At 39.7% G+C, this 53640-nt stretch carries 74 protein-coding genes and 1 pseudogene (1 of these 75 only partly in view); 47 read left to right on the forward strand and 28 right to left on the reverse strand.

Translation table 11 applies throughout. The annotated features are described in order from the left end of the window. From QXI54_07185 to rnz, 15 genes are all read left to right on the forward strand, one after another. Nucleotides 1-1832: molybdopterin-dependent oxidoreductase (locus QXI54_07185; GenBank protein MEM0302933.1), on the forward strand; the 1832-nt coding region annotated here is incomplete at its 5' end. After that, nucleotides 1813-2448: an ethylbenzene dehydrogenase-related protein gene (locus tag QXI54_07190; protein ID MEM0302934.1), complete on the forward strand. Its 636-nt coding sequence runs from the start codon at nt 1813-1815 to the stop codon at nt 2446-2448. The genes QXI54_07185 and QXI54_07190, both read left to right, overlap by 20 nt. Next, entirely contained in the window at nt 2445-3608 is a 1164-nt protein-coding gene (locus QXI54_07195) for a hypothetical protein (GenBank protein ID MEM0302935.1), read from the forward strand. The genes QXI54_07190 and QXI54_07195 overlap by 4 nt, the downstream gene beginning before the upstream one ends. Next, nucleotides 3605-5584, forward strand: coding sequence for a hypothetical protein (locus QXI54_07200; protein ID MEM0302936.1), 1980 nt, complete (start codon nt 3605-3607; stop codon nt 5582-5584). The genes QXI54_07195 and QXI54_07200 overlap by 4 nt, the downstream gene beginning before the upstream one ends. A gap of 6 nt (nt 5585-5590) precedes the next feature. Beyond that, nucleotides 5591-6004: a hypothetical protein gene (locus QXI54_07205; protein ID MEM0302937.1), complete on the forward strand. Its 414-nt coding sequence runs from the start codon at nt 5591-5593 to the stop codon at nt 6002-6004. Beyond that, entirely contained in the window at nt 5994-6419 is a 426-nt protein-coding gene (locus tag QXI54_07210; GenBank protein MEM0302938.1) for a hypothetical protein, read from the forward strand. The genes QXI54_07205 and QXI54_07210 overlap by 11 nt, the downstream gene beginning before the upstream one ends. Further along, complete coding sequence (locus QXI54_07215; GenBank protein MEM0302939.1) at nt 6420-6695, forward strand: hypothetical protein; 276 nt, start codon at nt 6420-6422, stop codon at nt 6693-6695. A gap of 274 nt (nt 6696-6969) precedes the next feature. Further along, nucleotides 6970-8394, forward strand: a complete 1425-nt coding sequence (locus tag QXI54_07220) for a TIGR03663 family protein (protein MEM0302940.1) — start codon at nt 6970-6972, stop codon at nt 8392-8394. Beyond that, nucleotides 8391-8981, forward strand: a complete 591-nt coding sequence (locus QXI54_07225) for a uridylate kinase (protein MEM0302941.1) — start codon at nt 8391-8393, stop codon at nt 8979-8981. The genes QXI54_07220 and QXI54_07225 overlap by 4 nt, the downstream gene beginning before the upstream one ends. Then, nucleotides 8982-9140: a zinc finger domain-containing protein gene (locus tag QXI54_07230; protein MEM0302942.1), complete on the forward strand. Its 159-nt coding sequence runs from the start codon at nt 8982-8984 to the stop codon at nt 9138-9140. Between the two features lie 9 nt (nt 9141-9149). Next, on the forward strand, nt 9150-9416 hold the full coding sequence (locus QXI54_07235) for an elongation factor 1-beta (protein MEM0302943.1): 267 nt from the start codon (nt 9150-9152) through the stop codon (nt 9414-9416). After that, nucleotides 9413-10039, forward strand: a complete 627-nt coding sequence (locus QXI54_07240) for an MBL fold metallo-hydrolase (GenBank protein MEM0302944.1) — start codon at nt 9413-9415, stop codon at nt 10037-10039. The genes QXI54_07235 and QXI54_07240 overlap by 4 nt, the downstream gene beginning before the upstream one ends. Nucleotides 10040-10102: 63 nt before the next feature. Next, entirely contained in the window at nt 10103-11374 is a 1272-nt protein-coding gene (tuf, locus tag QXI54_07245; GenBank protein ID MEM0302945.1) for a translation elongation factor EF-1 subunit alpha, read from the forward strand. Nucleotides 11375-11395: 21 nt separating this feature from the next. Beyond that, nucleotides 11396-11716, forward strand: a complete 321-nt coding sequence (rpsJ, locus tag QXI54_07250) for a 30S ribosomal protein S10 (protein MEM0302946.1) — start codon at nt 11396-11398, stop codon at nt 11714-11716. Then, nucleotides 11716-12615: a ribonuclease Z gene (rnz, locus tag QXI54_07255; GenBank protein MEM0302947.1), complete on the forward strand. Its 900-nt coding sequence runs from the start codon at nt 11716-11718 to the stop codon at nt 12613-12615. The genes rpsJ and rnz overlap by 1 nt, the downstream gene beginning before the upstream one ends. 143 nt (nt 12616-12758) lie before the next feature. Here the strand turns inward: rnz and QXI54_07260 are convergent, their stop codons facing one another. Then, nucleotides 12759-13865: a radical SAM protein gene (locus QXI54_07260; GenBank protein MEM0302948.1), complete on the reverse strand. Its 1107-nt coding sequence runs from the start codon at nt 13863-13865 to the stop codon at nt 12759-12761. Between the two features lie 155 nt (nt 13866-14020). Between QXI54_07260 and rpl7ae the strand changes: the two genes are divergently transcribed. From rpl7ae to QXI54_07360, 20 genes are all read left to right on the forward strand, one after another. Beyond that, the gene (rpl7ae, locus tag QXI54_07265) at nt 14021-14380 is read left to right on the forward strand and encodes a 50S ribosomal protein L7Ae (protein ID MEM0302949.1); all 360 of its coding nucleotides are present in this window, start codon (nt 14021-14023) and stop codon (nt 14378-14380) included. Between the two features lie 6 nt (nt 14381-14386). Continuing rightward, nucleotides 14387-14596 (forward strand): 30S ribosomal protein S28e, encoded by a 210-nt coding sequence (locus QXI54_07270; protein ID MEM0302950.1) that lies wholly within the window; start codon nt 14387-14389, stop codon nt 14594-14596. Between the two features lies 1 nt (nt 14597). Then, entirely contained in the window at nt 14598-14777 is a 180-nt protein-coding gene (locus tag QXI54_07275) for a 50S ribosomal protein L24e (protein MEM0302951.1), read from the forward strand. A gap of 4 nt (nt 14778-14781) precedes the next feature. Further along, nucleotides 14782-15234, forward strand: coding sequence for a nucleoside-diphosphate kinase (gene ndk, locus QXI54_07280; GenBank protein MEM0302952.1), 453 nt, complete (start codon nt 14782-14784; stop codon nt 15232-15234). Then, nucleotides 15231-16997, forward strand: coding sequence for a translation initiation factor IF-2 (gene infB / locus QXI54_07285; protein ID MEM0302953.1), 1767 nt, complete (start codon nt 15231-15233; stop codon nt 16995-16997). Before ndk ends, infB begins: the two co-directional genes overlap by 4 nt. A gap of 150 nt (nt 16998-17147) precedes the next feature. Continuing rightward, a complete protein-coding gene (locus QXI54_07290) occupies nt 17148-17552 on the forward strand; it encodes an archease (protein MEM0302954.1) in 405 nt (134 codons plus the stop codon). Continuing rightward, nucleotides 17549-18592, forward strand: a complete 1044-nt coding sequence (locus QXI54_07295) for a DUF763 domain-containing protein (GenBank protein ID MEM0302955.1) — start codon at nt 17549-17551, stop codon at nt 18590-18592. The genes QXI54_07290 and QXI54_07295 overlap by 4 nt, the downstream gene beginning before the upstream one ends. Before the next feature lie 38 nt (nt 18593-18630). Further along, nucleotides 18631-20931, forward strand: a complete 2301-nt coding sequence (locus QXI54_07300; GenBank protein MEM0302956.1) for a tRNA(Met) cytidine acetyltransferase TmcA — start codon at nt 18631-18633, stop codon at nt 20929-20931. A gap of 8 nt (nt 20932-20939) precedes the next feature. Continuing rightward, a complete protein-coding gene (locus tag QXI54_07305) occupies nt 20940-21173 on the forward strand; it encodes a NifU family protein (GenBank protein MEM0302957.1) in 234 nt (77 codons plus the stop codon). Then, nucleotides 21170-21586 (forward strand): hypothetical protein, encoded by a 417-nt coding sequence (locus tag QXI54_07310; protein MEM0302958.1) that lies wholly within the window; start codon nt 21170-21172, stop codon nt 21584-21586. Before QXI54_07305 ends, QXI54_07310 begins: the two co-directional genes overlap by 4 nt. Further along, nucleotides 21583-22167, forward strand: coding sequence for a VIT1/CCC1 transporter family protein (locus tag QXI54_07315; protein MEM0302959.1), 585 nt, complete (start codon nt 21583-21585; stop codon nt 22165-22167). The genes QXI54_07310 and QXI54_07315 overlap by 4 nt, the downstream gene beginning before the upstream one ends. Nucleotides 22168-22195: 28 nt before the next feature. Continuing rightward, complete coding sequence (locus QXI54_07320; GenBank protein MEM0302960.1) at nt 22196-22678, forward strand: 3-isopropylmalate dehydratase small subunit; 483 nt, start codon at nt 22196-22198, stop codon at nt 22676-22678. Further along, a complete protein-coding gene (locus QXI54_07325) occupies nt 22675-23661 on the forward strand; it encodes an isocitrate/isopropylmalate family dehydrogenase (GenBank protein MEM0302961.1) in 987 nt (328 codons plus the stop codon). The genes QXI54_07320 and QXI54_07325 overlap by 4 nt, the downstream gene beginning before the upstream one ends. Nucleotides 23662-23709: 48 nt before the next feature. After that, nucleotides 23710-24324: a YIP1 family protein gene (locus QXI54_07330; GenBank protein ID MEM0302962.1), complete on the forward strand. Its 615-nt coding sequence runs from the start codon at nt 23710-23712 to the stop codon at nt 24322-24324. A 54-nt stretch (nt 24325-24378) separates the two neighbouring features. Then, nucleotides 24379-24735, forward strand: a complete 357-nt coding sequence (locus QXI54_07335) for a YlbF family regulator (protein ID MEM0302963.1) — start codon at nt 24379-24381, stop codon at nt 24733-24735. A 14-nt stretch (nt 24736-24749) separates the two neighbouring features. Next, nucleotides 24750-25316, forward strand: a complete 567-nt coding sequence (locus tag QXI54_07340; protein MEM0302964.1) for a cytochrome c biogenesis protein CcdA — start codon at nt 24750-24752, stop codon at nt 25314-25316. A 33-nt stretch (nt 25317-25349) separates the two neighbouring features. Then, complete coding sequence (thpR, locus tag QXI54_07345) at nt 25350-25895, forward strand: RNA 2',3'-cyclic phosphodiesterase (GenBank protein MEM0302965.1); 546 nt, start codon at nt 25350-25352, stop codon at nt 25893-25895. Beyond that, nucleotides 25888-27189 carry a CCA tRNA nucleotidyltransferase gene (cca, locus tag QXI54_07350; GenBank protein ID MEM0302966.1) on the forward strand — a complete coding sequence of 434 codons (1302 nt, stop codon included), beginning with the start codon at nt 25888-25890 and terminating at the stop codon, nt 27187-27189. The genes thpR and cca overlap by 8 nt, the downstream gene beginning before the upstream one ends. Further along, nucleotides 27186-27890: an MBL fold metallo-hydrolase gene (locus QXI54_07355; GenBank protein ID MEM0302967.1), complete on the forward strand. Its 705-nt coding sequence runs from the start codon at nt 27186-27188 to the stop codon at nt 27888-27890. Before cca ends, QXI54_07355 begins: the two co-directional genes overlap by 4 nt. Next, nucleotides 27887-28483 (forward strand): MBL fold metallo-hydrolase, encoded by a 597-nt coding sequence (locus tag QXI54_07360; protein MEM0302968.1) that lies wholly within the window; start codon nt 27887-27889, stop codon nt 28481-28483. Before QXI54_07355 ends, QXI54_07360 begins: the two co-directional genes overlap by 4 nt. On the opposite strand, the gene QXI54_07365 is transcribed toward QXI54_07360, so the two are convergent. Beyond that, a complete protein-coding gene (locus QXI54_07365; protein ID MEM0302969.1) occupies nt 28447-29025 on the reverse strand; it encodes an SAM-dependent methyltransferase in 579 nt (192 codons plus the stop codon). The two genes, QXI54_07360 and QXI54_07365, sit on opposite strands and share 37 nt — an antisense overlap. Continuing rightward, nucleotides 29022-29402, reverse strand: coding sequence for a secondary thiamine-phosphate synthase enzyme YjbQ (locus QXI54_07370; GenBank protein MEM0302970.1), 381 nt, complete (start codon nt 29400-29402; stop codon nt 29022-29024). The genes QXI54_07365 and QXI54_07370 overlap by 4 nt, the downstream gene beginning before the upstream one ends. 349 nt (nt 29403-29751) lie before the next feature. Between QXI54_07370 and QXI54_07375 the strand changes: the two genes are divergently transcribed. After that, the gene (locus QXI54_07375; protein MEM0302971.1) at nt 29752-30069 is read left to right on the forward strand and encodes a class I SAM-dependent methyltransferase; all 318 of its coding nucleotides are present in this window, start codon (nt 29752-29754) and stop codon (nt 30067-30069) included. A 927-nt stretch (nt 30070-30996) separates the two neighbouring features. Here QXI54_07375 and QXI54_07380 read toward each other — a convergent pair. The 9 genes from QXI54_07380 to QXI54_07420 form a co-directional block, all read right to left on the reverse strand. After that, on the reverse strand, nt 30997-31587 hold the full coding sequence (locus QXI54_07380; GenBank protein ID MEM0302972.1) for a hypothetical protein: 591 nt from the start codon (nt 31585-31587) through the stop codon (nt 30997-30999). Between the two features lie 5 nt (nt 31588-31592). After that, a complete protein-coding gene (locus QXI54_07385) occupies nt 31593-31790 on the reverse strand; it encodes a hypothetical protein (protein ID MEM0302973.1) in 198 nt (65 codons plus the stop codon). Between the two features lie 7 nt (nt 31791-31797). After that, nucleotides 31798-32589 (reverse strand): hypothetical protein, encoded by a 792-nt coding sequence (locus QXI54_07390; protein MEM0302974.1) that lies wholly within the window; start codon nt 32587-32589, stop codon nt 31798-31800. Nucleotides 32590-32810: 221 nt separating this feature from the next. Beyond that, a complete protein-coding gene (locus QXI54_07395; GenBank protein MEM0302975.1) occupies nt 32811-33098 on the reverse strand; it encodes a hypothetical protein in 288 nt (95 codons plus the stop codon). Further along, nucleotides 33080-33388, reverse strand: a complete 309-nt coding sequence (locus QXI54_07400; GenBank protein MEM0302976.1) for a hypothetical protein — start codon at nt 33386-33388, stop codon at nt 33080-33082. The genes QXI54_07395 and QXI54_07400 overlap by 19 nt, the downstream gene beginning before the upstream one ends. A gap of 159 nt (nt 33389-33547) precedes the next feature. Beyond that, on the reverse strand, nt 33548-35047 hold the full coding sequence (locus QXI54_07405; protein MEM0302977.1) for a DHA2 family efflux MFS transporter permease subunit: 1500 nt from the start codon (nt 35045-35047) through the stop codon (nt 33548-33550). Continuing rightward, nucleotides 35044-37077 (reverse strand): hypothetical protein, encoded by a 2034-nt coding sequence (locus tag QXI54_07410; protein MEM0302978.1) that lies wholly within the window; start codon nt 37075-37077, stop codon nt 35044-35046. The genes QXI54_07405 and QXI54_07410 overlap by 4 nt, the downstream gene beginning before the upstream one ends. 99 nt (nt 37078-37176) lie before the next feature. Then, nucleotides 37177-38205, reverse strand: a complete 1029-nt coding sequence (locus tag QXI54_07415) for a radical SAM protein (GenBank protein MEM0302979.1) — start codon at nt 38203-38205, stop codon at nt 37177-37179. A 265-nt stretch (nt 38206-38470) separates the two neighbouring features. Beyond that, complete coding sequence (locus QXI54_07420) at nt 38471-39277, reverse strand: FkbM family methyltransferase (protein ID MEM0302980.1); 807 nt, start codon at nt 39275-39277, stop codon at nt 38471-38473. Between the two features lie 118 nt (nt 39278-39395). Between QXI54_07420 and QXI54_07425 the strand changes: the two genes are divergently transcribed. Genes QXI54_07425 through QXI54_07435 form a run of 3 tightly spaced genes read left to right on the forward strand, consistent with a single transcriptional unit; the run spans nt 39396 to nt 41136 of the window. After that, the gene (locus tag QXI54_07425) at nt 39396-40451 is read left to right on the forward strand and encodes a glycosyltransferase family 4 protein (GenBank protein ID MEM0302981.1); all 1056 of its coding nucleotides are present in this window, start codon (nt 39396-39398) and stop codon (nt 40449-40451) included. Between the two features lie 20 nt (nt 40452-40471). Beyond that, on the forward strand, nt 40472-40852 hold the full coding sequence (locus QXI54_07430; protein ID MEM0302982.1) for a HEPN domain-containing protein: 381 nt from the start codon (nt 40472-40474) through the stop codon (nt 40850-40852). Next, nucleotides 40825-41136 (forward strand): nucleotidyltransferase domain-containing protein, encoded by a 312-nt coding sequence (locus tag QXI54_07435; protein MEM0302983.1) that lies wholly within the window; start codon nt 40825-40827, stop codon nt 41134-41136. Before QXI54_07430 ends, QXI54_07435 begins: the two co-directional genes overlap by 28 nt. Before the next feature lies 1 nt (nt 41137). Here the strand turns inward: QXI54_07435 and QXI54_07440 are convergent, their stop codons facing one another. The 8 genes from QXI54_07440 to QXI54_07475 form a co-directional block, all read right to left on the reverse strand. Next, nucleotides 41138-42367 carry a GDP-mannose 4,6-dehydratase gene (locus QXI54_07440; protein MEM0302984.1) on the reverse strand — a complete coding sequence of 410 codons (1230 nt, stop codon included), beginning with the start codon at nt 42365-42367 and terminating at the stop codon, nt 41138-41140. A 47-nt stretch (nt 42368-42414) separates the two neighbouring features. After that, nucleotides 42415-42756, reverse strand: coding sequence for a nucleotidyltransferase domain-containing protein (locus QXI54_07445; protein MEM0302985.1), 342 nt, complete (start codon nt 42754-42756; stop codon nt 42415-42417). Nucleotides 42757-42906: 150 nt separating this feature from the next. Beyond that, the gene (locus QXI54_07450; protein MEM0302986.1) at nt 42907-43335 is read right to left on the reverse strand and encodes a nucleotidyltransferase domain-containing protein; all 429 of its coding nucleotides are present in this window, start codon (nt 43333-43335) and stop codon (nt 42907-42909) included. After that, nucleotides 43313-43477 (reverse strand): HEPN domain-containing protein, encoded by a 165-nt coding sequence (locus QXI54_07455; GenBank protein MEM0302987.1) that lies wholly within the window; start codon nt 43475-43477, stop codon nt 43313-43315. Before QXI54_07455 ends, QXI54_07450 begins: the two co-directional genes overlap by 23 nt. Next, complete coding sequence (locus QXI54_07460) at nt 43471-43704, reverse strand: HEPN domain-containing protein (protein MEM0302988.1); 234 nt, start codon at nt 43702-43704, stop codon at nt 43471-43473. Before QXI54_07460 ends, QXI54_07455 begins: the two co-directional genes overlap by 7 nt. Before the next feature lie 48 nt (nt 43705-43752). Then, nucleotides 43753-43884, reverse strand: coding sequence for a hypothetical protein (locus QXI54_07465; protein MEM0302989.1), 132 nt, complete (start codon nt 43882-43884; stop codon nt 43753-43755). 42 nt (nt 43885-43926) lie between these two features. Then, nucleotides 43927-44172 carry a HEPN domain-containing protein gene (locus QXI54_07470; protein ID MEM0302990.1) on the reverse strand — a complete coding sequence of 82 codons (246 nt, stop codon included), beginning with the start codon at nt 44170-44172 and terminating at the stop codon, nt 43927-43929. Then, the gene (locus tag QXI54_07475) at nt 44165-44650 is read right to left on the reverse strand and encodes a nucleotidyltransferase domain-containing protein (GenBank protein MEM0302991.1); all 486 of its coding nucleotides are present in this window, start codon (nt 44648-44650) and stop codon (nt 44165-44167) included. Before QXI54_07475 ends, QXI54_07470 begins: the two co-directional genes overlap by 8 nt. A gap of 425 nt (nt 44651-45075) precedes the next feature. Between QXI54_07475 and QXI54_07480 the strand changes: the two genes are divergently transcribed. The 5 genes and pseudogenes from QXI54_07480 to QXI54_07500 all read left to right on the forward strand — a co-directional run bounded on the left by QXI54_07480 (nt 45076) and on the right by QXI54_07500 (nt 49143). Continuing rightward, nucleotides 45076-45321 (forward strand): hypothetical protein, encoded by a 246-nt coding sequence (locus QXI54_07480; GenBank protein ID MEM0302992.1) that lies wholly within the window; start codon nt 45076-45078, stop codon nt 45319-45321. 33 nt (nt 45322-45354) lie between these two features. Then, a pseudogene (locus QXI54_07485) lies at nt 45355-45696 on the forward strand (HEPN domain-containing protein). 68 nt (nt 45697-45764) lie between these two features. After that, entirely contained in the window at nt 45765-46553 is a 789-nt protein-coding gene (locus QXI54_07490; GenBank protein MEM0302993.1) for a hypothetical protein, read from the forward strand. Nucleotides 46554-46918: 365 nt separating this feature from the next. Further along, a complete protein-coding gene (locus QXI54_07495; protein MEM0302994.1) occupies nt 46919-47743 on the forward strand; it encodes an FkbM family methyltransferase in 825 nt (274 codons plus the stop codon). Between the two features lie 275 nt (nt 47744-48018). Continuing rightward, nucleotides 48019-49143, forward strand: coding sequence for a glycosyltransferase family 4 protein (locus QXI54_07500; GenBank protein ID MEM0302995.1), 1125 nt, complete (start codon nt 48019-48021; stop codon nt 49141-49143). An 83-nt stretch (nt 49144-49226) separates the two neighbouring features. Here QXI54_07500 and QXI54_07505 read toward each other — a convergent pair whose 3' ends face one another. Continuing rightward, nucleotides 49227-50135, reverse strand: coding sequence for a hypothetical protein (locus QXI54_07505; protein MEM0302996.1), 909 nt, complete (start codon nt 50133-50135; stop codon nt 49227-49229). 165 nt (nt 50136-50300) lie between these two features. On the opposite strand from QXI54_07505, the gene QXI54_07510 reads away from it, so the two are divergent. Continuing rightward, a complete protein-coding gene (locus QXI54_07510) occupies nt 50301-50558 on the forward strand; it encodes a hypothetical protein (protein ID MEM0302997.1) in 258 nt (85 codons plus the stop codon). Between the two features lie 50 nt (nt 50559-50608). Further along, the gene (locus tag QXI54_07515) at nt 50609-50794 is read left to right on the forward strand and encodes a hypothetical protein (protein ID MEM0302998.1); all 186 of its coding nucleotides are present in this window, start codon (nt 50609-50611) and stop codon (nt 50792-50794) included. A gap of 248 nt (nt 50795-51042) precedes the next feature. Here the strand turns inward: QXI54_07515 and QXI54_07520 are convergent, their stop codons facing one another. From QXI54_07520 to QXI54_07550, 7 genes are all read right to left on the reverse strand, one after another. After that, nucleotides 51043-51372, reverse strand: coding sequence for a nucleotidyltransferase domain-containing protein (locus tag QXI54_07520; protein MEM0302999.1), 330 nt, complete (start codon nt 51370-51372; stop codon nt 51043-51045). Beyond that, nucleotides 51354-51740 carry a HEPN domain-containing protein gene (locus QXI54_07525; GenBank protein MEM0303000.1) on the reverse strand — a complete coding sequence of 129 codons (387 nt, stop codon included), beginning with the start codon at nt 51738-51740 and terminating at the stop codon, nt 51354-51356. The genes QXI54_07520 and QXI54_07525 overlap by 19 nt, the downstream gene beginning before the upstream one ends. A 42-nt stretch (nt 51741-51782) precedes the next feature. Then, a complete protein-coding gene (locus QXI54_07530; protein MEM0303001.1) occupies nt 51783-52097 on the reverse strand; it encodes a nucleotidyltransferase domain-containing protein in 315 nt (104 codons plus the stop codon). Next, a complete protein-coding gene (locus tag QXI54_07535) occupies nt 52085-52207 on the reverse strand; it encodes a hypothetical protein (protein MEM0303002.1) in 123 nt (40 codons plus the stop codon). The genes QXI54_07530 and QXI54_07535 overlap by 13 nt, the downstream gene beginning before the upstream one ends. Beyond that, on the reverse strand, nt 52194-52352 hold the full coding sequence (locus tag QXI54_07540) for a HEPN domain-containing protein (protein ID MEM0303003.1): 159 nt from the start codon (nt 52350-52352) through the stop codon (nt 52194-52196). The genes QXI54_07535 and QXI54_07540 overlap by 14 nt, the downstream gene beginning before the upstream one ends. Before the next feature lie 78 nt (nt 52353-52430). After that, a complete protein-coding gene (locus QXI54_07545) occupies nt 52431-52754 on the reverse strand; it encodes a nucleotidyltransferase domain-containing protein (GenBank protein ID MEM0303004.1) in 324 nt (107 codons plus the stop codon). Further along, nucleotides 52751-53128, reverse strand: a complete 378-nt coding sequence (locus tag QXI54_07550; protein MEM0303005.1) for a HEPN domain-containing protein — start codon at nt 53126-53128, stop codon at nt 52751-52753. The genes QXI54_07545 and QXI54_07550 overlap by 4 nt, the downstream gene beginning before the upstream one ends. A gap of 141 nt (nt 53129-53269) precedes the next feature. On the opposite strand from QXI54_07550, the gene QXI54_07555 reads away from it, so the two are divergent. Then, nucleotides 53270-53640, forward strand: the 5' portion of a protein-coding gene (locus QXI54_07555) for a HEPN domain-containing protein (protein MEM0303006.1). Its footprint extends 43 nt past the window's final position; 371 of the gene's 414 nt are visible here — the first part of the coding sequence; the start codon lies at nt 53270-53272; the stop codon falls past the right edge of the window.

A 53640-nucleotide genomic window follows, 5' to 3' on the forward strand; every position in this document is an offset into this window, starting at 1 on the left:
AAGTCGAAGTAAAACCTGTTTTTGAGCTGCTTAAAGAGAAGCTCAAAGACTATACTCCAGAAAAGGCTCAGGAAATCTGTGGAGTCCATGCTGACGTAATAAGAATGCTTGCAAGGAAGGTTGCAAGACTTAAGACCCATGTAATGCTTGGATTCAGCACCTGCAAAACCTTTCATGGAGATTTGGTAGAGAGAGCGGTTGCCCTTTTGTTAGCTTTAACTGGAAATTGGGGAAAGGAGGGAACTGGCGTCACGGGCTGGTGCACAATTTCAGCGACCGCAAATCCCTATGCTGGTGAAGAGACTGGTTTTGAGCCTTTGGCTGAGATAATTCTCGGAAAAAAGGCGACCGATGAAGAGATTGCTATAACAACGCAAATGCTAATGGCAAGACTTGGAATGACAACAGTTCCACCAGTTTTCCACTGGTATTATCACTGCGGCTACAAGGAAGTCTGGGACAAATACGATCTCAGCAAAGCTGGAATTCCAAGAAGAATTTCGGATTATCTGGAAGAGGCTATCTCGAAAGGCTGGTGGGAAGGCTTAGTAAAGCCAGAAAAAAATGTTAAGCCAAAAGTTCTTTTGGTTATGGCGAACAACACACTTAGAAGGACAAGAGGTGGAACAAGAACGATGCTAACTCATCTTTGGCCAAAGCTCGACTTAATCGTTACGATTGACTCACGTTGGTCCACTACTGCCCTATATTCCGACATCGTGCTTCCTGCAGCGTTTTTCTACGAGAAAATGCACTTCCATCTGCTCACCACTTCTTTTGTTAGGTTCTGGTCTTTCTGCGATAAAGCAATCGAGCCGATTGGTGATACGAGGAATGAGTGGGAAATAACCCTTAAGCTTGCAGAAAAGATCGTTGAAAGGGCAAAAGCGAGGGGAATTGAAGAATACGAGGTACCGCATGGAATAACAAAGGAGAAATTCAAAAAGCTCACGGGGATCGAGATTGAAGACGTTCCAGAGGAGCTAAAGCCAATAATAGGAACAAAGAGAAAATTCTCTGAAATAGTTAATTTGCTTACCGCTGGCGGAAAGTTCAATGCAGAAAATCTTGAAAGCGTTCACGAAGCCATTATCGAGAACTGCAAACACGCAGGTATTTTCTTGCCCCACGAAACGCTTGAATCGATAAGAAGTCGTGGATTCGTTAAATACGAGTCTTTGGGTAAATCTGCCGAAGCTCTGAACATGGCTACGAGAGTTGAACCGAAAAAAACTGTTATTGCCTTTGTTCAACATGTTGAGGATAAAAAACCGTATCCAACGCTCCATGGCAGGGCACAGTTCTTCATAGACCATGAATGGTTTTTGGAAGCGGGAGAAGAACTTCCGACCTTCAAACCACCACCCGAGCATGGAGGAAGCAGTAAGAAGTATAGATTTAGGATGGACAGCGGGCATTTGCGATGGAGCATTCACGCTTCGACTGTCACTAATGAGCTTATGGCTCAAACACATCGGGGAGAACCTTTTGCCTTTGTAAACGAAAGAGATGCTTGGGAAAAGGGGATAAGGGATGGTGATTACATAAGGGTTTTTAACGACTTCGGAGAATTCGTGGTTCAGGCTAAGCTGAGTGCACTCCCAGCAAGGGGGCAAATAATAATCTACCATGCATGGGATCCGCATCAATACGAAGGTTGGAAAAGCTACGATCACATAATCCCCGGCATTGTAAAACCGCTTCATTTTGCAATTTACGGGCATTTGAACTACTGGACTGCAAACTGGCAACCTTTACAAGTAGATCGGCATGTTTACGTCGATTTTGAGTTATACAGGAGGCGAGAAGATTATGATCGCCGAAAAGATTGATAATATTGTATTGGGGGAAGATTTGTGGAAGAAAATTAAGCTTATGCCCATAAAAATGCAACCTGTTCCAGCTAAGGCTATTGTGACATCTAAATACATCAGAGAAACAATAAGTGAAGCAAAATACGGAAAAATTGGAGAAATTCTTGCTGGTGTATGCAGAGATGACGAAAAAATTGCAGTTGCAATGCAATGGAAGGACAAAAGCAAAGATGATGCAATTCTGAGCTACGATAGCTTTGTAGATGCCTGTGCAGTTATGTTTCCAATAAAGGGATACGCTTCTGTCATGACTATGGGCTCAGAAGACGCTCCAGTGAATGTATGGCTCTGGAGAGCGGATGGAAAGGTTTACGATGTATTAAGCAAAGGTCTTGGAACGACTAAGAGAAGAGATCCAAAGACAAGCGGTTTAATAGCACAAGGACAATACTCCGATGGAAAGTGGAAGGTTGTTTTTGTTAGACCGCTTAGCGTTAAGATTCCAGATTTTGTTGATTTAAAACCTCCAAAGGTAACGGGAATTGCATTTGCAGTTTGGAATGGTAGTAATAGGGAGAGAGGACCGCTGAAGGCGTATTCTGGAGACTTTATAGGGCTGGAGGTGCCCCTATGATCTATCCCGGACAATACGAATACTGGCAAATAGTCTGGATTCAGATAATCCTGCTTGTTTATGTGCAATTTGTCACTGCTTTATCACTTTACACCCACAAAGAGTCGTATTCGAAGTTTTTCAAGATTTTTGAAAGATTTCTCCCTTGGAAAGGGAGAGACTTTTTGATAAAACTGCATGCTTTCAGCGGGATTTCTATATTTGTTCTCAACGTTCTATGCACAACTACGTGGTTTTATCTTAAAATCTCTGGCGGGATTTCGCTTACAGACATTTTGACTTCTGGAGAGACTGCGGTTATTGCTTGGGTAAATCTGGCTTCAACAACGCTAATCACGCTGATGTTCGTTTTTGGTGTGTCCTTGTATAAGAACAATCGACCTGACACAAGGCTACCATTCTGGAAATTTGAATACTATCTTTCGAGAACAATTCACAGGCTGGTTTTCCTGCTAATAGTTGTGATTCTGGGCTATCATATTTTCTTTATCGCGAAGATATCTTCTGCTTGGAATGACTGGATTTTAATGGGGCATCCCTTTGTTTTTATTCCAATCACATCAATAATAATCGGCATTTTAGCTTTTATGTTGGCACTGGTGCTTGTTTACGAAATAATCGCAGGAAAGATGAGAGTTGAGAAAAGGGTCGTTCTCTCAAAGACTTATACTCTGCTAACGCTGTTATTTGTATTTTATCTTGTATGGTTAATCTTTATACAGCCTCTCCCGATTGAGCTTTTCATTTTTTTCGTTGCCATCTTAGCCTTTATTCAGGTCTCAAGTATATTTAAAACAAAAGAAAGTCCAAAGGTATTTTACGAGTTTAAACCAGTCTCAAAGAACGATTTGATTGGGCGGATATCAAAAATGAGGTCTTTTTATGGAGATAATCTCGACAAAGCAATCGAAGAGAACTTGGAACACGCTTTAATGGTGTGGAGAGAATCCATGGATTTCTATAGCGAACTTGAGTATTGTGGATCGATTTTTGCTGAGATTAGCCTCAAAAAGGATGTGAACGAGATCAATGAACTCGAAGATACTGGAAAGATGCTTGCAATTTTTGTGTGGCAGAATTTAAGGAAGATCGGCAGTGATGACGCAAGGTTGACTGAATTCATCTCCGAGCTTAAAAGAGAACTTGGGGTGAGATCTTGAAATTATTGGCTATTTTAATCCTTATCTTGCAAATTTCGGTAGCCTGTGCTCAGATATCTGCATGGGTAGACCCTTCAGGTTATGCGACTTATCCAGAAGACACCAAAGTTATCTATGTCAGCGTTTTCCAGTTTGGTTATCATGTCGATGCAATTCAAAAGGGGAATGTTCAGATTATATATCCTTATGAAAGCTCTTCTTCTCTTATTCACGTAGGTAAAGACGAGAAGGCGGTTTTTAGAGTGAAGACAATCGATGTAACGCATGCACTCTACATATTTCACTACCTGCCATACCCATCTGAGAAACTATACCTGATTTATCCCGGAATTGTGGAAGAGATTGGGCCAATTGTGTTTGATCAGGTGGGAAAATTCAAAATCAGGGATCCAGTTGTTTGCGATGCTTTGAATCCCTTTGATTATGCGGATCTTATTGTGGAGCCAAACGTCCCATTCTATTTCTCAATTTTGCTAACATTTCTTGTTTTTGCCATCGGAGTGCTTTATGCAAAGCGAGGAATTGGCAATGGTAGAGATTGGGATCTTTTATCCTTCCCATTTTTTGGAAAAAAGCTTAAAAATGCTCTTAAATCAAGAAACTCCACATTCTTACTTCAGTGGATAAACTTGGTAATATTCTTGTTCATAATAGTCACTGGGCTGTTTGGCAATCCCAACGGTGGTGAAAACTTTTCAATAATCATAGTCTGGGTTCTTTGGTTTGCACTCGTAGAGTTCATGATCTTCTTTGCGGGAAGAACTTGGTGCACGATGTGTCCAATGCCTGTTTTGGGAGAATGGCTCGCAAGGAGAAGAGTAGTTGGAGTAAACAGAAAGTTCTTATCCCTTAACAGAAGCTGGCCAAAGAGTTTTGATAACATGTGGGTAAGTTCACTTGGTTTTCTTGTCCTATCTTTGTTTATAGTCTGGATAGTTACCAGACCGGTAGCTACGGCAGTTCTTTTCCTGATTCTCATTTTAGCCGGAATTTTTTGCCATCTATACAATCCGCTTAGGTATTTCTGTAGATCCCTATGTCCTGCGAATAGCTATATTGGCTACCACTCAAATGCGTCATTATTTACGATTGAGAGAAAAAGCCATGACGTTTGCATTCGGCACAGGCACAAGGATTGTGTAAACGGGAATAAAAAGGGTTATGGGTGTCCTTGGGCTCTTTATCCAGGCGGAAAGGATGAAAATACCTATTGTGGGCAATGCTTTGAGTGTCTTCGCACTTGTCCGCTGGACAATATGACAGTGAAGTTGAGAAGCATAAATAGGGTTATTGCGGATCTTGCAAAGATCGCTACCAGAGCAAGGGGCAAGTATGATGAGGCTTGGATGGGCTTTATAAGATTTACAACCGCCATATTTTACGAACTCGTCTTCTTCAGCGCTTGGGGCTTGAAATACTTGGGAGACATGAATCGAACTTGGGGAGCAAATCTTGCATCTGCGAGTGTTTTAATTCCTTCAATAGCGGATCTTGCGGGCTGGTTCAACTGGGCTATATTGGTAAGCGGGATCTCTCTTATAATATTCCCAGCCGTTTTTTATGCTGTGTGCTATGCATCAAAAAAGATTGCAAAAGTTGAAGAACCAACAGAGAGGTTATTTTTATCTCTTAGCTATTCACTTGTCCCGTATGGGCTTCTTATATGGATGTCCTTCGCTTTATCGCTTGTGCTTGTCAACTGGGTTAAAATTGTAAATGTTCTTACAGATCCATTTGGTCTTGGATGGGATCTACTTGGCATCGGAAAACACCTTTTGAAGCCAATTGCACCCGAGATTTTGTTATATCTTCAGATACCTTTCATTTTGTTCGGTCTCTTTTTGGCTACGATTGCAACTTACGAGATAGCGAGAGCTTTGACCAATGAGAGAGCCAAAGCAGAAAAAATATGTCTCACAATGGGTTCAATTCATGTTTTATCAGCCATTGTAGCGATTTGGGTGGTAGCGGGGTGATTTAAAATGCCCAATAACGAGAAGATGGGTTTAATAATTGTTTTTCTTGGTTCGGCTATTGCTTTGAGTTCTGCTTTGTTTACCACACAGCCACTTGTTAGTTTGGGGGACTTGCACTTCTTCGGAGATGATAGGGTTATTATAAGAGGATATGTCGGCGAGCATGGGGGATTTGAGCCAAAAGTTCTGCGATTAACCACGGGTTGCCATAGGATCGTCTTTATACCAATGGATGTAGCTCAGGGATTTGCGATCGACGATCTTCAGATCGATACAGGTGTTGTGCTTCCGGGAGAAAAGAAAGAATTCGAGCTATGTGTTAACAAGAGCGGTGTTTATGTATTTAGAAATTCGATTTCAAGCGGTCCAATGACTCCGTTTCAAATAGGATACTTGGTGGTGGAAGGCAATGATTCGTAAAATAACCTTTCCACCGATATTGCTTTTCATGACAATTTTAATACTTGGAGCTATTGTGAACGGCATTTCTATGTTTTCAGTGAACACGCAGAGCGATTCAGAGCTATACATGCTTCAAATAAGTGCCGCAATTGATAAAGACAAATTAACCAGTCCCGGGAGGATTTCAATAACTGTGAGTGTTGAAGGAGCGCAAAATGCATCTTACTCTGCTGTTTATGTTTACGATCCCGATAGTAAACTTTATGCGATTAAAGAAGGGACTATAAGCAATGGTTTTGCAATATTTGACGTTTGGTTTGGTTGGGCAGTAAAGCAAGGGAATTATACGATTGTTCCTGCTGTGGGATTAAGCAAACATCAGGTTGTTTTTGGAAATCCCACATTTATTGAAGTTGATTATGGAGGTGTTTGAATGGAACGGCTTTTTGTTGAGGTTGCAGGCATAATAGATGAAGTAGAGACAGCATTCGGCGATTATGGAGTTAGGGGGTTATCAAAGATTTTGACGGAGTGGATAAAAGCGGGAGTTAGTAAAGAGCTTGATAGAGAGGTAGAGGACAGCGAGATAGCAATGGCACTGCTGGTTCTTGCAGTTAGAAGAAACTTGGTCGAATTGGAAGATAACTTATATTCAGAATTGAAGAGCCTTTTTGAAGTTCTAAAAAAGATTGACACGTTCAGGTTCTAATTTTTTGGTTTACTTAAATAAAAATTTGGATTTATAATTATTTACTCTTTTCCTCTTTTTTCGCAGATGAGTCCTCCGATTTTTTCACGATCGATTTATCCCAGTTGACCTTTTTGAACGCCACTCCACCAAGCATAAAATAATTTTAGCCAACCCATTTAAAAATTTTGTGATTAAACATGGGAAAATTTTTTCTTATATGATCGATTATGAGCAGATATAATGAAAACATTCAATCAAAAAATGCTTTTAAATCTAACTTAAAGTCCTTCTTGTGAAAAGAACCCTACTTATTGCAATACTCACGATAGCTGTCGTATCTCGATTAGTGTTCCTTGATCTCCGCCCAATGGACCATGACGAGAGTGTGCACGCTTGGTTTGCCTACAGACAGGTAATTGAGTCTCCCAGCTACAAATACGATCCCGCCTTCCATGGACCTTTTCTATACTTTGCAATCTCGCTCTCATTTCTTGCTTTTGGAGATAGCGATTTCTCTGCAAGACTTCCCGTTGCATTATTCAGCATTCTCGGAGTCTTCTTTGCTTTGAAATTCGAAAGATATATTGGCAAGTCCGCATACCTTTTTGTTCTGTTCTTGCTCATATCTCCATCGATCCTATACTATTCCCGCTATGCAAGAGACGACATTATCGGCATCTCATCCTTTATTGCAGTCATTTATCTTTATCTGCGTTATAGAGAGACCCAAAAAGACTATTACGCTATTGCAACCGCTCTATTCCTTGCAGTGATCTTTACCGCGAAGGAAAACTGGGTTCAATATTTTGGGGTCTTTTTCCTTGCTTTGATTATTGATCGGATTCGCAAAAAGGATTTAAAATTGTATTTAAAACCCTTATTGCCCTCTGCAGTTGTTTTTATCCTATTCAGCTCCTTTTTGTATTCTTCAGCCTTTGCCTATGCTATCCATGGTAAGGACTGGGTTGAAGTTATGTTCAGCACTGACTGGATCCAGAGATTCATAGATCGATCGTTGCCTTATTGGCTTTCTCAAGGGGTAAGCTCGCCTCACGACAAGCCAATCTACTATTTCTTTAACATTCTGCTTAGATACGAATTCCTTCCTCTTGCTATGGCGTTGGCTTCGATTCCAGCAATTGCCAGAAAAATCAGAAATTTGGGCTTAATGGAAACCTTTGTGATCTGCTGGGTTCTTATAGCATTTATTTTCTACAATGCGATGTCCTATAAGACCTCATGGCTTGTCGTTCACCTTGCAACACCACTTGCATTTCTTGGCGCAATTTTCGTTGGAAAGGAAGTCTTTGAAAAGAGAGAGTTTAGGGCGGTTTATTTATTGGGCTTAACTGCTACAGTCATTGTTTCATTCCATGTAACGTATGTTGACTTCAACAATGTCGTTGATCAGCCTTTGATCTATGTGCAGACTCAATGGGGCGCGGTGGAGATGGCGGACAGAATAAGGGGGCTACTGCATGAAGGAAACAGAGTTGCGGTTTTCGCAATAGACGGTCACTACTGGCCTTTACCATGGATCCTTAGGCATGAAGTGGATCAGTATTCGAGCAATTTGCTTTTCACAGCTTCCTGTCCTCAGGGTTATGATTACGTCTTTGTTGTCTATAGAGACTATGGTTGTTTGGAAGGCTACGAAATCGTTGGAAAGTATGAGCTAAGGAAATGGTGGGAATTCTACGAGATGAGAAAGTTATGATCGTCAAGGTTGGTGGAAGTGTCGCTGACAAGCTGGAAATGATCTTCGACGCTCTCAGTGGAGTTGACGACGTTAAAATACTCCCCGGAGGCTGGATCTTCGCTGACATGGTGCGGGAACTGAAGCTGAGTGACGAAGTCTCACACTGGATGGCGATACTGGGTATGAACCTCTACGGGTATTACATGTTTGAAGTTGGAAAGGATGCTGGTTTTGAAATTGTTGAGCCTGCAGATTTTTCATTTTTTTCAAAAAAGGGCAAGTTTATTGTTTTGCCATACACACTGCTTAGAAATTTTGACGAACTCCCCCATTCTTGGGACGTAACTTCTGATGCAATTGCTGTTTGGATTGCGAGCAAAATTGGAGAGAAGAAGGTGGTCAAGATTACAGCATTGGGGGGAGTTGTGAAGAACCGCATACTCCTCGAAAGGGTAGATCCCTTTGATGCGGGAGATATTATTGATCGTTTTACACCTTTTTTGCTGAAGAAACATCGAATTGAGCTTTTTGTTTGCTCTCCAGAAGAACTAAAAAATTATATATTGAGAGGCAAAGCTAAAGGCACATTCATAGGGGGTGATTGAGTGGAGATCGCAAGGTGCATCAGCTGTGGTGCAGTGCTTGTCGGGGCGGAGCACGTCTCATTTCCGTGTCCGAATTGCGGAGAAACGATAAATCGCTGCAAGAGGTGTAGAAGGCTATCCAATAAATATCGATGTTCGTGCGGATTCGTGGGGCCGTGAGGTGGTATTATGGGGAGAGTTTTTTTGAAGCTCAGGGTTATGCCTTCAGACGTTGATGTGAATTTAGAGTCGATTAAAAATAAAATTACTTCCATAAAAGTGGAAGGTGTGGAGATTAAGGATTTTGCAATCAAGCCGATAGCATTCGGTTTGAAAGCTCTAATGATCCTTGCGGTAATGCCCGACGCAGAAGGAATATCTGATCGATTTATAGAAGAAATCGCCCGGATTGAAGGAGTAGAAAGTGTGGATATTGAAGATATGGAGCTTCTATGAAAGTTATCAGAATCGTGACCCCTCCACTTGCTGCGAACTGCTATCTGCTTTTAGACGAAAAGAAAGCTTTAATTGATGTCGGAGGTGACGCGGAGTTTATCTTTAGAGCTCTAAAAAGATACATAAATCCAAAAGAACTCGATTACGTCTTTTTAACACACTCTCATTACGATCACGCAGCAGCTGCGGGATACTTTAAGGGGATGGGGAAAATTGCCATTCATGAAGAAGAAATGAAGCTTCTAAGACTTCAGAGATTCGTTTCAGTTTTTGGTATGAAGTTCAAAGCCTTTGAACCGGATATTATGCTTCAGGGAGGGGAAAAGTTCGAATTGGGTGAGATTAAGCTTGAAGTAATCCACACTCCAGGACACTCTCCCGGGAGTGTATGCTTTTATGAGCCAAACAAGAAATGGCTTTTTAGTGGGGACACCGTATTTGCCTACGGTAGTTTTGGGAGATACGATCTTCCCGGTGGGGATGGAAGATTGCTTTTGGAGTCAATTGAAAGACTTTCAAAGCTCGACGTGATAAATCTGTATCCGGGGCATGAAGACGTTGTGGAAGGAAATGCAAAAGAGAGCATTCTCGAATCCCTGAGGATTGCGAGGATGTTCATATAGATGTGAAAGCTTTATATGCACTCTTGAAATTTGGATATATCAAAAAAACGGTAGGTGATGAGTATGCCGAAAGAGAAGGAGCACATCAATGTTGCCTTCATAGGGCACGTGGATCATGGAAAGAGCACAACAATAGGAAGACTGCTATATGAAGTAGGAGAGATTCCGGAGCACATCATTGAGAAATACCGAAAAGAAGCACAGGAGAAGGGTAAAGCAACATTCGAATTTGCTTGGGTAATGGACGGTCTTAAGGAGGAAAGAGAGAGAGGTCTAACGATCGATGTTTCGCACAGAAAGTTCCAGACAGACAAGTACTACATAACCATCGTTGACTGCCCTGGACATAGGGACTTCATCAAGAATATGATCACTGGCGCTTCGCAGGCAGATGCAGCGGTTCTTGTGATGGACGTTGTTGAGAAAGTTCAGCCACAGACAAGAGAGCATGTTTTCCTAGCAAGAACATTGGGAATTAATCAGTTGATCTGTCTGATAAACAAAATGGACAGAGTAAACTTTGATAAGAAGGAATATGAGGCAGCAAAAGACGCCCTATCAAAGCTGTTGAAAATGGTAGGCTACAAGGTGGAGGAGATTCCATTCATTCCAGCATCTTCTTACTATGGAGAGAATATCACCAAGAAGAGCGCGAAGATGCCATGGTATAATGGGCCAACTCTTCTCGAGGCTTTTAATCTGCTAAAGCCACCTGAAAAGCTGATCGACAAACCATTGAGAATTCCGATTCAGGATGTTTACTCTATTAGTGGTGTAGGAACCGTCCCGGTGGGAAGAGTTGAGAGTGGCGTGCTCAAGACTGGAGATAAAGTTGTATTTGAGCCTGCAGGTGTGAGCGGAGAAGTCAAGAGCATAGAAATGCATCATGAACCAATTCCAGAGGCTTATCCGGGTGACAACATAGGTTTCAACGTTAGAGGCGTGGCAAAGAAAGATCTCAAGAGAGGAGATGTTGCAGGTCATCCAACAAATCCGCCCACAGTAGTCAAAGACTTTACAGCTCAGATCGTGGTTCTACAGCATCCAACGGCGATCACAGTTGGTTATACCCCCGTGGTGCACGCCCATACTGCCCAGGTTGCTTGCAAGTTTGTGCAGTTGATTAAGAAACTCGATCCAAGAACTGGGCAGGCAAAAGAGGAGAATCCTCAGTTCATAAAGACCGGTGATGCTGCAGTGGTCAAGCTCGAACCAACGAAGCCAATGGTTATCGAAAGGGTTAAGGATATCCCACCACTTGGCAGATTTGCAATAAGAGACATGGGCATCACGATTGGTGCAGGAATGGTTCTTGATGTAACTCCAAGAAAATAAACCTATTTTTTTGGTGGTTTTATGGCAATAAAAGGTCCAAAAGCAAGAATAAAGCTCTCCAGTCTTAATCCAGTGGATCTCGACAGAATCTGTGCACAGATAAAGGAAATAGCGGTAAAGACAGGTGTGGAGATAAGTGGTCCAATTCCACTACCCACAAAAAGGCTTGTAGTTCCAACAAGAAAAGCCCCTGACGGTGAAGGAAGCAACACTTGGGATCACTGGGAGATGAGGGTTCATAAGAGGCTTATAGACATCGCAGCTGATGAGAGAACGCTTAGGCAGATAATGAGGATTCAGGTGCCGAGAGATGTGAATATCGAGATCGTTTTAGAATCTTAATGCTTTTCAAAGTTGTTTTTCTTGGCACCGCTGGCACAATTCCATCTGTTGAGCGAAATACTTCTGCAATTTTCGTCCAATATTCAAATCATCGGTTTCTCTTTGATTGTGGGGAGGGGACGCAGAGGCAGATAATTTCCGCAAAACTGGGTTTTAGAAATCTCGATAATGTTTTTATAACCCACATGCACACAGATCACTTTATAGGAGTTTTTGGTCTGATCGAAACTCTTTCCTTGAATGGTAGAAATAAAGAGTTGAACTTCTATACTCCAAATCCTGTGATGCTCAAAACTCTTTTTGATATCTTTGGATATGAAAATCTTGATTATCCGATTAACGTGAAAAAAGCGAAAGATGGGGATGAAATTCGCTTTAGAGGGTTTAAGATCCTTGTTTTTAAAACGGAGCATATTGTTCCGAGTGTAGGTTATGCTTTGATTGAGGACGACACAAGAAAATTTGACAGAGAAAAAGCTTTGGCTCTTGGAATACCCCCTGGACCACTTTATGCAAGGCTTAAGGCAGGAGAAAGCATCAACTGGAGGGGGAGCATCGTAACTCCCGAAATGGTTCTTGGTGAAATAAAGAAGGGCCGAAAGCTTGTTTATACTGGGGATACTAGGCCATGCGAGAGAACGGTTGAGGTTGCAATGGGTGCTGATCTGCTTATTCACGACGCATCCTTTAGCGAAGAATTAAAAGAAAAGGCCTTGGAAAGTGGTCACTCAACGTCAAAAGAGGCTGGAGAGGTTGCGAGAAGGGCAAAAGTAAAAAAGTTAATTTTGACCCATTTAAGTGCAAGGTTTTCAAAGGACCCGAATAAATTACTTAATGAGGCAAAAGAAGTTTTTGGAGATGTGGAAGTGGCCAGAGATTTTCTTGAGATAACAATTTAAAAATTAACCTAAAAACACGAACTGCACAGCTATCAAAGCCAAAGCTACAAAGACCAGCCACACCGATCTCTGATCTCGCCCACGCAAATCAGTCTGTTTCGTGATATATAATCTTTTCTTACATGAAAAGTTAATTGTTATAATTATAATAATGTAGGGTGAATGTAGCAGCTTGGATCCCATCCCCACAGATTTCCCTTGCGATAAGCCCTAACTCTGAAACCACCACACAATTTTTTGAATTTGCAATCTCCACATCTTTCCTGCAAATATTTCTCCTTTTCTCTGAGCATTTTAAATAGAGGGTCATTTAGCCATATCTCATCAAAGCTCTGCTTCAACAAGTTGCCCGCTGTATAGTCCATCCAGAATTGGTTTGGATGCAGATTTCCTTCTGAGTCAACACAGGCAAGCCTTATTCCGCTGCTGTCTCCACCTCTGTATTTCAGGAATTCGAGAATATCTTCGTCCTCTCTCTGCAAATATAGATAAATCCCATCAGCAGGGTTATCGACTGTTAATATCTCCATTCCCTCTTTCTCTGCCTCGTTTATTAGATAATTTATAACTCTCCTTCTCGAGACATTGTCTATGTCATCTTTGAAGCTTGCGTTCCCGGAGGGGACAAGATGATAAACGCAGAATCTTGGTATCTCCATTTCTCTGGCCATTTTTATCAGATCTGGTAGCTCTAAAAAGTTGTATCTTGTTAATGTAAACCTTATTCCAGTTAAAACAACTTCACTGGCAGTTCTTAGTCCTTTTAATGCAGAATCAAATGCTCCTTCGACTCCACGAAATTCATCATGACCTTTTATGCCATCCAGGCTAACTCCGACGTATTCAAATGTTTTAAGCTCTTCAGCAGTATCCTTATCGATTAAGGTTCCATTTGTTGATAGAACCACTTTTATTTTTCTCCTTTTTGCGTATTCTGCAATTTCAAAAATATCTCTTCTCATTAAAGGCTCTCCGCCACTGAAAAGTATGAGTGGAACTTTGAATTCTGCGAGTCTGTCAATTATTAGCTTGCATTTATCGGTGGAAAGTTCTCTTTGCCCCAAATTTGCCTTTGCATAGCAGTGGATACAGTTGAGGTTGCATTTGTTTGTAATGTTCCACACCACAATGGGCACAAGCTTGGAAGAAAACTCCTTCAGCTTTTTGGGAATGAAGCTATCGTCTCCTTCGTAAGTTAGCTTCTTTGAAACCGTTGCTGTTCCGCTGATTAGCTTGCTGAGACTAATCACGAATTAATTACCCACACAGACTAAAAAATTTTTGGCTTAGGCGAATGAATCTTATTGATTTTGATTAAAATTTCCAGAAAACCAAAAAGCTTAAAATAGCAGAGGTCATTGGGTTTTGAACCGATGAATGATGACGCAAGAAAGGAGGTGAATCCATGTATATAAGGTTTGATGTTCCACAAGATCTGCAGAATGAAGCATTGGCATTGCTTGAGAAGGCGAGGGAGACAGGAAAGGTGAAGAAGGGGACAAATGAGACTACTAAGTCCGTGGAGAGAGGCTTAGCAAAGCTCGTTTATATTGCAATGGATGTTGATCCTCCAGAAATTGTTGCACATCTCCCATTGCTGTGCGAGGAAAAGAATATTCCGTATATCTATGTGAAGAGCAAGGCAGATATTGGCAAGGCCATAAAGATAGATGTTAGCTGTGCTTCAGCTGCGATAATCGACGAGGGGAACGCAAAGAAAGAACTTTCAGCAATCGTTGAAAAGCTTAAGGCTTTGAAGAAGTGATGAAATATGGAAGAAGATGTTCAGCCAGCAGAAGTTGTGGAAATCATTGGAAGGACAGGGATGCATGGGGAAGTGACCCAGGTTAAGGTAAAGGTGTTAGCGGGGGAAAATGCAGGGAGAATTATCACCAGAAACGTCTTTGGCCCCGTGAAGGTAGGGGATATCCTTATGATAAAGGAGACTGCAAGAGAAGCGAGAAAATTGGCGGTGAAATGATATGGAAGTCAAAATATGCTTTTTCTGTGGCTCAGAAATTGAGCCAGGAACTGGAAAGAGTCTTGTTCGAAAAGATGGCAGAATAATTCACTTCTGCAGTGGTAAATGTGAGAAAAATTACAGACTTGGAAGAAATCCAAGAAAACTAAAGTGGACTAAATTCTACGAAAAGGGAAGGTGATTTCGTGGAAAGGACGTTTGTGATGGTAAAACCCGATGGTGTGCAAAGAGGATTCATTGGAGAAATTATTTCAAGGCTCGAAAAAAAGGGATTAAAGATCGTTGCAATGAAAATGCTAAAAATTCCCAAAGAGCTCGCAGAAGAGCATTACGCAGAACATAAAGCCAAACCTTTCTTTTCTTCTCTTGTCTCTTATATAACAAGTGGTCCTGTTGTTGCGATGGTTGTTGAAGGTAATAATGCGGTGAAGGTTGTTAGAAAGCTTGTTGGGGCAACGAATCCGGCTGAAGCTGAGCCGGGCACGATTCGTGGAGACCTGGCAATGGATCTTGGCAGAAATGTTATTCATGCCTCAGATTCCTTAGCCTCAGCAGAAAGAGAAATAAAACTATTCTTTAAAGAAGAAGAAATTCTAAACTACAGAAGAGAAAACGATGTCTGGGTATACGAGAAATGAAGAATGTAAGGACTCCAATAGTTGCGGTTCTTGGACACGTCGATCATGGAAAGACCACAATACTGGATAGAATCAGAAAAACCAGAGTCGCTGCAAAGGAAGCTGGCGGAATTACACAACACATTGGTGCAACAGAGATTCCCATTAGTATAATAGAAGAAATCTGTAAGGATATCTGGAGACCTACAATAAATCTTCCCGGTCTTCTTTTTATTGACACTCCCGGCCATAAGGCTTTTACAAATCTCAGAAAGAGAGGCGGAGCATTGGCGGATTTGGCAATTCTTGTCATAGATATAAATGAGGGTGTGATGCCTCAAACCGAAGAGGCGATATCTATTCTGAGAACTTTTAAAACTCCCTTTGTGGTTGCTGCGAACAAGATTGACAAGATAGCCGGATGGCAAAGCAGGGAGAACGAACCCTTTATAAAAAGCTATGCGATGCAGGAAGATTTTGCTAAGAGGAATTTGGATACAAAGATTTACGAACTCGTCGCAAGCCTTTACAGATATGGATTCAGCTGTGATCGCTTTGACAGAATAAAGGACTTCACGAAAACAGTTGCAATTATTCCGGTTTCGGGATTGACAGGTGAGGGAATTCCGGAACTTTTAATGATTCTTTTAGGTCTTGCGCAAAGGTATCTTGTCAACAGTCTGAAACTTCAGGTGGAGGGAAAAGCAAAGGGGACCATTCTTGAAATAAAAGAGGAGAGAGGGATTGGGGTTACCTGTGATGCCATAATATACGATGGAACACTCAAAGTTGGAGATAGAATAGTGATTGGAGGCAAAGAAGACGTGGTTGTGACAAATGTAAAGGCAATTCTGAAACCACCACCGGCAAGGGAAATGAGGGTGGAAAGTAAGTTTGTAAGGGTAAACAGCGTAACAGCTGCTGCGGGAATAAAGATTGTGGCTCCTGACTTGGAAAAAGTCGTTGCCGGGAGTGAGTTTGAAGCTGTGGAGAGCGATGAAGACATTCAAAGATTTAGGGAGAGAGTAAAAAAGGAATACGAAGAAATAGCAATAAGAACAGAGGGCGAGGGCATTGTGCTCAAAACGGATACAATAGGTTCTCTTGAGGCAATGATAAACGAGCTGAAATCATATAATATCCCAATAAAAAAGGCAGAAGTTGGAGATGTAGACAAAAGGGATGTAGTGGATGTTTCGACAAACAAAGAGGAGATAAACAAAGCGATTCTTGCTTTTAATGTTAAAATTCTGCCTGAGGCAGAAGAGGAATCGAGAAAGTATGGTATTAAAATCTTCGAGGGAGACATAATCTACTCGATTATTGAGAGCTTCGTAAAATGGCGGGATGAGCTAAAGGTTGCAAGAGAGAAGCAAAAAATAGAAGCGCTGATTAAACCTGGAAAAATAAAACTCCTAAAGAACTTCGTTTTCAGGAGAAGCAAACCAGCGATCATAGGTGTCAAAGTGCTGGCGGGGGAGTTGAGGAGAGGGTCAGAGCTGATAAAGCCAGATGGTAGCAAGGTTGGGGAAGTTAGGAGTATGCAGAAAGAAGGCAAGAACTTAACGATTGCAAAAGCTGGCGAGGAGCTTGCCATTGCAATTGAAGATGTGACTATTGGAAGACAACTCGAGGGTGATGAGACGCTTTACGTTGAAGTTCCCGAAAAACATGCGAAAATAATCGAAAGAGAACTCCTTAACTCTTTTGATGAGGAAACCAAAAAAGCATTTTTGGAGTATCTGGAAATAAAAAGGAAGGAGAATCCATTTTGGGGTAAGTAATAATTTCATATATTAGATTTATAATTTTGTGGTCGCAATTACCAGTAATATGGAAAACTTGAAGTGGTAAACATTCTTTAGACTCGAGCAGAATGGGTAATCTTAAAGGCTAAACCGAAAAAGAGAAATTGTCTAAGAAGGAGTTTTATCATGCGATACAGGTTTATTGATCACACAGCAGACATAGCCTTTGAGGTTTATGGCAGAACTCTTGAAGAGCTATTAGAAAACTCTGCCTACGCTTTTTACGAGGCTTTTGTCGACTTAAAAAAGATTAAAGGTCAAGAGAAAAGATTCATCGAAGTTGAGGCTGAGGATGAGGATTTATTGCTTTATCGCTGGCTCAATGAGATTCTTTTCCTTTTTGAAACTCAATTTTTTGCTGGAAAAAGAGTTAAAGTTAGTATAGATAATAAAAAAGCGATTGGAGAAATCGAGGGAGGGAAGTTTGGTAGAGAAGCAGTAAAGGTTGAACCAAAGGCGATAACGATGCATAAATTTGGAATAAGGAAGGAAGTAGATAAGCTGGTTGCTTTTGTAGTTGTAGACATATGAGCGAAATCTACCTGCCATTGCACAATGGGAAAGCCCCATACTGGCTTTTAAATAGAATGAAGAGTCTTGCGGAGCAAATTGTCAAAGTTATCGTGCTGGAATACGGTGAGCTGGAGTTTTTGAAGCGAATTTCCAATCCGATCTTTTTCCAGTCTTTTTCAAATGTCCTTGGCTTTGACTGGAATTCCAGCGGGAGCACTACTGTGCTCACCGGAGTGCTAAAATCGGTTTTAAACAAACCAGACTTCGAAATCCGGGTTGCAGGAGGTAAAGGAGCCAGTGCACTGAATACTCCTGAAGAAATTAGAAACTTCGCTTCTGAGCTTGGCGTAAATGCTGAAATGCTTATAAAATTCAGCAGACTTTCAGCAAAGGCTGACAACGCCGCACTGATTGACGGCTACACACTTTATCATCACGCAGTCTTTTTTACACCAAACCATTTCACAGTAGTTCAGCAGGGAATGAATCCTGAAGAAAAGCTTGCAAGAAGATACCACTGGAGCGTCTACAAGACAATTCCGAAGCTTGAAGATGTTCACAGTGGAATTATAAGTGAGAGAATTGAAAGAGAAGTCGTTAACATGCTTTCGAGCAAAAGTAGGGAAGCAGTAGGGACAATTCTGGATGTAGTCAGAGATCGCAGATTCAAGGAAGACTACTCAAGGCTTTTCTCTCTGGTAAAATTCGGTGAAAAGCTAATGATTCCAAGAAAAATAGACTGGAAGGCAGTCGAGAGAGCTTATGAGCTTCAGCCTGAAAGATTTGAAGATCTTCTGCTTATAAGGGGGATAGGTAGGGAGACGATAAGGGCTCTTGCTTTAATCTCGGATTTGATTTACAACGTGGAATACGACAAACAGGATCCTGCAAAGTTCTGCTTTGCGGTTGGTGGCAAGGATGGAGTGCCATTTCCCGTGCGAAGAGACATTTATGATCAGGTGATAGAATTCATGAAAGAAGTGCTGGAGCAGACAGATCTCGAAAGTTTTGAAAAGAAAAAGGCATTCGAAAGGTTACACAAAATTCTGAAAATCTGAGGCGAAATTATTTTATTACTTCTGTCGAAATTTATATGATGGAAGAACTTTTTCAAGAAGTAGTTAAAGCAGGAGAGATTGCGGTCAAGAATCGGCACAGATTTATGGTTTTTCTGTGCTCAAGTAGCCTTAAGAAGGCTGTTGATGTTGCTGAAAAGGTGTATTTAGAGCATAAAAAAAGATTTGAAAAGGATCAACTACTCGTAGTTGGTAGAGAGGACTTTTTAGAAATTGCAAAAGATAAGTTCAAGGGCGAGCTTGTTCACTGGAAAAATTCTATAAATGTGCTCGGAATGACTTTTTCTTCACTTATAATGGATTTAAGCGAGGGTTTTCATCCTAATGATCTTGGAATAGTAGTTGAGACAGTTGAGGAGGGTGGAATTATAATTGCAATCTCTCCAAGGCTTGAAAAGTGGAAAAATCTGATAAGCAAATGGCATGAAGATCTGATCAGCGAACCTTTCAGACTTGAGGACGTTGTTGGGCGGTTTTATCGCAGATTTCTAAATAGAACTCTGGCAGCAGAAGGAGTTATAATTTACGATATTGATAAAAATGAAATTATTAAAAAATATGAATTTTCTCCCAAAGGTTCTTCGAGAGAAGAAATTGTGATCCCGGGAGAGGAGACAAGAATAAAGAAAAAGCTCTACAAGCTTTGTGCAACTCAGGATCAAGTCAGAGTTCTTCAGCTATTTGAGAGGTTCTTTGAGAGAGAGAAAGAACGAAAGGCAGTCGTGATTACAGCTGATCGTGGAAGAGGAAAGACTGCGGTGCTTGGAATCGTAACTCCTGCTCTCGTTTCAAGGCTCGAAAGATTGCTGAAGAGACCAATTCGAGTTCTCGTTGTTGCCCCAACACCGCATGCGGTTCAGAATTACTTCAAGTTTCTAATAAAAGCCATGAAGCGGCAGGGAATGAAAGACTTCTACGTTAAGAAAACAGATGAACTTGTCACTGTTTTGAACAGCAAATATGCTCGGATTGAGTATACAATTCCAAGAAGAGCTTTAGAGGAGAAAGAGTTCGCAGACATACTGATAGTTGACGAGGCTGCGGGTATTGAAGTTCCGGTGCTCCTGAAGATTACAGAGGGAGTTAGACATGTGATTTTTTCAACAACGATTCATGGTTACGAAGGAACCGGGAGGAGTTTTAACGTTAGATTCCTCAAAAAGCTTGAAGAAGACGAAAGCATAGAAGTTGAAAAAATACATCTCTCCGAGCCCATAAGATACGGTGTCGGAGATCCGATTGAGAACTGGCTTTACGATGTTTTATTACTCAATGCACAACCAGCAGAGATTGGTAGCGAGGACATTGAGAAGATTAAGAATTCCGAGCTTGAATTTGAACTACTTGAGAAGGAAGAACTGTTGAAAGACGAAAAATTGTTGAGAGAATTCTTTGGAATTTACGTGCTTGCACACTACAGAAATCGCCCCTCTGATCTTGCGGTTTTGCTTGATACACCAAATCATCTTCCAGCAGTGATTAAAGTAAACGGTAAAGTTGTTTGTTCACTTCATCTTGCAATCGAGGGTGGAATGGATGACGGGCTAATTGCAAAGATCAGGGAAGGATATAAGCCAAGAGGTCAGATAATTCCAGATCTTGTTCTGAAGCACTTTTGGAATTACGATTTTTCAAGAGTTAAGGGGGTGAGAATTGTTAGGATTGCAGTTCATCCGAGCGCTATGGATATGGGTATTGGGAGCTTTGCTTTGAGGAGAATAATTGAATGGGCCGAGCAGAACGGCTTGGAGTGGGTCGGTTCGGGTTTTGGCGTTTCCAATGAACTAATAAGGTTCTGGCTTAAAAACGGTTTTGTGCCAATCCACATGACTCCCCAGCGAAATGAGGTGAGTGGAGAATACACGATAATTGTGCTCAAGTCTATAAAAGTTGATGAAAGTGTTAAAAAGATGAACATCGAATTCATTCGAAGGTTTATTGAATATCTGAGTGATGAACTCAGCGATCTTGAAACTGAAATAGCCATTTACATCCTTAAATCACTTAAAGGAAACGTAGAATGCGATCCACCAAAGATTCGAGAGCTTGAGATTGAAAGAATTACGAAATACTTTGAAGGTTTAGGCTTCTATGAATACATTTCCGACATAGCACGACCTCTTGTGAGATATTACTATTCAAATGTCGATAAAACGAAGCTTGATGAAAGAGAAGAGCAAATACTGGTTGCAAAGTGTCTTCAGCTACGCTCTTGGCGGGAAATTGGTGGGGAAGAAAGATATAAAACCCTGCTTAACGCATTAAAAAAAGTTTGGGACTGGTTCCAGAGTAAGCAAAAAATTATTATTTCTCGCTCATAAGGCAGGTTATGGTTCCGAAACAAAAAGTCATTGAAGTCGTCGAGAAAGATATAAAACCGATGCTTATGGCTGAGGGCGGAAGCATTGAAGTTGTTGAAGTGAATGAAAAGGAAGGGATTGTTAAGGTTCGACTTTTAGGAGCATGCGGAACGTGTCCCATGTCCATGATCACTCTTACGGCTTTTGTTGAGAGGGTTTTGAGAACCAAGATTCCGGAACTCAAAAAAGTAGTGCCGGTATGATCCATTTAATTGAACCTATAAAAAGGGCTGTTGTTGACAACATGGCCTATAGTCTTAGTGAGGTCAATGAGAAGATTTTTGGCGGTTTTTGCGATTGTGGGGGTTCAATGTTACAGAAATTCTGGCTAGTTTTGGAAGGAACGAGAGTTCTGATCTCGGAATGCGAGAAGTGCTGGAAGAATCAGGCTTATATATTTAATTCAACAAAATTTATAAAAAAGGAAGATGTAAAGATTATCGCAAAGAACGAGGTTTTAGATTACCTCAAAAACTTTCTTACAGATCTCGAGCTTGAAGCAATAGTTGGAAAAGCAAAGAATAGGGTATATAAGCCCCAGGATCTTGCAAGAGCGAAGAAAAAGCTTTCAGAAATAAACTTACCCTTTGAGTTGGTTGAGAATCTCTTGAAATGAACCTACGAAAACTTAGGGAAGCGAGAGTTTACTTTGATCTCGTAGAAATTTCGGCAATCTTGAGGAGATACTTTGTAATTGGCTTTTTTGACGGGCTAATAACAATTGCAGGAATGATTATTGGAGCTTATCTTTCTGGACATAACACTCGGGAGCTAATAATTCCAGTAGGCTTTGCAACCGCTTTGGCTTTGGGAATTTCAAGCTCTTGGGGAGCTTTTGAGGCAGAGAGAATTGAACAGAAGGCGTTAAGATATAGAAGGGAGAAGTCTATGCTTTCTAAACTCGACGAAACGATTTTTGACGAAGCCCACAAATTTGCAACCTTTTTCTCGTCGCTGGTTCATGGAGTATCACCGATGTTAGGTGCTTTGATACTTATTCTCCCATACGTTTTTCTTTCACCTTTTGAGGCTTTGGAGTGTTCACTGATCATCTGTTCTGCAAGCCTTTTCGTCCTTGGTGTAATTATGGGCAGAATGGCTAAGGATAGAGCAATTCTAAATGGCTTAAGAATGCTCATTTTGGGGCTCATCGTTCTCGTCATTGTTCTTGTATTGAACCCGGGACATGTGATATAGTTTTTTAAATCCTCTGAAAACGGAATTCATGGGAAGAGTCTGGAAGTTTGGTGATGACATAGACACCGATGTGATCATTCCGGGCAAATATCTGGTCTTTAATGAACCTGAGGAGCTTGCAAAGCATGCTTTTGAGAATGTTAGGAGAGATATTGCAATCAAAGCTAAAAAAGGTGATTTTATCGTTGCTGGCAGGAACTTTGGCTGTGGCAGTAGCAGGGAACATGCGGTTCTGGCTTTAAAGGGTCTGGGTGTGAGTGCAGTAATAGCGAAATCATTTGCGAGGATCTTCTTCAGAAATGCTATTAACACTGGCTTGTTGGTTATCGAGTGCCCTGAGACTGATAAGATCAGTGAAGGAGACGAAATTGAGCTTGATCTGAAGAATGGCGTGATCGTGAATTTAACAAAAGGTGAGAAATACAAAATAAACGAGATGCCGGAGTTTTTGCTTAAGATCGTTGAAAGTGGGGGGCTTATTAACTATTGCAGGAAGGAGATGGGAAGATGAAAATCGTTGTAATTCCCGGGGACGGCATAGGAAAGGAAGTGATGGATGCTACGATTCTAATCCTGAACGAACTCGATCTTGGTCTGCAATATGAGTTCTATGAAGCAGGAGATGAGGCTTTGCAAAAATATGGAAAAGCTTTGCCTGAGGAAACGCTTGAAGCTTGCAGAAAGAACTCTGTGGTGCTTTTCGGTGCTGCAGGTGAGAGTGCTGCGGACGTGATAGTTAGGCTACGCCAAGAACTTGAGACTTATGCAAACGTGAGACCCGCAAGAGCTTTGAAGGGTGTCAAGTGCCTTTATCCGGGGCTTGATCTTGTTGTTGTTCGAGAGAACACAGAATGCCTATACAAAGGCTTTGAGTTCGAAATCGAAGATTCAGCACTTGCGATGAGAGTCATAACAAAAAGAGCTTCTGAGAGAATAGCAAGATTTGCTTTTGAGCTTGCAAAGAAAGAGGGGCGAAAGAAGGTCACCGCATTGCATAAGGCTAATGTGATGAGGAAAACATGCGGAGTCTTTAGGAATGCATGCAGAACGGTTGCGAAAGAGTATCCGAACATAGAATTCAACGAATACTACATAGACGCAGCCTGCATGTTTCTCGTGATGAACCCCTATCGATTCGATGTGATCGTTACCACAAACATGTTCGGCGATATTGTTAGCGATCTCACCGCTGGACTTGTTGGCGGGCTTGGAATAGCTCCTTCAGCAAACATTGGAGATAAATATGCGATCTTCGAGCCAGTTCACGGGGCGGCATTTGATATTGCGGGAAAGGGAATTGCGAACCCGACTGCAATGATCCTCACAGCTTGCATGATGCTTCGACATATTGGCTATACTGAAGAAGCTGAGAAGGTCGAAAAAGCTCTTGAAGAGACAATAGCAAGTGGAAAGACAACTCCAGACCTTGGGGGGAATTTGAAGACGAAAGAATTTGCAGTTGAAGTTATAAAAAGGCTGAAAGAGAAATTCTGAACCTTCATTTTTCAGTTAGCCTTATATAATAGGTCTCAAACTTTTTTCATGGACATTTTGGTAAATCCTGACAAGTTCTTTTCAGAGCGTAAGACAATGAGTTTTAAATTGCCAGTAGTTATCGTGCTGATTTCAGCAATAATGGCAACTTTTACCGCTTATTTTTCATTGGAAACTGTCTTGGAAGTGGCAGTAAAGGAGATGAGGAAGCAGGGATTATCCGGGTCGCAAATAGAGATGTTTAAGCCATTGATCATGGTTTCAACATTGGGTGGTGCTTTTGTGTCTACCTTTATAGGGTGGATGGTAGTTACAGCACTTCTTTATGTTTTTTCGGCAATCTTTAAGGGAAAAGGAAACTTTGCAACTCTGATGAAATTTGTGGCATTCAGCTATATTCCAGCGATCATTTTATGCCCTATAACGATTTATCTCGGATATGAGTCATTTGTAATGCGAAATTCGGATGCACTGACAGCTTCCGTATTCTTCGGAATGGTTCTTTATATCTGGCAGTCAGTATATTGGGTTTTTGCGGTGAAAAATGAGAGGGAATTGAGTTCGAGGCATGCTGCGATCGCATCAGGAATAGTTTTGTTAATCTTCTTATCTGCATCGATTTACGCCTTGCTACAACCATCAATCATAGAAATAGTTGGATAGAAAGCTTAATATAGTCTCGAGCTGAAGAGTTAGAAATTCGAAAAGGGTGGTTTAATGATAGATGAAGAAGTTAGGGAAAAGGCTGAAGCCTTGGCCGAGGCGTTAATGAACCTCCAGGAATACAGAGACTTCTTAGAAATGGAGAAAAACCTGAAAGCGGATACCGAAGCTCAGGCGATGATTATTGAGTTCCAGAAGAAACAACAGGACTTTATAACAAAGCAGATGTCGGGTGTTTTTGATAACGATCTTTTGAATGAGCTAACAGATCTGCAATCGAAGTTAAATGCAAGGGAAAGTGTAGTCATGTTCATCGAGTCATACAACCGGCTACTTTCAACAATTGGCGAAATTCTTGACATAATAAGCGAACGCCTCGAGCTGGATGTTGGAGAAGTCTACAGAAGGTAGACTTCAATTTTTTCATGTTCGAAGAATTAATTGCATTTTTTCTGGGCTTCATATCCATTCTGTCTCCATGCGTCCTTCCAGTGCTACCTATAGTTTTTGCTGGCTCAAAGCTTGAAATAAAGGATTCTTTGGCTCTATTCGCTGGTCTGATCCTGTCGATCTCGCTTTTAAGCCTAACTTCTGTGTTGATCTCCGGATTAAGGCTTTTAGCAAGCATTCTACTGCTGTTCTTCTCAGCATACCTGCTCAGCGACCGCTTGGAACTGGAGATCTCAAAAAGATTTTCGAAACTGGCCTCAATATCAAAAATGAAGCTACCCCCCTTCTTTATTGGCTTTCTTCTCACTTTTCTCTGGCTTCCATGCATTACGCCCTTCTTGGGAATCGCAGTTTCTGAAGCAGTTTTGAGCGAGAGGCCTTTACTGGTTTCTTTATTCTACGTTCTGGGCTTTTCCTCAGCAATCTTGGTGGTCTTACTTTTTGGTAAAAGTCTGAAGGTTAGTTTTGAAAAGCTTCGCAAAATACTCGGGTTTGCGACCTTAATTTCCGCAATTTACTTAATCTCAATTCATTTAGGCTAAATATTTTTAAACTTCCTCGCCTATAAACAGCGAATGAGGCTGTTCGTTGCGGTTGAAATGGATGAGAAAATCAAGGAAAGTCTCTCGCCTTTGCTTGCCGAGCTATCTCGGGTTAAAGGTTTGAAGACTGTTGAGCGGGAAAATCTCCACACAACTTTGATGTTCCTCGGCGAGGTTCCAGAGGCTAAATTGAGTGAAATTCAGAATTCTCTCTCAAGACTTGACTTTAAAAACTTTAAAATCGCTCTGAAAGGTGTCGGGAAGTTTCCAAAGAAAGGTGAACCGAGGGTTGTATGGATTGGAATCGAAGAGGGCAGAGAAGAGATCATCAGACTTGCAGAAAGCGTGTATTCGGCACTCAAGAAGCTCGGATTTGAAAGGGATAAGCCATTCGAGGCTCATGTAACAATTGCAAGGGTTAAAAGAAGGAATCCCGAGCTTGAAAAAGTCTTAGAAAAATATAAAGACCAAAATTTTGGAGAGATGGTTGTTAAAGATTTCAGGCTGAAGCAGAGCATTCTTAAGCCATCTGGCCCAATTTACAAGGACATTTTTGTTTTTGGTGGCAGAAATGAATGAACTGCTGAGCGAAGCTCTTAAGCTTGCAATTCCAAGCGAGGAGGAGGTTGAAAAGGCTAAGAGAGCTGAAAAAGAGCTTTTAGAAAAGCTGAATTCCTTGGCACTTGATTACAGGCTTGTGGGTAGCTATGCAAGGAATACTTGGCTTCGTGGCAATCTGGAGATAGATGTTTTTGTCCTTTTCCCAGCTACGATTCCAAAAAAAGAGCTTGAAAATCAAATCATTGAGATCGGCAAAAAAATATTTGAAAAATTCGAGCTGAGGTATGCTGAGCATCCATATGTTCATGGAGAGCTTTTAGGCGTTGAAGTTGATCTCGTTCCGTGCTACAGAGTTGAGAGTGCCAATAAGATCATTTCTGCTGTTGACAGGACACCATTTCACCATGAATGGCTTAAAGAAAGAGTTAAAGGGAAAGAAAACGAAATAAGGCTTTTGAAGTTGTTTCTGAAGGCTAATGGACTGTATGGTGCAGAATATAAAGTCAGAGGCTTTTCAGGCTATCTCTGCGAGCTTCTAATAGTCTTTTACGGATCATTTATTGAATGCATTAAAAATGCCCGAAAATGGGATCGAAAAACTGTTATAGATCCAAAAAAAGGAGAAACTCGCAAAGGAGAATTTTTCTTTGTAGTTGATCCAGTTGACGAGAAAAGAAACGTTGCGGCAAATCTGAGCATTGATAATTTGGCAAGGTTTGTGCATCTCTCAAGACTTTTCTTTGAAAATCCCTCAATTGAATTTTTTATTCCTAAGCGAAAAAGGATTTCAGCAGGCATTATTTTGAAGGCTATGGAGCTCAGAAGTTCCGAAATATTTGCGTTGGAGTTTGAAAAGCCAGACATCGTTGAAGACAACCTTTATCCACAGCTCGAAAGAGCGGGAAGAAAGATCTTTGAGATGCTAAAAAGAGAGGGCTTTATGCCCCTTCGCTTCAGCTATTTCGCCAAGGATAAATGTTATCTGATCTTTGAATGTCAGATAAAGGAGCTTTCGAGGATCACGAGAAAACTTGGACCCATATTTGAGGACCACGATAATGTGAAGAATTTTCTGTCGAAGCAGAGAGTTTTTGAACCCTTCTTAGAGGATGGCAGATGGTGGGCTTTCGACTTCAGAAAGCATACGAGGCCAGAAGAGGCGGTTTCGGAATTTGTGGTTGCAAATTATCAGGCTCTCGGGAAGAATGTTGGCTTAAAGCTTAAAGAAGGCTTTAGGATCCTTAAGGGAGAGGAATTGCTTTCCGCATCAATAATTGAAGAGCTTGCTGAATTTTTAGGGGTGAGAGAATGAAGATCACTTTTCTTGGCACTGGTGTTTCAGTGCCGTGTGAAAAAAGGGCTCAGAGTTCGATTCTTATTGAAGACGATTTAAAGTTTCTTGTCGATATCGGCTGTGGGGCTCTGCTTAGACTTGAAGAACTGGGCATTCAGCCCACGGAAATAGATGCGGTTTGCCTGACCCATAACCACTTGGATCATAACGGAGATCTGATCAACCTTTTAAAGGCAAGATGGCTAATGGATGGTGATATAATTGAGATCTATGGTCCAAAGGGAACAAAGAACTTCATGGAAAGCATGCTAAATGTCTATCCGTATCTAAGGGGAAAGCTTAAGTTCTTTGTTTGCGAAGATGAAAAGTTTGAGATTGGGGGACTGAAAGTAAGCACTCTTGCGACGATTCACACGATCGAAAGCAGAGCTTACATTTTAGACGATGCTGTAGCAATAAGCGGGGACACAAGGGCTTTTCCCGAGTTATTTGCCTTGGATTGCGATGTTATAATCCATGAGCTATCTTTGCCCTTTGGATTCAAGGCGGACTTTCACACAACGCCCGAGAATCTTAAAGAGTGCCTTGGATCTTGCAAAGCTGAAAAGCTTTATCTAACCCATCTTTACCCAATGACCCTCGCACAGAAAGACAGAATTCTCGAATTCTTCGAATTCAATGCTATTATAGCGGAAGATCTGATGAGCTTTGAGCTATGAGGCTGAAGTCAAGAGGTTGCAACGCTTATTTAATTGAAGATCGAAGCAGAAAGATTTTGATCGACACCGGAACCGACGGGAAGCTTTTAGCCAAACAGATTGAAGAGCTTGATGCGATCATAATAACCCATGCACATTTCGACCACATTGCGGGAGCAAGGGAGCTGGAAAGGATCTTTGGCTGTCCAATTTATGTTCATCCCGAGGACATGCCCTATGTTCTTGGAGAGAAGGAATTCAATTTCAGTGGTTTTATGGGAATGATGGCTAAAATGCTTGAGAAGTTGAGCAATTATAGAGCACCAGAGAACGTTCGGAGCATTTTTGAGCTCGAAAGCAGTCTCAAGATCGTCCACTTACCGGGGCATACTCCCGGGAGCGTTTGCATTTTTAAAGGCTTTAATGCCTATTGTGGTGATCTTATAAGAAATGGTGGTAAGCTTTCGCTAAGGAGCTTTTGCAGTGATTATAAACGTTATCTTGAGTCTGTAAAGGAGTTTATTGAAATGGAATGGGAAATAGCTTATCCGGGGCATGGAAACGAAGTTAGAAAGTCCTATCTTAAGCCCTTGAAACCCTTTCCGATGAAGTAGATCTCCGCACTGCTCTTTCTTGAAGCCTTTGGACTGTGGAATTTCTTGAAGCCGAAATGAGGCTTCAGCTCATTGTAGAAATTCTGGATCTCTTCACCCTGAAAAACCTTAACAAGAAAATTGCCCCCAAGCCTTAAAACTTGCTGTGCAATTCTGAAGCTTGCTCTTGCCAGATCTACGGAGCGAAGATGGTCTACAGTCCACACTCCGCTGATCTTTGGCGAAGCATCGCTCATGACTACGTCGTAGCAATCGCTGATCTCAAGCAAGGTCTCGACGAGAGATTCGTCGGTAATGTCGCCCTGAATGAAGGTTACGCCTTCAAGCTTTTCCATCGGGTTTATGTCAACCGCAACAACGAAAGCCCCAAGTTCCACCGCAACCTGACTCCAGCCACCCGGCGTGGCACCAAGGTCGAGAACAACATCTCCCTTGCGAATTAGCCTGAAATCCCGATTTATTTGCTTCAGTTTGAACGCAGCTCTACTGCGATAGCCTTGCTTCTTCGCTTCCCAGTAGTAATGATCTCTTTTGTCCCTCATAGAACCCTCACGAACACCTTTCTTGTCCTTGGACCATCGAATTCCAGAAATAGGACTCTTTGCCAAGTGCCGAGCTGGAGTTTTCCGTTTTCAAAAGGGATGAGCACGGAATTTCCAAGCAAAGAAGCTTTGATGTGAGCTTCAGCGTTGTTATCGATCTCGTTGTGCCTGTAGCTTACATTTTGGGGAACAATTTTTTCAAGAGCTTTAAGAATGTCTTCAAGCAGACCGCTTTCCGCTTCATTCAGAATGATCGAGGCGGTTGTGTGCGGAGTGTAAATAAGAGCAATTCCAGTGCCTTTTAGCATTTTCTCGACTTCTTCTGTGATATCGAGGATCTCCGTTTTCTTTTTAGTTTTTACTTCCAAAACATTCATTTTTTCTACTTCTGGTTAGTGTTATTTAGCCTTTTCTCTGTCAGTAATTCGGAACTCTTTTAGCAGAACATTGGTTTTATAAAAACGGAGCATGGTTCTTTTGGGGGGCAATTTATTGATTGATTTAAATCTCAACTTAGCAAATAGCTAATTGTGATCGTATGAAAGTGAAACACTTTTGCTTAATCCTTCAAGACCATGAAATTTGCGATCTCCTTTTTCTGCAAAAAGACACTGTTTCATCCGTGGAGATTGTATGAGGGAGATATTATATTTATAAAACTTAAAAAGAGATCTTGGAAGTTCTGCGGGTGGATTTCTGCTTTACGCAAGCGAGAAAGCAAGGTTTGTGTATGGCATAGAGTTCAGCAAGGAATTCGAGGAAGCCCTTAAAGAGCTTGAAAGCCTTGGAAATATCAAGATTTTTATAGAGGATGCCTTTAAGTTCGACATTAGCAAAATCGAGCCTGTTGATGTTATTTTGAACGATCTGACTTTGCCCTTCGCCTCTTCGATGACCGCCTTGAGAAGATTTTTGCCCAAATTGAAGCCAGATGGCAAAATTCTATTTGTGCATAAGCTCAGTAAAGGAAATGAGGCAGATTTTAAGGCTTTGAGATCATTGCCCGCGAAAGGGCTAAAGATAGGAGGGAACTTTATTACCTGATTAAGCCTATTGAGCTCTGTAAATGTTAATTTGACAAAAATATAAAATTATCTCAGTTTTGCTCAACTAAGCCCTTTCTTCCTTCTAATTTACCCAAAACAAAGAATAGTATAACTGCGGTGTAAAAAGCAGAAGTAGTAAGTATCGCGAATGTTGTAGCGTCCAAGAATTGGACTCTGCGAAGATAAGTTAAGAGAGCCATTAAAATTAGCAGAATGGAAAATAGAATCCCCACCATAAAAGCCTTTTGTGCCCTCTTTCTCTAAGATCCTATTTTTGAAAACAAGAGTCCAAATTAAAAGTGCCGGACCAAATACAAACCCAGAGAGTCCAAGGCAATCAACCCAGATCGGTGCCTCTTCCATGTTTAACCCTCCTTAAATAAAATAAAAATATAAATTTTAACCATAGCCCTTAGCAAAAATTTTCTAATGGGTTATTTTTTCCAAAGTCTCTTTTTGACAACAAAGCCAAAATTAAAAGGATGAAGACTGCTATTAGTGCTGTGAGTTGAAGTTCAGAAGATCCAATTTTGAAGACTTTTAGCAAACCATGGAGTAAAAGGAGAAGAACTGCCATAAGGTATAGCAACTAAGTTCTAATACCTTCTTTAGCTTTAATTCTTTTTCCAATTGCAATTAAGCCACTAAAAGCACTATGGGCACAATTATGTTTAGCAGGAGTAGTAAATCCATAGCCATATCACTCCATTGATTTAAAAAAAATTTACCATAATCTCGTGCACGAAACCGTGAAACCGACCGGAGCCCAGCAAATATTCATTTTAGGGCAACTTGAGTAACAAGCTTGGATACCCTGCAAAGCTGCCCAAATACATGAAGCGCAACCTGTGAGTCCTGATGCTAAACATGTTGCTGTGCAGATTGTAGATGCAGCAAATAAAGTTCCGCAACAGGATAGGCTAATTTACCAAGCTGGCTGTCTTGGGTCTAAACATTGGAAACGAAGGTATATTACGGGATTTAACATAAAATCGCAGACGTTAATTGAATCCATCACCAACGCATTTCCTTTCCCCTCAACATTAAACTCAGCCAAATTCCTCTCAACCGCTTTGCTCAAATAGCCCAGCTCAAGCTTAGCCTTATTCCAAATCCAAGAAGTCTCATCTTGCTTTCTTATCTCATTCAGCACTTCAGCAAGAATTCTGTAGTGCTCGGAGAGCTTGGCTTTGCTTTTAATCTCGATGACATCAGCGAATGGAGCAAACTTCTTCTCATCCTTAGGAGCTACATTGACAGCGGTTACGAAGTAGTTCTCGCCTTCAACTTGTATCATTCTTGTCACCAAGCTAAGATTATAGGTTGCGGTTTCGGCGAAGTAGCTAAGCACTTTGAAATCGAAGCTCGCTGTTGCGTTGTAAACTTTTACTTCGCTGAAAGTGAGTTTCTTGCCATTGTTTGAGTAATTGTAGATCTCTTTGATCTCCACTTGGTAATCAAATGCTAAGCAGCTTTGATCTTGGCAAGAGCTTTCGCTGCTTCTTTTCTCTATCATTTCAATCACTTCCTAATCCGCAGCAATTTTTTACTTACAACTTTAAAAATAGCAAATATTACAAGCAGGAGTCCGATTAGGAAAATCGTTCCAAACAAGAGCATGACTGGCTTTGCAAACCACGGAGCGATCATTGCTGAAATTAGCAAGTAGATAAGTAAAAATATTAGCAAATAATAGATTACGTTATTCCTTATCTTCATGATACTGTCACCGTAAAGCTATCTGAGGATACATCACCCCAACCGATGATAGCATCCACAACCGCAGTTCCGGCTTCAAATTTGAATTTTCCAGAGTTAGTAACATCAAGCACAACCTGTTTTTTGTATCCGGAAAGATGAACCCCGCTTGCCAGAAAAGAAGTTCCCCTTTGCCGCAAACAACGCCATACTCTGGGACCGGATAACATCCATTTGTTTCTGTCAGGTGAATCTTAGCTATTGGCTGTGGACCATCAAGAACTCCATTATAAGTAACACCTTGTGGAATTATGATGAAGTAGGAGGTATACCCTATTGTTACACCTCCATTATCGATGAATAAAGTAACTACTCCATTCTCGCCTTTTCTATAGCTATATTTGTCAGGATATATGTCTAAATAAGCGTCTGGAGGAATTGGAACACTCAGTCGATAAGTTCTTTCTCCAAGGTTCTCAATTGGATTGTAATTTGAGACTCCACTCCAAATTTCCAAATTCCTGCTATTCAAAATCTTGATGATGTATGTGCTATTTGTATGGGGAAGGACTAAGATCCTGTATTTTTGACCTTTGATCTCTGTTTCAGCAATCCATTCGCTTAAGCTTTTGTTCACTTCTGTAATGTTCAAAATCGCCTTTCCATTCTTTGCAATCTCGACTTCCACAATTCTCTTCAGCGTTATGTCGTTGCAACTGTTTTCGGTCTCTCCTTCAGCTTTTTTTGCCATCACTGGCGTCGCTAAATTGCAAAGCATGACTAAAACCAGAAACAGGCTTATTATTTTCTTAGCTGTCATGCTCTCACTAAGCTATGTTGCGTGCTACTAATATATAAAGATTTTGCTACTTGATGACATATATGTAAAAAGAGGTTTTTTGATTTGGAATAAAATTTTGAATTTTAGTAACACTTTTTAAGCTCAAGATTTCTCACGTGAAGGAAATTATGTATCACTAAACTCGAACTTCTTGAGCTAACAATAAGCAATATTAAAAATTTCTGAATCGAGAGCATATTTTAAATTGAGAAGAACAACGCGTAGCCGAGAACGATTGGCATTGGAAGAAACACTAAGAATGCTTTTATTTTCCTGAAAACAAAACAGAAAGCAGAAGGGATTAAGGAGAATTCGAGATAAATTGTAACCAATGGTATAAACCGCAGTTCTGCTGGTAAATTATGAGCAAAACCAACTGACTCTGCTCTTCCAGTCGGGAGCAGAAAAAGAATTGCCAGTCCAGCAGAGATCAGGAACCAGAAGTAGAAGGCAAAGATTTCCCTTCTGCTTACTCCAGCGGAGAGCAAAAAAGAGCTTGCAAAGATGGCAAAGACGCTAAGATACTTACAAGATCTATCTCTTTCACCAAATAGAGCAACGCTAAGCCCAGAAGGAGATTAGCAATGAGCCCAGCAATAAAAATTCCTAAAATTGTCGTCTTTTTTGAAAAGAAGCTTTGAAATCTAAGCATAATCGCGGGAACTATTGCGAGGAGTAGAATTAAACCAAGAAAGGACAGGCTTGGAATGAATTTAAGCCCAACTGCGACCAAAAGAACTGCAAGGAAAAAGATTAGGACGTTCAGATTCTCCCGCATTAAGATCACCTCACGTATTTAATCACTCCGAGGGAATATTTGGCTGTTTCGCAAACAGCTCAGAATAAGGCTTATTTTCTCAACGATAGCCATGCTTTCACCTAACTAAGCAAAGATTTACAGAATATAAGAATTTCGCTCCTTGCTCACATATCTACTTTAAGTCCTATTTGCCTTTAAACTGTTCAAATGTTCTTCGCCACTCAAAAAAAGTAGGGTTAGAAGCGAGGCAAAGATTGGGAGCCATAGCATTGTAGAGAAAACGAAGGCAAAGCTATCCATGAAACCTTCAACCATTCCAATCAGTGGAACTGGTTTGCCCTGAACAGCTAAATAGAACAACAAATTCATCGTGCCGGGGTCGGGTATCTGGTTGCCGTAGCTTGGAATCCAGTCTTTCATTCTGCTTGTAAGCAAAACGCCACCAACCGCAACACCCATCGCCTGAGCTAAGGTATTCATCGATCTTAGCGTTCCATTTGCTACTCCCGCCTTTTCTATTGGAATCGAAGCCATTAAAACGTTTAATGTCGGAGATATAAGCAATCCATTGCCTATTCCGAGAGGTATGAGCATAACAAAGAATTCCCAGTAGGTAACTTCGATCCTTACATCCATCAGGTTGAACATGCCGAAAGCGAAGAGCAGAGGACCTATACACATTAGATATTTTGGATTCATCTTGTCACTAAGCCTTCCCGCAATTGGAGAGACTATTGTGTTCATAATTGGCATTGCGATCATCCAGTAGCCCGCCTGTTCTGCACTTAGAGATTTTATTCCCTGAAGGAAGTATGGAATTAGAAAGATTGAGGCTGACATTCCAAAAAATAAAATTGACGACGCTAAGCATCCAACCGTGAAATTACGAACTCTAAATAAGCTCAAATCGAGCAAAGGATATTCATAGGTTATTTCTCTGAAAACGAATGCTATTAAGTATGGAATCGAAATCACAAAGCATGCTAAGGTTTTTTCATCACCCCAACCCCAGTTTTGTCCCTCTATGATGCCCAAAGTCAGCGAACCCAAGCCAATGGCGAGCAAAAAAGTTCCAAGATAATCGATTGGCATTTTCTCTCTCGCCCCAAGCTTTGGAATTGTGAACCAGCCCGCAATTGTAGAGATTATTCCGATTGGGACGTTTATATAAAAAACCCAGTGCCAGCTCAAATGCGTAGTGAGCCAACCACCTATTATTGGACCAAGAGTGAAGCTTGATGCCATCAGAATGCCATTTAAGCCCATTACTGTTCCCCTTTTTCCCGCTGGGAAAAGCTCAGTTGCTATTGCCAATGTATTTGCGCTCAGAATCGTTCCTCCGACTGCCTGAATTATGCGGAAAAAGATTAGTGACTCTATGTTCCACGATTGCGCACAGAGAAAACTGCTTGCTGTGAATATGACCATGCCGAGAATGAAAAGCCTATCTCGCCTATACATATCTCCAAGCCTGCCAGTGAGCACAAGCAGCACAACCATCGTTAGCGTGTAGGAATTCAGAATCCACTGCAAATCCGACATCTTTGCGTTGAAATCTTCTGCAATTCTTGGTAAAGCTACATTAAGAACGCTGACATCGAGCAAAACCATGAATAGACCGAAGCTTACAGGTAAGAAGGCTATCCAGCTCTTTAACAAGTTTTCTTGCTGGTTCATGCTTTCCTTCTTTTTCTCGCAAACCTTGCAATTGCAATTATTGCAAAGGAGATTAGGGCTAAAGTTGTGATTGTGACGAAATTAAGCAGAGGTCTCTCTTTGACTTCGATTGAAACCGTTATTGGATTTGACTTCTGCTTGTAGCCCTCTTCATTCTCAAAGCCCAAAGTAATCGTTGCGGGATAAAATCCAATTCCTGCATCCTTGCTTGCCTCAATCCTGAACTTAGCTACAGCGGTATCTCCTGGATTCATAGTCCCAACAAAGTAAACTCCCGGCTGAGATACACCAATCATGCTCGCAATCGAGCTCACTCCAGCAACGCTGAGAGGTGGTGAAACCTGCAATTCAACAACAGCATTCTTTGCAACAGCACTTCCAGAATTCTTTATCTTAACCGCTATCTCTCCAGTTGAATCTGGATAAAGCTCCCCATCTACGCTGAGGACTTCAAAAGATGAAAATTTCGGTGCAACGAAAACGGGAACCTCGATTATGCTTAAAAGGTCTTCAGCATTTCCAATTTTATACTTTGCGAGAATATAAAGCCTGTAATAACCACCAAGAGCGTCTTCAGAAACTGAAAGCCTGAACTTAGCCTCTCCAACATCATTTGGGTTCAACTTCTGCAGATAAGAGCTTTGACTAAGAGTGGTTATAAAAGAGGGGACAAAAATATAGAGTTCCACGGATTCCAAGGCATAATCAATCTTATTTTTAAGCAAAACTCTCAAATCCCCCTTTAAACCAACCCCAAGCTGGGATTCAACCTTTTCAATGCCTATAAGCGACGGGCTCACTTCTACTTCAACGAATTCCTGAGGTGTAGCAACTTCGCTTCCAAGTTCGTTCCTGTATTTCAGCAAAAAGCTTCCCCGATAACTCCCAGCAGGAGCCATGGATTTTACATAGAACAACGCAATCTTCTTTTCTCCTTTTTTGATATTGCCCATATAAGGCGTGTTTTCTGGCTGAAGAGCTTGATTATCAAATGAGAGTATTGCAACCACATTTTGAAGGTCTTCCTGACTTTCAAATTCAACCCTCACAACTCCTCTTGAAGCCATAGTCACGAATTGTGTTGAGCTTTGCGACTGAGTTTGCATCAGGCTGGAAAGCAAGCTTGATTGACCAATGGAAACCGCTTGAGTAGCTTGGGAGCTTTGAATGGATTTTGCTGGAGTTAAAAAGCTTTCAACTTTCGATACCGAGAAAACCTTTCCCTTTTCAACCGCTAAACCAATTTGCTTCGAAATCGCAATTTGCCCAGAATTTGTGCTGAATTTTAATGTCAGCGATGCGGGATAATCTTGGCTTAAAGCTTTATCGCTCACAAAGACTTTAAAAGATACCGAGATCTTTTCGCCTGCTTTTAGCTCACTTATGTAAGTTGAAATCGCATCTGGATTTGGCAGAATCGGAGCGGAGACGTTCAAGATCATTACTGCATCTTTTATATCCTTTTCACCGACATTCTCTATGACTAAATCAACCTTTCCTTCTCTTCCAGCCTTTAATGGATCGCTTACAACCTTAGCACTGAAATCGTAGTCTTTCTTTGCGATTTTGATTTTAAAGTATTCCGTGACCTTTTGAGCTCCTGAATAGCTTATAAAATAGTTTGAGCCTACTGCGGATAGGGAAACCTTTGTATAACTTATTTCAACTGGAATCGAGTATTCACCAAGCGGGGCATTTTCATCAACTTTTACTCTGAAAGTGGCGCTTGCAGTTCTTCCAGCTGGAAGGTCTCCGATTATTTGTGCGTTAGCTGTTTCAACGCTTATTGGATAACCGCCTTCAAGCTCAACCCTCACGTCTTTGGCTGTTGTCAGTAAGGTTAGCAGTTGCGAAGTGTTCTCGTTTGCAGGAAAGTCGGTTATTTTGGCTTCATTTTCTATCAAAAGGGTTAAAGCGGTATCGTCGCCAAGATAAAGCTTTCCATCTCCAGCAACTGAAACTTGAAAATCTATTTGAGGTTCAATTGTAATTGCTGAGGCGGAGAATATAATTGAAATGACAACAGACATAAAGAAAATCACGTTTTTAATCCTGCCCGATCTTTTTGAGTTCAACCTTCCACCCTCTTTTTAAACTTGGACTTGAATTCAGATTATAACCGTTTTCATTCAGTCCACTTCAAATCCAAGATCTCTGCAGATTCTCTCAACAGCTTCAGACGGATTTGCAAATACCAAGCCATTTCTGACTTTTGCTTCGTAATCAGGCTTAAAAACGTCCTCGAGCTCGTCAGCAAACCCCTTCTGAGTTCTTGCTCTGCAAACATAGGCTCCGAGATAAGCCCTGTTTGCTCCAGCCAGTAGCATTAGCGGTAGGGATTGTAGACCAACTGAGCCACAGGCTGAAATATCCTTATCTGGGAGCAGAATTCTTGCGATTGCAACGAATTTCGCAACGCTTACTGGCGATAAAGGCTCTGCATTTTGTAATGGGGTGCCATAGACTGGATTGAAGCTCGAAATCGCACAGTGATTGAGACATTCGAATTCTCTGAGCATAAATAAGCCTTTAATCCAGATTTCGTAGCTTGTGTTCGGCAAGCCTATCATTATGGTGCTCGAGAGCCCTATTTTATTTCTACAGACCTCTTTTGCAAGTTCTAAACGCTTTTCAAAGCTTTCTTCAGGCTTAAAGTGGGAGAAAAGCTTTGAATCTGGGATTTCAAGTGAGGCATAGATTTCGGAAACACCAAGAGCTTTGAATGTCCTTAATTCTGATTGGCTTATGGGGTAAATGTCAAGAATTGTTTCAAGTCCTGATTTTTTAGCCATTACTATAAAATTTGGAATCTTGCTATTGTCGGGATTGTAACCTCCTTCAAGCGTTATCCTTTTCATCTCACAGTCTTTTATGAAATCTATTGCAGTGCTGAACTCTTCAGTGCTTAAAGGCTCCAATCTAAACTTTTCAACATAATTTGAGCAGTATATGCAGTATTTTTCCATAACGCATTTCTTTACTGGGTAAACAAAGGAGTCAAGCTTCAAGATTCTACCAACTTTCTCGTCCCTAATTTTTGAGGCTAAATCCAGAAGTTTTCGAACCCTTTCAAAGCTTTTCGCTTTTTCAAGCAGTTTGCAACAATCTTCAAGTTTTGGTTCTTCCAGCACTTTATTTAGCAAAGTTTCAAATTGCACAGCTTTGGTATCGCTTCGATATTTTTAGTTTGCTTTTGAAAACTTCGCTGTTTCTTTAATCATAGAGTTCAATTTGGTGAAATAAGGAGGAGTTGGAAGAATTGGTGGGATATTATTGAGATAGACGTTCTTATTTATGCGGAGTAAATTGCGAAAGAACAGAGAAAGGGCATACTGAAAGAAATTTACTCTGAGCTTGGCAATCAGCGACCTTTGGAGATTCATGTGAGTTGCTATTTTTTAGTATTGTGTTCTGGGGTATTTTCTATTTTCTTATTCCTTTAATAATACTTACTTCAGGTTTGATGAGGGTCGAAACAATTAGTCTATAAAGTGAAATGACATAGGTGTATTTTTTTGGTGAAGTTTTTATCCAATACCATGCAAATTTTTTGTCGATTTTTCGATTATCTACAATAACTTCGAAGCCCCTATTTTTCAACTTTTGAATTATTTCATTTTCACATCCATGGTTTTCAATAGCTATTAAGTCTATTTGGTCTAGCCAAGAAGTGTTTTTGCGAAATATATTACACTCTTCCCCCTCTATGTCCATTTTAATAACCACTGGGCTTTCAAGATTTAATAATAAATCTTGAATAATAGAGATAGTTGGGACTAAAACATCCCCATCTTCAGAAAGATGTGAACTTTCGCTCCAGAAACTTATTTTTAAATTGGATAAACCAGTTTTGTCACTCACAGCCATTTTGAGACATTCTAACTTTAGATTCTTAGATGTCGCTACACTTTCAACAAGCTTGATGTTTTTTAACAGAATTTCGAAATTAGCGGGATTGGGTTCTAGTGAAATTATCTTTGTGTTCTCTTTTGCATTAAGGATGGAAAATACAGTAAAAGCACCACTATGTGCCCCTAAATCTACTATAGATTTTGCAAATTTTAGTTCTTCGACAGAAAAGTAAACATTTTCGAATAGATTCTCTTCTATGGAACCAAATCCATCTGGTAAGCAAAATAAAATTAATCCATTTGGTAGAGTCAGTTTTTGGGTGTTGTATAATTTGTTTATCACAGTAATAAAGGACTTTTTTACCAATTCATAATTCATACTCTTTTTAAAAGCTAAAAGTATATTTAAGTATTTCTCAGTTTTTGATTGAATTAATGGATTTTATTTAATTTATCTTAAGCTAAACTCTTTAAATTCCAGAGATAGCTAACCTTGGATGAGAATTGCCTACGTCACTCCACGCTTCTTTCCTGACATTGGTGGAGTCGAGACGCATGTTTATGAATTGGCAAAAAGAATGAAGGAGTTCGAAGTCGAAGTTCTCACGACAGATCCAAGCGGAAAACTTGCAAAATTCGAAGAGATTGAGGGCATTAAAGTTAGGAGATTCAAATCTTATGCTCCGAGCAACGCATATTTTTTCTCCAATGAGCTTCGAAGATTTTTGAAAAAGCATGCAAAGGATTACGATTTAATTCATGCTCACAACTTCCATGCCTTGCCAGCTTTATACGCTGCGATTTCAAATCCAAAGACATTCGTTTTCACGCCCCATTATCACGGGCATGGACACAGCTTTTTCAGGAATGTCCTGTTCCGCTTCTACAAGATCTATGGTAAAAAGGTTTTTGAAAAAGCTGATGCGATAATATGTGATTCCGAGTTTGAAAAGAGACTAATTTTGAGGGATTTTAAAGTCGAAGAATTCAAAGTGGTTGCAATTCCATTGGGAGTAAACAAAGACTTCCTCGAGAAGAGTAAAATAGGGAAGAAAATTCTCTACGTTGGCAGAATAGAAAAATACAAGGGGTTAGAGTATTTAATCCAAGCTCTAAAATTTTTACCAGATTTTGAGCTCGAGATCGTTGGTAAGGGAAGCTATAAGGGCAAAATTATAAAGCTTTCAAAGAAACTCGGAGTCCTAAGCAGAATAAAATTCTATCAAGATCTGAGCAGAGAAGAGCTTATAAAGAAATACGCTGAAGCAAGCGTTTTGGCTTTGCTTTCAAAGTTTGAAGCCTATGGTTTAGTCGTTGCTGAAGCCTTGGCAAGCAAAACTCCCTGTGTTGTTGCAAAAACTTCTGCTTTGGTTGAATGGGTCGATGAGAGAAACGTTTTCGGCATTGAATATCCACCAAATCCAGCAAAGCTTGCGGAACTGATTAAAAAAGCTTCAGAAGTTGAAGTTGAAAACGTTAGAGTTCCAAGCTGGGATGAGGTTGCTGAGAAAACGAAAGAATTATACTTTGCCACACTTGAAAAAAGATTTTAAATGATAAGACTACTAAGTTTGTGATAGAAGAAGCGAGTAGATGGCTAAAACAGGCGTTAAAAGATCTTGAAGCTGGGCAAAGAAATTTTGAAATTGGTGAATATTATTTAGTTGCCTTTCTCGCTCAGCAAGCGGTCGAGAAAGCTTTAAAGGCTCTCTATATCAACAAATTCAGGGAATCAACACAAACACATTCCTTAGTTTTCTTAGGAAAAGCAGTAGGAATACCCGAAGAGTTCTTGGGAATATTGCGAGATTTAACGCCGGATTTTGTAATCTCAAGATATCCTGACGTTGCTGGAGAAGTCCCATATGAAATATACGATGATAACATCGCCAAGAGAAAGCTTGAAAATGCTAAGAAGGTGGTAGAATGGGTGAAGAGGGAATTGCAGAGATAAAGGAGTTTGTTGAAAAGCTAAGGAAAGAAATAGGGGAATTGAAAGCGATATTTTTCGGCAGCAGAGTGAGAGGAGATTATTTAAAAACTTCGGATTTCGATTTAATTCTGATAAGCGAAAAGTTTAAAGGAATGCATTTTCTCGATAGAATTCGCTTTATTTACGAGTTTTGGGACAAAAAAGAACATCTTGACGTATTCTGTTACACAGAGGAGGAGTTTGAAAAGAAAAAGAACGAGATAGGGACGGTTAAAAAAGCTTTAGAAGAGGGAATTTTGCTCTGAGTTAATTCCTTCTTCTTGCATCGAGATAGTAGTTCAGCTGGTCTCTTATAATGTCTTTAATGCTGTGTTCAGCCCTGAATCCCAAATCTTGAACCTTTCTGGTATCTGAAAGCAAAATTGGAACTTCAGCTGGTCTGAAGCGAGTTGCATCGAATTCTATGGCAACTTTCCCCTTATCTGTGAAGGCAAAGATTCCCTTGTCTTCGAGCTCGAAGTAGATTTCATCCTTAAGCATCATCTCATCAATCACAGTTTTTTCGAACTTCACACCAAAGAGCTCTGAATCGCTTATCTCAGTTGGCTTCTCGACCTTTTTTTCACCTTTGAAGGTTTCAATTCTCTCAATCGTGTAGCCAGCCATTTCTAAGGCAAGAAGTATATAGCTAAGCACAGAATTCGTTCTCATAGAGCCTTGATTGTAAACTTCCCCATATTTTGCTTTGAGGGCAAGCAAACAATAGCCCTTGACAATGTCTTCTACATGGCTCCAGTCTCTAAATGCGTTAACATTTCCAATGCTTATTCTTTCGAGCTCTCCAAATCTAAGCTTCATAACTTGCAACGCGATGTTGGCGGTGACAAACATCTTTCCCCTTCCCGCCCCTTCGTGGTTGAAAGCCCTCGAAACTATTGTCCTCAAGCCATAGGAGTGATAATAATTCCTGAAAAGAAAGTCCCCATATACCTTGCTCACCGCATATGGCGACATCGGTCTCAATGGATTCGTCTCTTTTATGGGCAACTCTGGAATTCTTTCGGGCTCGGGATGAATGTTTTTGCCCTGAGACTTTATTTTTTGATATTGCTTTTCAGAACTGATTACAAGCCCGTATTCCTCGCTTGAACCCGCAAAAACAACGACTGGATCTATGTTTTTAATTCTTATTGCTTCAAGCAAATTCAGAGTCCCGATGCAGTTTGTTTGCATCGTCTCAACGGGGTTCACGAAAGATTGAGGAACAAAGGATTGTGCGGCAAGGTGAAAAACGATTTCTGGCTGTGATAAGTCTAAAGCTCGAGCAATTGAGGAGATGTCGAGCAAATCTCCATCTATTAGCTTCAAATCCCCATATATTCCTCTTTCAACAAGATTCTGAGGAGCAGACCAGTCTGCCCTTCTCCTTAGGATGCCATAGACTTCTGCTCCTTGATTTAGCAAGTATCTTGCAAGATAAGAGCCAACGAAACCGCTTATACCAGTAATTAAAACCCTCCAATTTTCAAAGTTCATGGATTTAATATGAATCTTGTTTTTAAAATTTGCGCTGTGCTTTGAGTTCAAACTTTTAAAAGCTTCTTTATGAATTTTCTATACCACTCGAACTCTCTCTCGTTTATCAGATGGATTTCAAAAGGGGCGAACAAATCTATTTCCGCCTTTTTGAGAATTTCGACAATCTTTTTTGCCCTTTCTGTAATCAACCTTGGACATAGATTCGAAACAATCATTAGATCTATGTCGCTTGCCATTGTAGCTTTGCCATCAACAACAGAACCGAAAACAAAGATTTCCGCATCCCCCAGCACTTCGATAGCGGCTTTTTTAATTTTCTCTGCATAGTAAACGAAGTTTTCGAAGTATTCTTTTCTCTTTTTCAGATCTAAGCTCGTTTCGAACATAGTTCGTCAAGAAATTCCCTCAGATCCTCTGCATTCTTTAAAAAAGATTCCGCTCTTCGCTTCAGTATTTCTGCTGTTTCAAAACTCATTGAAATTTCTTTTCTCTCCAAAGTTAAAAATTTTTCTGGGTATAAATTGAGCTATATTAACTTAGATCTTTTGAGAATCTGTTTCCTCGGATTCTGGCAGGATTATTGAAACTTTGCTCCTTCTAAGTCCTTTTTCTACCATTTCTTTATAAATTTGCCTTAAGATCTCGAATTCTTCATCGCTGTAAAGCAAAACTCCTTCCTCTAACGCGTCAACGAGCGTTATATTTCCCCTTTTTAGCATTTCAATCGCCTCACTTAGCGTGTAAGGATGCGGTTCGACCTTTGAAGGGAGAAGCTCGAGAAGTTTGCCAATTCTTTCCAAAAATTTTTCTTTGAAATCTGCAATGATCAATAAGTCGTAATCGCTCCATGGCTTGTGGTCTTTTCTGGCTCTCGAACCAAATAGAATTATAGCATGGACTTTATAGCTTTTCTTGAGCTTGTTCACTGCTTCCCTAAGAATTTCATCTGATGAACTTTCTTGCATATTCAACAACCCTTTCTGCAATTTCAACAGCTCTTCTTGCAGTTTCTTCATCATAAGCTTCATGTGGAGTTCCTGAAGGCAGGGAATCAGGGTATCTCGATGTTATATAATGTCTATCGAGCTCTCTTGCAAAGCTTAACATCTTTTCCTCCTTTTCTCCAATTCTCTCAAAAACCTTTCAAGGAGCTCTCTTACACTATGTCCCCAAGGAACTTCGTTTAGAGAGTAAAGCAAAGCCTTCACAGCTTTTTCAGCGCTTTGATGTGCGTAGAAAACAGAGAAGTTGTATCTACCCTTTTTCCGCAATATTTTCGCAGTCTCTAAATCCCAGAGGGCTTCACTGAACCATCTTTTAGCTTCTCCCCTCATTTGAAGACATTTCGCCTATGCATTAATATGTTTTTCTGCCAATTTGAATCATTTTAAAACAGAATCCAGAAGCTTTTTGCAGTTCTGGAGAACGAATTCACAATCGAGCAGTGCATTTTTTGCATCATCTTCACAATAAATTTCCTCAGGAGTCAATGAGAGTTCTTCGTCACCATACATGCTACTCTTTCCCTTCTCAGCGTTCTCGAAATTGTAGCCATTCTATTTATGTTCTGTTTGAACCAATTTGGGAAAATGGGAATTCTTTCTCAGCAGTGGTCCGACATCGTGGATTTTTGGTGGTTCTATTCCGACAATTCTCAAAGCAGCTTTAAGCGAGAGCTCTACAGCCTCCTGACACTCTCTTATCGTATAGGGATAGTTTCCATCTTCAAAGGCTTCTTTAGCATGCTTTAACCTTTCCTCAGCTTGGCGAAGATAGGATCTTGCCATAGAGATGTTATTCAATCTTTATCACCTCTCCAAACTTGTAATCAGGCTTTAGGATCCAGAACCATCTTTTTCCCATTCTTACTCTTTTCGCACCGAGCTTTTCGAGCTTTTTTCGCAGATCTTCGATCAGATTTTTAAAGAAATCGTTTCTATCGTGCAGTATTATCGCATCCTCAACCATATCAAGCAGTATTGGCGGGTATTTTGCTACTTCTTCAGGCGTCTTCATAATTGGAGAGATTTCAATCGTGTAATCCTCTAACGCTTCCATAATTTCGACCAAATTGCTTTCAACCTCCAAAAACTCTTCCTGTCTCTTTAATCTGCTCTTCGGCAATCCTTCGATCACGAGAAGAAGATCAATGTCGCTATCTCTCCTCGCTTCTCCTCTTGCTACTGAGCCGAATAAAACGACAGAAATTAGTCTCTTGTTGTATTTCTCCTTTAAAGCCTCAACGAGTTTTTCGAGTATGCTTTTATATGGCTCATCCATTAAAACGAATCCGCAAGGAAATTTTTAAGCTTATCGTTGCTTTTCATACCCGCATGACAAGAGCTAAGAATCTGACCATAAATTTGATTTTTAAACTTAAAATGGCTGAAGTCTTGAAAAGAAACTCATAGCTAGCTTAGATCTCAATTCAAGGTTCTAAGGCAGTGATAGCTTCTATAACTTATGAAGCACATGCTTCCGTGAAAAAAGCTACCAGAAAAGAAGCGAAGAAAAGGATTACATGGGGAATATTTGCGGAAACCAACTGAAGGAAAAAAGAGAACAAAGCTTTATTAGCTCTGCTAAAATGAAAAATTAGGATGCAAGAAAAAATCGATGAGGAGAGGCGAAGATATGTTGAACTTTTGCAAAATTAAGTTGAAACAATAGTTGAAAAACTGAGGGATAAAGTAGAGAGAATCAGCTTGATTGGCTCTTATCCAAGTAGAGCGGATTTGTTCACAGATCTTGACGTTTTGATCGTAATGAGAACAGAAAAGAATTTCTTAGAAAGGATTAGGGAAATCTACTCTTTGCTATCATTGCCCGTTGATGCAGACATAATTTGCTACACGCCAGAAGAATTTGAGAAAATGAATAATAGCAGTTTTCTGAAGAAGGCATTGGAAAACGAGGTAGTTCTTTATGAGAGACTCTCTCAAAGAAGGTAAAAGATGGCTTGAACAGGCTATCGAAGATCTGAAGTGGGCGAAAGATTTAGCGGAAAGAGTAGGATATCACATTGCTTTTTAGCTCAGCAAATCGGAGATAAGGCACTTAAGGCTTTTCTGTATCACAACGGAGAAGATATAGTAGTTGGACACTCGATAGAAAGGCTATGCCATGCATGCTCAAAATACGACGAATCTTTTGCTGATAAATCGAAAAAATGAGCGATATTGGACAGCTATTATGTTCCCACGAGATATCCCAGCAGCATTCCAGATAGCATTCCCGCAAGAATCTATACGAGAGAATATGCAATAGAAGCGGTTAAAATGGCAGAAGAAATCGTTGAATTTGTCAAGAAGAGAATACAGCGCTGACTAAATTGAGCTTGTGTAAATGATTAAGATTTTGAAAAATTTTATATGCCAATACTTTAAAAGTTTTTATGCTCGATGGGATTCCGAAGAAAGAGTATCCTAAGCTTTTCTATCGCTATATAAAGGAGTTCTTTGAAGTTTTGAGTGGTAAAACGAGTTTGAAGCTTTACTTAGTTTCTAACTATCCAAGTTTTTACAAAGCTGAATTTAGAGAGGGGGAAGTTTTGAAGTGGAAGGGGGCATCCCTCCCAAGTAAATTTATTTTTGAAGGCAAGAAGTATAAATATTTTTATCATAGCTACAATACCACATGGAAAAATGAGAGAGCTGTAGAGATACCAATTCTATACAATCTATATTTAGAATATTTAAGTAAAAAATTAAAAATATTAGAGATTGGAAACGTTTTTTCTCATTATTTTAATGTCAAGCATGTAATTGTTGACAAATATGAAAAAGCACCAAACGTGATAAATGAGGACGTTGTCGATTTCTCCTTGAATGATAAATTTGATTTTATATTTAGTATTTCTACTTTAGAACATGTAGGTTGGGATGAAAAACCACGAGAACCAGGAAAAATATTTAGAGCTGTATCTAACTTAAAAGATCTATTAGCTGAAAATGGTTTGCTAGTGATAACACTTCCCGTTGGTTATAATCCTGTTGTTGACGAGCTATTAAAAAATGAGAATAAAAATCCTGTAATTTTTGACAAGATTTTTTATATGAAAAAAGTTTCTATTTGTGAATGGGAGCAATGCGGCGCTGATTCTTGCCTAAATCTAAAATATGATTTTAAAACTCCTTCTGCTAGAGCTGTTGCTATTTGTTTATACAAAAATAATAAAATTTGATATTTTTCAAAGACAGCTTCATAAAACTTTAAAGTCTCTGAATTTTTCCAATTGAAAAGTCTACTTCTATCTAAAGCTCTTTTGTCCATCCTTTTTTGTCCAAAACCCCCAGAATAGCCTATAAAAATTTTTAAGGCTTTTTTTGAATTTCCAGTGTAAAATAAAAGTGACTAGACGCTCAATAGAAAGAATAAGCTCAAAAAAACCGCTAATTTTTTAAACAGAAAAATTCCTAGTAGCATTTCTCTATGAATATACGAAAAACTATGCGATCAAAATATGTCATGAGTTTTTTGGAAAACTGCAAAAATTCTTCTGATTAAGATTTTGAAAAAATTTTATATGCCAATGCTTTAAAAGATTTTATGCTCGATGGGATTCCGAAGAAAGAGTATCCTAAGCTTTTCTATCGCTATGTAAAGGAGTTTTTTGAAGTTCTAAGTGGGAAAACGAGTTTGAAGCTTTATTTGGCATATAATTACCCAAGTTTTTACAAAGCTGAATTAAAGGAAGGAGAAATTCTGAAGTGGAAAGGCAAGAAATTTAAGCTCCCAAAAGCAGTAGCTTACTCACTTGAGGCAACATTTATAATGGGTGGGATGTATTCTATTCCAGAATGCCATGTTGCTCAAGGAGACATTGTTTTCGATGTCGGAGCACACTTCGGCTTCTTCTCTTGCTACGCTTTGCAAGAGGGGGCAAAGAAAATCTACGCTTTCGAGCCAAATCCATATGTTTTTGAAATTCTCAAAGAACATGCAAATATTTGGAACAAAGAAAAAATAGAGCCCTTTTGCTTGGCTTTATCTTCTTTTGAAGGAGAAGCTGAATTATTCTTGACTAATGAGCTTGGAACTGTTTCTACATTGCTAAAAAGTAGAGATAACACGATTTTGAGATGGCAAAAGTATGAAAAAAGTGTGAAAGTAAAAACAACAACAATAGACAAATTCGTTGAAGAAACCAATATCGAAAAAGTTGATTTCATAAAAATCGATACTGAAGGCTACGAAAGAGAAATAATCAAGGGTGCAAAGGAAACCATAAGGAAATTCAAACCAAAAATGGCAATCTCAGCCTATCATTTGCCAGATGACAAGGAGAAGATTCCTGAGCTCATTCTTTCGATAAGGGATGATTATAGGTTTAAGCTTGTGAATAAAGGAGATGAAGACTTGTTTTTCTTTTAGTGTTTTTGCGTAAGCACACGTCTCAAATACCAATTCTATAAAAATTTGGCATTTAACATCTGAAAAGTTACCCCTTCTCTAAAAGTTTTTTATTTAACAAAATTTTTTAAAGATACTCGTTGAATTTACGCTTCTTGTTAACGGTTAATTTTTCATTAACTCTAAATACGATTTTAAAACGATTTTTGTCGAGCTTAATTTATATGAAATAAATATAAAAATTATGATTTTATTCAAAACAAAAAATTAATATTTTTTGGCAAAACCAAATAAATATGAAAATAGCTGCGGTTCAAAGTCATTTGATTCAATTAAGAGGTGCGGAAAGAGCTTTTTTAGAGATGGTCACATCTTTGAAATCCAGAGGACACGATATTGACGTCTACACGGTTACGATTTCAAATTACTTCTTAGAAAAATTCAGAGAGAATGATATTAGAACATACACTCTGAGATGCGTAAATATGAAACCCTCAGCTCATCTCGCAAGAATGCGTTCTCTTTTGAGAAATTACTCTATTCTTTCTCTTTACAGGCTTTCGAAGAGAATAAATAAGGGGAATTACGATGTAGCTTTTGTTCACCATTTTTTTTCTTCTCCTATAATACCTTTCCTGAAAATTCCCAAGGTTTATTATTGTCAAGAACCCGTTCGGGTGGTATATGAGCCCAACGAATTCTTTATAAAGTTAGCTTATCTGCCTTATAGTTATATTGACAAGTATTCTGTTAGAGGAGCAAATTTAGTCTTAGCTAACTCCGACTTTACTCGCGAATACATTTATAAAATATATGGCATTTTCTCAATAACCAATTATCTTGGCGTTGACATTAAGAAGTTTAGAAGGGTTGAAACTGAAAAAGAGAATTTTATTTTATCGGTTGGAGTGATACACCCTATAAAGGCCCACGATTTTGTTTTAAGATCTTTAGGATTGATTCCAGAGCAAAAAAGACCGAAGTTGATTGTAGTTGGAAGCGGATCAGAGAAAATCAAGAGTTATCTAAGAAGGCTTGCTGAAAATTTGGGAGTTGTATTAGAAATAAAGGAGAACATCGAAGACAGCGAATTGGTATATCTTTACAATAAAGCAAAATTAACCGCTGTAGCACACGTAATGGAGCCTTTTGGATTAACTGCGGTAGAATCAATGGCATGTGGGACGCCAGTGGTAGCTGTGAGAGAGGGGGGGCTTAGAGAGTCAGTTTTTGATGGTTTGACGGGTATTTTAACTAACCGAGATGAAAGGGAATTTGCAAATGCCATAGAATACGTTTTAGATAATCCAGATGTTGCTGAAAAAATGGGAAAGAAAGGTAGAGAGAGGGTAGAGAGGCATTTTACTTGGGAAAAATGCGCCCGAGAGTTAGAAAAAAATTTAAGAAGAGTAATAATATAATGTATTTCCGCTTTTAATTTTGGTTTTTCCTATATTTCCACTTAGTATAAATCGCAACCTCAACGCTGTAAATAAAGTCTCGGCTAAATAGTGTGTTTTAGAGTCCTATTATTTTCACTTTTTAAATTTTTCAATCTTATCTCAATCAACCTAAAAAAGTTCTCCAAGCCATTCCCTGAATCTATACCTTTCAAGCTTTTCAAAGCATTTTCATAGCTATCGAGTCCTAGAAACTCAAAAACACCCATTTCCCACATTTTCAAGCTTGCTTCGAGCTTCTTTGAAAAATCTTTGAGGAGGTTGATCTGAATGAATAGCGAGTATATAAGCGAGTAGACTATAAATTTAAGAGTTCTTGAAGACTTCATCAAAAAAAGTAATAAATAGCAAAGGTTAAATTCCGTAGCCAGCAAAAACCATCCAAATTTTCCAAGCTTAGACTGGTAAAAAAGTATTTTTCCTATTTTTTTCATAAAATTAAATGTATTCTGATTTTTAAAATGAGTTATTTGAGCTCCATATATTAAATACAGTATCTTGCAGCATAGTTGCCAAGACTCAAAAATCGAAAATTTTTTTAATTTTTTAAAATTTGTTTCCATCTCGGTATGTAATATGTAGTATCTTCGATCTAAAACAAATGGCTTAACTTTAGAAGCCCAGACAAAGTGAATTAATCCAGAAGGCACTACGTAATTCTTATGAAAAAGTCTAAAAATTTCATGCGCTTGTTTTGATTTAGTTTCTTTTCTACAAATTGCATAAACTTTACTATCATTTTTACTTATAATTTTCTTTAAATCCTTCAAAAGTTCATCGCTAGGCTCTTCATCATCCTCTAAGTGCAGAATCCATTCGTTTTTGCAGAGCTCGAGTCCAATTTTATAGTAAAGTTCAACCATTCCAAGAGGTGGAAGCCAGTAAATCCTTGCATAGGGAATTCTATTCTTCATTTCCTCAAATTTTTCTTTATCCGAGGAATCTATTATCACGATTTCGTCAACGTAATCTTTTATTTTCTCAGAAAGCTTGACTACGTTCTCAACTCTGTTCATTGAAAAGATTAAGGCAGAGATCATCGTTCTTAAAATATTGCCTAGTTTTTTAAAGCTTTTCGATACCGTAAAACTAAAAAAGCTTAAATAAAATCTGATGCTATGAAAGCAATAATCGGAGCTCCAGTAAATTCGAAATCAGCCTTTATTCTTGAGAAGTCCATCGAAAATCAAAAAGAGATTCATAAAACCTCGAAAATCGAATGCAAAACAGTTTTTGCTACGGAAGAAAATGAATTTGCAGAAAAGTTAAAGAAAAAAGTAGAAAAAGGTTTTGAAGTAATCGAATTCGAAATTCTTAGGCCTGTGAATGCGAAGGATAGAATCTGGAACATAGCTTCAGCAAGAAATGCTATATGAGAATACTTTCTCCAAAGTGACGCGGTTTTTCTAATCTTTATGGATTCGGAATGATCTTCGAAGCTGAAATCGTTAACAAACTGCTCGAATTTGCGAATTTCTACGATGTTGTTTACAATGGCTATCTTGACAGAGGAAATCCTAAAGGGATAAACCTGACGGGTTTCGGCGGGACTTTGATCAAAAGGTGGGTCATGGAAAAGGTTAGATTTAGATGCAAAGAGAAAAAATGGTAGAGTAATCGATGAAGGAGTTTATTTTGAATTTGACCTCGTAAAACTAAGAGCAAAAATATACCGAGGCTTTATAGCCTACTCTGAGCATCACGATCCTGAAAATCCTCCATCAATTTGCTATCCAAGAAAATTAACGAGATGGGAGAGAATAAGAAACGATCCAAGGTTTAGATTTTGCATCCATCTAATCTCCATCCCACTCTGCTACGACATTCTTTGGCATTTGTCTATGAAGTTGAAGAATTAGCTCAGAACTCCTTATAGACATCGATGAATCTCTTGTAGAACTCCCATTTTCTTTCATCGAGCACGTGCAACTCAAAGAAATACCATCTCCGCGAAATCTCTGCCTTGAATTTCAGAATTTTTTCTCTGTCTTTGCAATCGGTGACAATTGCGATGTCGACGTCGGAAAGCATCAAGTCGTAATCTCCACGAGCTACTGAGCCAAAGAGAAAAACTCTGCAATTTCCAAAGTAATTCTCAGCAATTCTTTTCAATTCTCTGAGATGAAACTCGAGATTTCTAAAAATTTCTTCTCTCTTTTTCCTTTCTTCTATCAATCTCTCGACAACCATTCTTTAAACCTCTCCTTGAATTTTTCAAGAGTATTTATCATCAGCTCCACTTCCTTTTCAGAATAGTCTCTCGGCAAGTATCTCGAAAGGATGTAGGCGTCTTCTATGTCCTTTATTATTATCTCGTTCTCCTCGTAAAATTCCAAAAAAGATTTATCGAGCTTCGATAAATCGTTAAAAAGCCTTGTTAAACTATGGGTCTTTGGAAAATATCCTAATTCCTTTGCAAGTATAAATTTTAGGTAAAGCTGTAAAGCCTGCTCAACGTTGAAAGCTGATAAATCAAAGACTTTTGTCCTGTAAAGGTATTTTGCGATTTCTTCAAACTTTTTAGCTCTTTCAGCGAAGACCTCTATCTCTTCTTTCACGTAAACAATTCCGCGCCCAAGTATTTAGCTTTAATGCAGAGATTAAACGACCTTCTCGAAATCCTTTCCAACGAACTTCAAAAATTTCTCCCATTTTTCTTTTGTAAGCAGATGAAATTCGAAAGGAGAATCGAAGTATTTGTTAAAAAGCAAATCGTAAACCATTAGCCTTTTCTCTCTATTTTCGAACTCGTTTGAAACGATTGCAACGTCAATGTCGCTGAGCCCGATCGAAAAATCACCGCGAATTACAGAGCCGAGGACAAAGATTTCAAAGTCCTTGCAAATCTTTGAAACGAGTTCAGCAACTTCTTGCAAATATTTCTTGTAATTTTTGAAATACTCTACTCTTTCCATAGCATCGCCCTTATTTCTCTCAATGCTTCAAAAGCCCTAAGAACTTCGTCTTCGAAAAATTCCTCAAAGTAGTATCTCGAAGTAATGTAAGCTCTTTCAAGATCTCTCATCCAAAAGCTTTGCTTTAATTATCAACTGCATCGCCTGTTCAATATGAAACATTGCGATATCGTAGTCTTTTCTTTCAAAGTTGAACTTGGCGTTCTCCTCGAACTTCTTTGCTCTTTTAAGGTAAAGTTCAATCTCTTCTTTCACATGATTTCTTCAGCAGTCAAATATTTATGTCTTCTCGGTCAAAAGCCTAAGCTGAGAAGCTTGAATTTATACTATCGATTAAACGCTTCTAAACTTTTTAACAAACCTCTTGTAGTATTCCCATCTCTCCTTCGTCAATACATGGAACTCGAATGGCGAATCGAAGAACTTCTCAAGCAGTTCCCCAAAAACTTTCAACTTTAGATCTCTATTCAAAAAGGCGTCGGAAACTATTGCAATGTCTATATCGCTCAATCCAATCGAGTAGTTTCCCTCGGCAACTGAACCAAAGAGAAAGAGCTCCGCATCAGGAACCTCTTCTTTTACAATTTTCTTTATTTCGAGCAAAAAAATCTCGAGATCCTCAAAGTATCTCTTTCTGCGTTCGTAAATGTCTTTCAAGCCCAAATCAGATCCCTCAACGCTTTATACATTTTTAAAGCTTCTTCAACCTCTTCTTTCCGGAACTCCTCTGGATAATATCGTGAAGAAAGATAAGCAAATTCGAGGCTTCTCAGCGTGTTCCAATTCTCCTTTAAAAACTCATTGAGTTCTTCATGCAAAAAAATTTCTGACAGTCCCTCTATTAGCTTCCTTAAGCTGTGCGTTTTTTCGAAGTAGCCAGTCAGATCCAAAAGCTTTGCCTTCAAAATCAACTGACAAGCCTGCTCAACGTGAAACATAGCCAAATCATAATCTCCTCTTTTCAGATCTTCGTTTGCATCTTTTATAAACCCTTCTGCACGTCTCAAAAATACCTCGATCTCTTTTTTCATCTAAATAAGAAAACGAAGAAAAAATAAAAATCTTTTGCAAACTCATCAGCTTTGCAAGGCTATTGAAGAACGAGTTTCAGTTGTCAGAAAAATTTTTATTTTTTAGGAAACAGGAATTAAAAAGAGTAATCTGCTTTGGATATGAGAAGAGAAACGGAGCTATGGCTGAGAACAGCTGAGGAGGATCTTGTGGATTCAAAATCATTTTTGGCGAGTAAAAGATATTTTCGAAGTGCTTTTTTTGCTCAACAGGCAGTTGAAAAAGTCCTAAAAGCTCTTTTCATCGAAATAGCAAGAGAGGATCCGCCAAAAATTCACAGTGTTACGGAACTTTACGGAATTTTAAAGGAAAAAACAGAATTCAGGCTTCCAGATGAACTTGAAGAGCAGTTGTTTGTTTTGAACAAATACTACACGGTCTCAAGGTATCCCGACGCTGCCAATGGACTACCTTCGGAAAGCGTTGATAGAATCGAAGCGGAAAGAGCTTTAAAAATAGCGGAAGAGATCTT

Source organism: Archaeoglobaceae archaeon (assembly GCA_038734275.1).
In the GTDB taxonomy this organism is placed as follows: Archaea; Halobacteriota; Archaeoglobi; order Archaeoglobales; family Archaeoglobaceae; genus WYZ-LMO2.

Excerpts from the sequence above, each read along its gene's own strand:
- QXI54_07190 (MEM0302934.1), top strand. The coding sequence starts at position 1,813 with ATGATCGCCGAAAAGATTGATAATATTGTATTGGGGGAAGATTTGTGG.
- QXI54_07195 (MEM0302935.1), top strand. The coding sequence starts at position 2,445 with ATGATCTATCCCGGACAATACGAATACTGGCAAATAGTCTGGATTCAG.
- QXI54_07205 (MEM0302937.1), top strand. The coding sequence starts at position 5,591 with ATGCCCAATAACGAGAAGATGGGTTTAATAATTGTTTTTCTTGGTTCG.
- QXI54_07210 (MEM0302938.1), top strand. The coding sequence starts at position 5,994 with ATGATTCGTAAAATAACCTTTCCACCGATATTGCTTTTCATGACAATT.
- QXI54_07215 (MEM0302939.1), top strand. The coding sequence starts at position 6,420 with ATGGAACGGCTTTTTGTTGAGGTTGCAGGCATAATAGATGAAGTAGAG.
- QXI54_07225 (MEM0302941.1), top strand. The coding sequence starts at position 8,391 with ATGATCGTCAAGGTTGGTGGAAGTGTCGCTGACAAGCTGGAAATGATC.
- QXI54_07235 (MEM0302943.1), top strand. The coding sequence starts at position 9,150 with ATGGGGAGAGTTTTTTTGAAGCTCAGGGTTATGCCTTCAGACGTTGAT.
- QXI54_07240 (MEM0302944.1), top strand. The coding sequence starts at position 9,413 with ATGAAAGTTATCAGAATCGTGACCCCTCCACTTGCTGCGAACTGCTAT.
- tuf (MEM0302945.1), top strand. The coding sequence starts at position 10,103 with ATGCCGAAAGAGAAGGAGCACATCAATGTTGCCTTCATAGGGCACGTG.
- rpsJ (MEM0302946.1), top strand. The coding sequence starts at position 11,396 with ATGGCAATAAAAGGTCCAAAAGCAAGAATAAAGCTCTCCAGTCTTAAT.
- rnz (MEM0302947.1), top strand. The coding sequence starts at position 11,716 with ATGCTTTTCAAAGTTGTTTTTCTTGGCACCGCTGGCACAATTCCATCT.
- rpl7ae (MEM0302949.1), top strand. The coding sequence starts at position 14,021 with ATGTATATAAGGTTTGATGTTCCACAAGATCTGCAGAATGAAGCATTG.
- QXI54_07270 (MEM0302950.1), top strand. The coding sequence starts at position 14,387 with ATGGAAGAAGATGTTCAGCCAGCAGAAGTTGTGGAAATCATTGGAAGG.
- QXI54_07275 (MEM0302951.1), top strand. The coding sequence starts at position 14,598 with ATGGAAGTCAAAATATGCTTTTTCTGTGGCTCAGAAATTGAGCCAGGA.
- infB (MEM0302953.1), top strand. The coding sequence starts at position 15,231 with ATGAAGAATGTAAGGACTCCAATAGTTGCGGTTCTTGGACACGTCGAT.
- QXI54_07290 (MEM0302954.1), top strand. The coding sequence starts at position 17,148 with ATGCGATACAGGTTTATTGATCACACAGCAGACATAGCCTTTGAGGTT.
- QXI54_07295 (MEM0302955.1), top strand. The coding sequence starts at position 17,549 with ATGAGCGAAATCTACCTGCCATTGCACAATGGGAAAGCCCCATACTGG.
- QXI54_07300 (MEM0302956.1), top strand. The coding sequence starts at position 18,631 with ATGGAAGAACTTTTTCAAGAAGTAGTTAAAGCAGGAGAGATTGCGGTC.
- QXI54_07305 (MEM0302957.1), top strand. The coding sequence starts at position 20,940 with ATGGTTCCGAAACAAAAAGTCATTGAAGTCGTCGAGAAAGATATAAAA.
- QXI54_07310 (MEM0302958.1), top strand. The coding sequence starts at position 21,170 with ATGATCCATTTAATTGAACCTATAAAAAGGGCTGTTGTTGACAACATG.
- QXI54_07315 (MEM0302959.1), top strand. The coding sequence starts at position 21,583 with ATGAACCTACGAAAACTTAGGGAAGCGAGAGTTTACTTTGATCTCGTA.
- QXI54_07320 (MEM0302960.1), top strand. The coding sequence starts at position 22,196 with ATGGGAAGAGTCTGGAAGTTTGGTGATGACATAGACACCGATGTGATC.
- QXI54_07325 (MEM0302961.1), top strand. The coding sequence starts at position 22,675 with ATGAAAATCGTTGTAATTCCCGGGGACGGCATAGGAAAGGAAGTGATG.
- QXI54_07330 (MEM0302962.1), top strand. The coding sequence starts at position 23,710 with ATGGACATTTTGGTAAATCCTGACAAGTTCTTTTCAGAGCGTAAGACA.
- QXI54_07335 (MEM0302963.1), top strand. The coding sequence starts at position 24,379 with ATGATAGATGAAGAAGTTAGGGAAAAGGCTGAAGCCTTGGCCGAGGCG.
- QXI54_07340 (MEM0302964.1), top strand. The coding sequence starts at position 24,750 with ATGTTCGAAGAATTAATTGCATTTTTTCTGGGCTTCATATCCATTCTG.
- thpR (MEM0302965.1), top strand. The coding sequence starts at position 25,350 with ATGAGGCTGTTCGTTGCGGTTGAAATGGATGAGAAAATCAAGGAAAGT.
- cca (MEM0302966.1), top strand. The coding sequence starts at position 25,888 with ATGAATGAACTGCTGAGCGAAGCTCTTAAGCTTGCAATTCCAAGCGAG.
- QXI54_07355 (MEM0302967.1), top strand. The coding sequence starts at position 27,186 with ATGAAGATCACTTTTCTTGGCACTGGTGTTTCAGTGCCGTGTGAAAAA.
- QXI54_07360 (MEM0302968.1), top strand. The coding sequence starts at position 27,887 with ATGAGGCTGAAGTCAAGAGGTTGCAACGCTTATTTAATTGAAGATCGA.
- QXI54_07365 (MEM0302969.1), bottom strand. The coding sequence starts at position 29,025 with ATGAGGGACAAAAGAGATCATTACTACTGGGAAGCGAAGAAGCAAGGC.
- QXI54_07370 (MEM0302970.1), bottom strand. The coding sequence starts at position 29,402 with ATGAATGTTTTGGAAGTAAAAACTAAAAAGAAAACGGAGATCCTCGAT.
- QXI54_07380 (MEM0302972.1), bottom strand. The coding sequence starts at position 31,587 with ATGATAGAGAAAAGAAGCAGCGAAAGCTCTTGCCAAGATCAAAGCTGC.
- QXI54_07385 (MEM0302973.1), bottom strand. The coding sequence starts at position 31,790 with ATGAAGATAAGGAATAACGTAATCTATTATTTGCTAATATTTTTACTT.
- QXI54_07390 (MEM0302974.1), bottom strand. The coding sequence starts at position 32,589 with ATGACAGCTAAGAAAATAATAAGCCTGTTTCTGGTTTTAGTCATGCTT.
- QXI54_07400 (MEM0302976.1), bottom strand. The coding sequence starts at position 33,388 with ATGCGGGAGAATCTGAACGTCCTAATCTTTTTCCTTGCAGTTCTTTTG.
- QXI54_07405 (MEM0302977.1), bottom strand. The coding sequence starts at position 35,047 with ATGAACCAGCAAGAAAACTTGTTAAAGAGCTGGATAGCCTTCTTACCT.
- QXI54_07410 (MEM0302978.1), bottom strand. The coding sequence starts at position 37,077 with ATGTCTGTTGTCATTTCAATTATATTCTCCGCCTCAGCAATTACAATT.
- QXI54_07420 (MEM0302980.1), bottom strand. The coding sequence starts at position 39,277 with ATGAATTATGAATTGGTAAAAAAGTCCTTTATTACTGTGATAAACAAA.
- QXI54_07425 (MEM0302981.1), top strand. The coding sequence starts at position 39,396 with ATGAGAATTGCCTACGTCACTCCACGCTTCTTTCCTGACATTGGTGGA.
- QXI54_07435 (MEM0302983.1), top strand. The coding sequence starts at position 40,825 with ATGGGTGAAGAGGGAATTGCAGAGATAAAGGAGTTTGTTGAAAAGCTA.
- QXI54_07440 (MEM0302984.1), bottom strand. The coding sequence starts at position 42,367 with ATGAACTTTGAAAATTGGAGGGTTTTAATTACTGGTATAAGCGGTTTC.
- QXI54_07445 (MEM0302985.1), bottom strand. The coding sequence starts at position 42,756 with ATGTTCGAAACGAGCTTAGATCTGAAAAAGAGAAAAGAATACTTCGAA.
- QXI54_07450 (MEM0302986.1), bottom strand. The coding sequence starts at position 43,335 with ATGCAAGAAAGTTCATCAGATGAAATTCTTAGGGAAGCAGTGAACAAG.
- QXI54_07455 (MEM0302987.1), bottom strand. The coding sequence starts at position 43,477 with ATGTTAAGCTTTGCAAGAGAGCTCGATAGACATTATATAACATCGAGA.
- QXI54_07460 (MEM0302988.1), bottom strand. The coding sequence starts at position 43,704 with ATGAGGGGAGAAGCTAAAAGATGGTTCAGTGAAGCCCTCTGGGATTTA.
- QXI54_07465 (MEM0302989.1), bottom strand. The coding sequence starts at position 43,884 with ATGTATGGTGACGAAGAACTCTCATTGACTCCTGAGGAAATTTATTGT.
- QXI54_07475 (MEM0302991.1), bottom strand. The coding sequence starts at position 44,650 with ATGGATGAGCCATATAAAAGCATACTCGAAAAACTCGTTGAGGCTTTA.
- QXI54_07490 (MEM0302993.1), top strand. The coding sequence starts at position 45,765 with ATGCTCGATGGGATTCCGAAGAAAGAGTATCCTAAGCTTTTCTATCGC.
- QXI54_07495 (MEM0302994.1), top strand. The coding sequence starts at position 46,919 with ATGCTCGATGGGATTCCGAAGAAAGAGTATCCTAAGCTTTTCTATCGC.
- QXI54_07500 (MEM0302995.1), top strand. The coding sequence starts at position 48,019 with ATGAAAATAGCTGCGGTTCAAAGTCATTTGATTCAATTAAGAGGTGCG.
- QXI54_07510 (MEM0302997.1), top strand. The coding sequence starts at position 50,301 with ATGAAAGCAATAATCGGAGCTCCAGTAAATTCGAAATCAGCCTTTATT.
- QXI54_07515 (MEM0302998.1), top strand. The coding sequence starts at position 50,609 with ATGATCTTCGAAGCTGAAATCGTTAACAAACTGCTCGAATTTGCGAAT.
- QXI54_07520 (MEM0302999.1), bottom strand. The coding sequence starts at position 51,372 with ATGGTTGTCGAGAGATTGATAGAAGAAAGGAAAAAGAGAGAAGAAATT.
- QXI54_07530 (MEM0303001.1), bottom strand. The coding sequence starts at position 52,097 with ATGGAAAGAGTAGAGTATTTCAAAAATTACAAGAAATATTTGCAAGAA.
- QXI54_07535 (MEM0303002.1), bottom strand. The coding sequence starts at position 52,207 with ATGAGAGATCTTGAAAGAGCTTACATTACTTCGAGATACTACTTTGAG.
- QXI54_07550 (MEM0303005.1), bottom strand. The coding sequence starts at position 53,128 with ATGAAAAAAGAGATCGAGGTATTTTTGAGACGTGCAGAAGGGTTTATA.